Annotated in this window: 60 protein-coding genes (2 of these 60 only partly in view); 10 read left to right on the top strand and 50 right to left on the bottom strand. The window is 39.1% G+C overall.

All coding sequences use genetic code 11. The features are described from left to right. From acsV to FZC41_RS01720, 4 genes are all read right to left on the bottom strand, one after another. Positions 1-493, bottom strand: partial view of a corrinoid activation/regeneration protein AcsV gene (gene acsV / locus FZC41_RS01735; RefSeq protein WP_148565649.1) — the 5' end (the start) only. 1,433 nt of this gene lie to the left of the window's left edge; only the first 493 of its 1,926 coding nucleotides appear in the window; it begins with the start codon at positions 491-493; its stop codon lies beyond the left edge, outside the window. Positions 494-586: 93 nt separating this feature from the next. Next, complete coding sequence (locus FZC41_RS01730) at positions 587-1,369, bottom strand: ATP-binding protein (protein ID WP_148565648.1); 783 nt, start codon at positions 1,367-1,369, stop codon at positions 587-589. A gap of 414 nt (positions 1,370-1,783) precedes the next feature. Further along, positions 1,784-3,343 carry a hydroxylamine reductase gene (gene hcp, locus FZC41_RS01725; protein WP_148565647.1) on the bottom strand — a complete coding sequence of 520 codons (1,560 nt, stop codon included), beginning with the start codon at positions 3,341-3,343 and terminating at the stop codon, positions 1,784-1,786. A 120-nt stretch (positions 3,344-3,463) separates the two neighbouring features. Beyond that, positions 3,464-4,279: an ATP-binding protein gene (locus FZC41_RS01720; RefSeq protein ID WP_148565646.1), complete on the bottom strand. Its 816-nt coding sequence runs from the start codon at positions 4,277-4,279 to the stop codon at positions 3,464-3,466. 97 nt (positions 4,280-4,376) lie between these two features. Between FZC41_RS01720 and FZC41_RS01715 the strand changes: the two genes are divergently transcribed. Further along, a complete protein-coding gene (locus tag FZC41_RS01715) occupies positions 4,377-5,033 on the top strand; it encodes a Crp/Fnr family transcriptional regulator (protein WP_148565645.1) in 657 nt (218 codons plus the stop codon). A 3-nt stretch (positions 5,034-5,036) separates the two neighbouring features. Here FZC41_RS01715 and FZC41_RS01710 read toward each other — a convergent pair whose 3' ends face one another. The 5 genes from FZC41_RS01710 to FZC41_RS01690 form a co-directional block, all read right to left on the bottom strand. After that, complete coding sequence (locus FZC41_RS01710; protein WP_148565644.1) at positions 5,037-6,368, bottom strand: HdeD family acid-resistance protein; 1,332 nt, start codon at positions 6,366-6,368, stop codon at positions 5,037-5,039. Positions 6,369-6,542: 174 nt separating this feature from the next. Next, positions 6,543-7,028 (bottom strand): ferritin-like domain-containing protein, encoded by a 486-nt coding sequence (locus FZC41_RS01705; protein WP_148565643.1) that lies wholly within the window; start codon positions 7,026-7,028, stop codon positions 6,543-6,545. 107 nt (positions 7,029-7,135) lie between these two features. Further along, positions 7,136-9,205: a thioredoxin domain-containing protein gene (locus FZC41_RS01700; protein WP_170253799.1), complete on the bottom strand. Its 2,070-nt coding sequence runs from the start codon at positions 9,203-9,205 to the stop codon at positions 7,136-7,138. Positions 9,206-9,252: 47 nt separating this feature from the next. Then, a complete protein-coding gene (locus FZC41_RS01695) occupies positions 9,253-10,923 on the bottom strand; it encodes a putative ABC transporter permease subunit (protein ID WP_186855120.1) in 1,671 nt (556 codons plus the stop codon). A gap of 11 nt (positions 10,924-10,934) precedes the next feature. Then, the gene (locus FZC41_RS01690) at positions 10,935-11,657 is read right to left on the bottom strand and encodes an ABC transporter ATP-binding protein (RefSeq protein ID WP_148565641.1); all 723 of its coding nucleotides are present in this window, start codon (positions 11,655-11,657) and stop codon (positions 10,935-10,937) included. A 144-nt stretch (positions 11,658-11,801) separates the two neighbouring features. Between FZC41_RS01690 and FZC41_RS01685 the strand changes: the two genes are divergently transcribed. After that, positions 11,802-12,665, top strand: a complete 864-nt coding sequence (locus tag FZC41_RS01685) for a 4Fe-4S dicluster domain-containing protein (protein ID WP_148565640.1) — start codon at positions 11,802-11,804, stop codon at positions 12,663-12,665. Positions 12,666-12,741: 76 nt separating this feature from the next. Here the strand turns inward: FZC41_RS01685 and FZC41_RS01680 are convergent, their stop codons facing one another. The 23 genes from FZC41_RS01680 to modA form a co-directional block, all read right to left on the bottom strand. After that, positions 12,742-13,497, bottom strand: coding sequence for an ABC transporter ATP-binding protein (locus tag FZC41_RS01680; RefSeq protein WP_148565639.1), 756 nt, complete (start codon positions 13,495-13,497; stop codon positions 12,742-12,744). Next, positions 13,484-14,566: a FecCD family ABC transporter permease gene (locus tag FZC41_RS01675; RefSeq protein WP_148565638.1), complete on the bottom strand. Its 1,083-nt coding sequence runs from the start codon at positions 14,564-14,566 to the stop codon at positions 13,484-13,486. Before FZC41_RS01675 ends, FZC41_RS01680 begins: the two co-directional genes overlap by 14 nt. A gap of 3 nt (positions 14,567-14,569) precedes the next feature. Further along, complete coding sequence (locus FZC41_RS01670; RefSeq protein WP_148565637.1) at positions 14,570-15,655, bottom strand: ABC transporter substrate-binding protein; 1,086 nt, start codon at positions 15,653-15,655, stop codon at positions 14,570-14,572. 42 nt (positions 15,656-15,697) lie between these two features. After that, positions 15,698-16,510, bottom strand: coding sequence for a class I SAM-dependent methyltransferase (locus tag FZC41_RS01665; protein WP_148565636.1), 813 nt, complete (start codon positions 16,508-16,510; stop codon positions 15,698-15,700). Between the two features lie 76 nt (positions 16,511-16,586). After that, complete coding sequence (locus FZC41_RS01660; RefSeq protein WP_148565635.1) at positions 16,587-17,111, bottom strand: FmdE family protein; 525 nt, start codon at positions 17,109-17,111, stop codon at positions 16,587-16,589. A gap of 421 nt (positions 17,112-17,532) precedes the next feature. After that, positions 17,533-17,907: an LIM domain-containing protein gene (locus FZC41_RS01655; protein WP_148565634.1), complete on the bottom strand. Its 375-nt coding sequence runs from the start codon at positions 17,905-17,907 to the stop codon at positions 17,533-17,535. A 108-nt stretch (positions 17,908-18,015) separates the two neighbouring features. After that, positions 18,016-18,498 carry a C-GCAxxG-C-C family protein gene (locus tag FZC41_RS01650; RefSeq protein WP_148565633.1) on the bottom strand — a complete coding sequence of 161 codons (483 nt, stop codon included), beginning with the start codon at positions 18,496-18,498 and terminating at the stop codon, positions 18,016-18,018. 92 nt (positions 18,499-18,590) lie between these two features. Beyond that, complete coding sequence (locus FZC41_RS01645) at positions 18,591-18,920, bottom strand: CGGC domain-containing protein (RefSeq protein WP_148565632.1); 330 nt, start codon at positions 18,918-18,920, stop codon at positions 18,591-18,593. 131 nt (positions 18,921-19,051) lie between these two features. Continuing rightward, positions 19,052-20,254, bottom strand: a complete 1,203-nt coding sequence (locus FZC41_RS01640; protein WP_148565631.1) for an iron-sulfur cluster carrier protein MrpORP — start codon at positions 20,252-20,254, stop codon at positions 19,052-19,054. Positions 20,255-20,347: 93 nt separating this feature from the next. Continuing rightward, positions 20,348-20,839 carry a flavin reductase family protein gene (locus FZC41_RS01635; RefSeq protein WP_148565630.1) on the bottom strand — a complete coding sequence of 164 codons (492 nt, stop codon included), beginning with the start codon at positions 20,837-20,839 and terminating at the stop codon, positions 20,348-20,350. A gap of 53 nt (positions 20,840-20,892) precedes the next feature. Then, the gene (locus tag FZC41_RS01630) at positions 20,893-21,759 is read right to left on the bottom strand and encodes an ATP-binding protein (protein WP_148565629.1); all 867 of its coding nucleotides are present in this window, start codon (positions 21,757-21,759) and stop codon (positions 20,893-20,895) included. Next, complete coding sequence (locus FZC41_RS01625) at positions 21,737-22,600, bottom strand: ATP-binding protein (protein WP_148565628.1); 864 nt, start codon at positions 22,598-22,600, stop codon at positions 21,737-21,739. Before FZC41_RS01625 ends, FZC41_RS01630 begins: the two co-directional genes overlap by 23 nt. Then, positions 22,597-22,899 (bottom strand): BMC domain protein, encoded by a 303-nt coding sequence (locus FZC41_RS01620; protein WP_148565627.1) that lies wholly within the window; start codon positions 22,897-22,899, stop codon positions 22,597-22,599. The genes FZC41_RS01625 and FZC41_RS01620 overlap by 4 nt, the downstream gene beginning before the upstream one ends. Before the next feature lie 2 nt (positions 22,900-22,901). Next, complete coding sequence (locus FZC41_RS01615) at positions 22,902-23,270, bottom strand: NifB/NifX family molybdenum-iron cluster-binding protein (RefSeq protein WP_148565626.1); 369 nt, start codon at positions 23,268-23,270, stop codon at positions 22,902-22,904. Then, positions 23,245-23,520 (bottom strand): iron-sulfur cluster assembly scaffold protein, encoded by a 276-nt coding sequence (locus tag FZC41_RS01610; RefSeq protein WP_148565625.1) that lies wholly within the window; start codon positions 23,518-23,520, stop codon positions 23,245-23,247. The genes FZC41_RS01615 and FZC41_RS01610 overlap by 26 nt, the downstream gene beginning before the upstream one ends. Beyond that, a complete protein-coding gene (locus FZC41_RS01605) occupies positions 23,517-23,897 on the bottom strand; it encodes a DUF134 domain-containing protein (protein WP_148565730.1) in 381 nt (126 codons plus the stop codon). The genes FZC41_RS01610 and FZC41_RS01605 overlap by 4 nt, the downstream gene beginning before the upstream one ends. Before the next feature lie 128 nt (positions 23,898-24,025). After that, entirely contained in the window at positions 24,026-24,403 is a 378-nt protein-coding gene (locus FZC41_RS01600; RefSeq protein ID WP_148565624.1) for a hypothetical protein, read from the bottom strand. Positions 24,404-24,415: 12 nt separating this feature from the next. After that, a complete protein-coding gene (locus FZC41_RS01595; protein WP_148565623.1) occupies positions 24,416-25,240 on the bottom strand; it encodes an MBL fold metallo-hydrolase in 825 nt (274 codons plus the stop codon). A gap of 111 nt (positions 25,241-25,351) precedes the next feature. Then, positions 25,352-25,753: a hypothetical protein gene (locus tag FZC41_RS01590; RefSeq protein WP_148565622.1), complete on the bottom strand. Its 402-nt coding sequence runs from the start codon at positions 25,751-25,753 to the stop codon at positions 25,352-25,354. A 324-nt stretch (positions 25,754-26,077) separates the two neighbouring features. Next, complete coding sequence (locus FZC41_RS01585; RefSeq protein ID WP_148565621.1) at positions 26,078-26,821, bottom strand: Rossmann-like domain-containing protein; 744 nt, start codon at positions 26,819-26,821, stop codon at positions 26,078-26,080. Continuing rightward, the gene (locus tag FZC41_RS01580; protein ID WP_148565620.1) at positions 26,811-27,548 is read right to left on the bottom strand and encodes an ATP-binding cassette domain-containing protein; all 738 of its coding nucleotides are present in this window, start codon (positions 27,546-27,548) and stop codon (positions 26,811-26,813) included. Before FZC41_RS01580 ends, FZC41_RS01585 begins: the two co-directional genes overlap by 11 nt. After that, complete coding sequence (locus tag FZC41_RS01575; protein WP_148565619.1) at positions 27,545-28,369, bottom strand: ABC transporter permease; 825 nt, start codon at positions 28,367-28,369, stop codon at positions 27,545-27,547. Before FZC41_RS01575 ends, FZC41_RS01580 begins: the two co-directional genes overlap by 4 nt. A gap of 9 nt (positions 28,370-28,378) precedes the next feature. Further along, the gene (gene modA, locus FZC41_RS01570; RefSeq protein WP_148565618.1) at positions 28,379-29,167 is read right to left on the bottom strand and encodes a molybdate ABC transporter substrate-binding protein; all 789 of its coding nucleotides are present in this window, start codon (positions 29,165-29,167) and stop codon (positions 28,379-28,381) included. 207 nt (positions 29,168-29,374) lie between these two features. Between modA and FZC41_RS01565 the strand changes: the two genes are divergently transcribed. The 5 genes from FZC41_RS01565 to FZC41_RS01545 all read left to right on the top strand — a co-directional run bounded on the left by FZC41_RS01565 (position 29,375) and on the right by FZC41_RS01545 (position 35,755). Beyond that, positions 29,375-30,103: an ABC transporter ATP-binding protein gene (locus FZC41_RS01565; RefSeq protein ID WP_148565617.1), complete on the top strand. Its 729-nt coding sequence runs from the start codon at positions 29,375-29,377 to the stop codon at positions 30,101-30,103. Between the two features lie 10 nt (positions 30,104-30,113). After that, positions 30,114-31,034: a SufB/SufD family protein gene (locus FZC41_RS01560; protein ID WP_148565729.1), complete on the top strand. Its 921-nt coding sequence runs from the start codon at positions 30,114-30,116 to the stop codon at positions 31,032-31,034. A gap of 312 nt (positions 31,035-31,346) precedes the next feature. Next, a complete protein-coding gene (gene lgt, locus FZC41_RS01555; RefSeq protein ID WP_148565616.1) occupies positions 31,347-32,120 on the top strand; it encodes a prolipoprotein diacylglyceryl transferase in 774 nt (257 codons plus the stop codon). A 41-nt stretch (positions 32,121-32,161) separates the two neighbouring features. Further along, the gene (locus tag FZC41_RS01550) at positions 32,162-34,582 is read left to right on the top strand and encodes a plasma-membrane proton-efflux P-type ATPase (RefSeq protein WP_148565615.1); all 2,421 of its coding nucleotides are present in this window, start codon (positions 32,162-32,164) and stop codon (positions 34,580-34,582) included. A 36-nt stretch (positions 34,583-34,618) separates the two neighbouring features. Further along, positions 34,619-35,755, top strand: a complete 1,137-nt coding sequence (locus tag FZC41_RS01545; protein WP_148565614.1) for an ROK family protein — start codon at positions 34,619-34,621, stop codon at positions 35,753-35,755. 30 nt (positions 35,756-35,785) lie between these two features. Here the strand turns inward: FZC41_RS01545 and FZC41_RS01540 are convergent, their stop codons facing one another. Then, the gene (locus tag FZC41_RS01540; RefSeq protein ID WP_205737043.1) at positions 35,786-37,402 is read right to left on the bottom strand and encodes a sensor histidine kinase; all 1,617 of its coding nucleotides are present in this window, start codon (positions 37,400-37,402) and stop codon (positions 35,786-35,788) included. Further along, positions 37,399-38,070: a response regulator transcription factor gene (locus FZC41_RS01535; RefSeq protein WP_148565612.1), complete on the bottom strand. Its 672-nt coding sequence runs from the start codon at positions 38,068-38,070 to the stop codon at positions 37,399-37,401. The genes FZC41_RS01540 and FZC41_RS01535 overlap by 4 nt, the downstream gene beginning before the upstream one ends. Before the next feature lie 172 nt (positions 38,071-38,242). Here FZC41_RS01535 and FZC41_RS01530 point away from each other — a divergent pair, with 172 nt between their 5' ends. Next, positions 38,243-38,536 carry a hypothetical protein gene (locus FZC41_RS01530; protein WP_148565611.1) on the top strand — a complete coding sequence of 98 codons (294 nt, stop codon included), beginning with the start codon at positions 38,243-38,245 and terminating at the stop codon, positions 38,534-38,536. 109 nt (positions 38,537-38,645) lie between these two features. On the opposite strand, the gene FZC41_RS01525 is transcribed toward FZC41_RS01530, so the two are convergent. Then, complete coding sequence (locus tag FZC41_RS01525; protein ID WP_148565610.1) at positions 38,646-39,677, bottom strand: YeiH family protein; 1,032 nt, start codon at positions 39,675-39,677, stop codon at positions 38,646-38,648. Positions 39,678-39,848: 171 nt separating this feature from the next. On the opposite strand from FZC41_RS01525, the gene FZC41_RS01520 reads away from it, so the two are divergent. After that, positions 39,849-40,727 carry a LysR family transcriptional regulator gene (locus FZC41_RS01520; RefSeq protein ID WP_148565609.1) on the top strand — a complete coding sequence of 293 codons (879 nt, stop codon included), beginning with the start codon at positions 39,849-39,851 and terminating at the stop codon, positions 40,725-40,727. 87 nt (positions 40,728-40,814) lie between these two features. Here the strand turns inward: FZC41_RS01520 and FZC41_RS01515 are convergent, their stop codons facing one another. The 9 genes from FZC41_RS01515 to FZC41_RS01475 all read right to left on the bottom strand — a co-directional run bounded on the left by FZC41_RS01515 (position 40,815) and on the right by FZC41_RS01475 (position 49,093). After that, a complete protein-coding gene (locus tag FZC41_RS01515; protein WP_311135815.1) occupies positions 40,815-41,393 on the bottom strand; it encodes a class I SAM-dependent methyltransferase in 579 nt (192 codons plus the stop codon). A 40-nt stretch (positions 41,394-41,433) separates the two neighbouring features. Beyond that, the gene (locus tag FZC41_RS01510; protein WP_148565608.1) at positions 41,434-41,754 is read right to left on the bottom strand and encodes a rhodanese-like domain-containing protein; all 321 of its coding nucleotides are present in this window, start codon (positions 41,752-41,754) and stop codon (positions 41,434-41,436) included. A 63-nt stretch (positions 41,755-41,817) separates the two neighbouring features. Continuing rightward, on the bottom strand, positions 41,818-42,294 hold the full coding sequence (locus FZC41_RS01505; RefSeq protein ID WP_148565607.1) for an FMN-binding protein: 477 nt from the start codon (positions 42,292-42,294) through the stop codon (positions 41,818-41,820). Between the two features lie 65 nt (positions 42,295-42,359). After that, a complete protein-coding gene (locus FZC41_RS01500) occupies positions 42,360-44,849 on the bottom strand; it encodes a DsrE/DsrF/DrsH-like family protein (RefSeq protein ID WP_148565606.1) in 2,490 nt (829 codons plus the stop codon). Positions 44,850-44,952: 103 nt separating this feature from the next. Further along, the gene (locus FZC41_RS01495; protein WP_148565605.1) at positions 44,953-45,237 is read right to left on the bottom strand and encodes an ArsR/SmtB family transcription factor; all 285 of its coding nucleotides are present in this window, start codon (positions 45,235-45,237) and stop codon (positions 44,953-44,955) included. Between the two features lie 254 nt (positions 45,238-45,491). Beyond that, positions 45,492-46,127 (bottom strand): ABC-2 transporter permease, encoded by a 636-nt coding sequence (locus FZC41_RS01490; RefSeq protein ID WP_148565604.1) that lies wholly within the window; start codon positions 46,125-46,127, stop codon positions 45,492-45,494. Continuing rightward, complete coding sequence (locus FZC41_RS01485) at positions 46,127-46,984, bottom strand: ABC transporter ATP-binding protein (protein WP_148565603.1); 858 nt, start codon at positions 46,982-46,984, stop codon at positions 46,127-46,129. The genes FZC41_RS01490 and FZC41_RS01485 overlap by 1 nt, the downstream gene beginning before the upstream one ends. Further along, complete coding sequence (locus FZC41_RS01480) at positions 46,981-47,361, bottom strand: GntR family transcriptional regulator (RefSeq protein ID WP_148565602.1); 381 nt, start codon at positions 47,359-47,361, stop codon at positions 46,981-46,983. Before FZC41_RS01480 ends, FZC41_RS01485 begins: the two co-directional genes overlap by 4 nt. Positions 47,362-47,656: 295 nt before the next feature. Beyond that, a complete protein-coding gene (locus FZC41_RS01475) occupies positions 47,657-49,093 on the bottom strand; it encodes an MATE family efflux transporter (RefSeq protein ID WP_148565601.1) in 1,437 nt (478 codons plus the stop codon). A 142-nt stretch (positions 49,094-49,235) separates the two neighbouring features. Between FZC41_RS01475 and FZC41_RS01470 the strand changes: the two genes are divergently transcribed. Continuing rightward, positions 49,236-50,015, top strand: a complete 780-nt coding sequence (locus FZC41_RS01470) for a MerR family DNA-binding transcriptional regulator (RefSeq protein WP_170253797.1) — start codon at positions 49,236-49,238, stop codon at positions 50,013-50,015. Between the two features lie 181 nt (positions 50,016-50,196). Here the strand turns inward: FZC41_RS01470 and FZC41_RS01465 are convergent, their stop codons facing one another. The 6 genes from FZC41_RS01465 to FZC41_RS01440 form a co-directional block, all read right to left on the bottom strand. Continuing rightward, a complete protein-coding gene (locus tag FZC41_RS01465; RefSeq protein ID WP_148565599.1) occupies positions 50,197-50,877 on the bottom strand; it encodes a M48 family metallopeptidase in 681 nt (226 codons plus the stop codon). Positions 50,878-50,899: 22 nt separating this feature from the next. Beyond that, positions 50,900-54,418, bottom strand: a complete 3,519-nt coding sequence (locus tag FZC41_RS01460) for an AAA family ATPase (protein ID WP_148565598.1) — start codon at positions 54,416-54,418, stop codon at positions 50,900-50,902. Further along, entirely contained in the window at positions 54,415-55,635 is a 1,221-nt protein-coding gene (locus tag FZC41_RS01455) for an exonuclease SbcCD subunit D (protein WP_148565597.1), read from the bottom strand. Before FZC41_RS01455 ends, FZC41_RS01460 begins: the two co-directional genes overlap by 4 nt. 139 nt (positions 55,636-55,774) lie before the next feature. Then, positions 55,775-56,176, bottom strand: a complete 402-nt coding sequence (locus FZC41_RS01450) for a hypothetical protein (RefSeq protein ID WP_148565596.1) — start codon at positions 56,174-56,176, stop codon at positions 55,775-55,777. 39 nt (positions 56,177-56,215) lie between these two features. Next, positions 56,216-56,953, bottom strand: a complete 738-nt coding sequence (gene deoD, locus FZC41_RS01445) for a purine-nucleoside phosphorylase (RefSeq protein WP_148565595.1) — start codon at positions 56,951-56,953, stop codon at positions 56,216-56,218. A gap of 145 nt (positions 56,954-57,098) precedes the next feature. Then, on the bottom strand, positions 57,099-57,671 hold the 3' portion of the coding sequence (locus FZC41_RS01440) for a peptidase U32 family protein (RefSeq protein WP_148565594.1). The gene runs 654 nt beyond the window's last position; only the last 573 of its 1,227 coding nucleotides appear in the window; its start codon lies beyond the right edge, outside the window; it ends in the stop codon at positions 57,099-57,101.

Here is a 57,671-nt window from a genome sequence, read left to right as displayed (position 1 = left end):
TGTAGCCTAAATTTTGTTTGAAATAACGTTTTAAGCGGTCTTCATCGCCAATATTATCTTCAAGGTTGGGCAACGGTAATTGAATGACCTCCGACCATAACCGACTGGCATTCGTCATGCCATTTTTTATCAGTTTTTTACGGACATGCTTGATATTATCATTTTCATTTTTAGAAAGATCGGTTATTTGCATTTCGTTTACAAAGGAAGACGCCAAATCAGGTACTTCCACCTCGATATCGCCAATAATGTTTGAATTACAGGAAAGGACGATTCCCGCAGCTGCTTCTTCCTCAGAGATATGTCTGGTTTCCGTCGTTTTAACCTGACCGGACACTATTTTTACCTTGCATTTTCCACAAGTGGCATTCCCATTGCAAGGCGAGTCAATCATTACCCCGGCTCTTCTTGCTGCATCAAGTAAATTTTCATTATCCGTTGCAACCAAATCAACCGTTCTTTTACCTTTTATTTTAAACTGTACCTTTTGCATTTAATCTCCCCTCTCCGCAGTTTCTATTACAAAGCTTATCGGCAAATGCAGCGCTGTCAGACAGAGCTGCGTCTGCTCAATTAATAAACTTTCTTATTTTTTATTTTTAATAATCTCTAATTTATCAACGATAGCTCTTAATGCCGCCTTTGCCGGGGAATCTGCCGGGAGGTCAACCAATGGTTTCCCGTAAGAATCAAATTCAAAAACATTTTGATCCATGGGTACAACGCCAATAAGATCCAATCCTTCTTTTTCAATTTCTTCCGATGTTCCGGCATTAAGGACCCCATCCGGAGCGCGGTTTACGATCAACTTGATGGTCGGCACTTTTAACTTAAGCTCAGCCACTAGGTCTCTAATGCGTCCAACTGCTTGAATTCCCCGACGGGAACAGTCACTGACAAGTATCAGCAGGTCAATTTTGCCTAACGTTCCGCGGCTTAAGTGTTCCATACCAGCTTCATTATCGACAATCAGATATTGATAATTTTTAGCTAAAACATCTAACTGGGTTTTTAAAAGTCCATTTACGTAGCAGTAACAGCCCGCGCCCTGGCCTCTCCCCATGACGAGAAGGTCATAACCATTGCTTTCAGCAACCGCCTGGTTTAGCCGCAATTGCATAAAATCTGCTTTTGTCACGCCGATAGGCAGGGGTACCCCGGCCACTTCTGCTTTATTAATTTCCTCTTTTATTTCTCCAATTGAAAGATCAACTTCTTCTCCAAGCACTTCATTTAAGTTTGCATTGGCATCTGCATCCACTGCTAAAATGGGCCCTAGCCCCTGTTCAACTAAATATTCAATGAGCATACCGGTAAGACTGGTTTTTCCAACCCCGCCTTTACCTGCAATTGCAATATTAAAAGACATTTTATTTTCCTCCGAAATAATTTTTCACTGTTATTTTCTTTGCTATGATTAGTTTATGTTATTTATCCTAATCTTACAACAGGAAAAATTTGTATTTATCGACTTGTATATATATGTATCGACAGGGCTATCATACCATAATCATTCTAATTTTACAATAGACCTTTATCCGATAACTGACAATTTAAGTATATAATAACCGTCGTAAACATCCGCTTTTTTCCCGTTATTTAGATTTTCGCTTTACAACGAGGATCTATGAAACCCTGGTAATCCGATAACTAAAATCCATGTCTGTCGCTGTCACTTTCTTTTTGCTTTTTTTTAATAAAAATGCCATATCCCCCAAATTTGGGATATGGCATTTTTTAAGATAACCGGTTTTAGCGATTCTTTCTGATGTTTACTTTGATCTTACGATAAGAGTTTTGCCAGGTCTGCTTCTGGGGTTGAAATTGGTCCAATATTATAGTTTTCAACCAGCACATTTAACACATTCGGGGAAATGAATGCCGGCAGTGATGGTCCCAATAAGATGTTTTTAATGCCTAATGATAAAAGTGTCAATAAAATACAGACCGCTTTTTGTTCATACCAGGAAAGTACCATACTCAGCGGCAATTCATTGATATCACATTCAAAAGCTCCGGCCAAAGCAATCGCTACCTGAATAGCCGAGTAAGCATCATTACACTGACCCATATCCATTATTCGCGGAAGACCGCCAATGGTCCCAAGATCTAAATCGTTAAATCGGTATTTACCGCAGGCAAGGGTCAGAATGATTGAATCTTTTGGTGTTTGTTGAACAAATTCGGTGTAATAATTTCGTCCGGTTTTTGCACCATCGCAGCCACCAACTAAGAAGAAATGTTTAATATCACCGGCTTTAACCGCATCAATAACTTTATCTGCCACGCCTAGAACCGTTCCGTGACCAAATCCGGTCATTACTTTTTTACCGCCGTTGATTCCGGTCATTTCCTTGTCTTGAGCGTAGCCGCCTAATGCCAAGGCCTTTTCAATAACCGGTGTAAAATCTTTATCTTTGCCGATATGGATCATTGATGGATACTGAACGACATCGGTTGTGAAAACACGGTCAGCATAGCTGTCTTTCACCGGCATAATACAGTTAGTGGTATAAAGAATCGGTGCTGGCACATCGGCAAATTCTTTTTGTTGATTTTGCCATGCCGTCCCAAAGTTTCCCTTTAACTGCGGATATTTTTTTAGTTCCGGATAGGCGTGGGCTGGCAGCATTTCACCATGTGTGTAAATATTGATTCCCTGATCTTTTGTCTGTTCTAATAAAAGTTTTAAATCATGCAAATCATGACCGGTAATTATAATAAACGGTCCTTTTTCAATGGTTAACGTCACTTCAGTTGGTACCGGTGTACCATAGGTTTCCGTATTGGCTTTATCTAAGAGTGCCATACAGGCTAGGTTCACTGTTCCCGTTTCTAAAACAAGAGTCAATAGTTCGCCCATTTCCGCAGTATCTGTTCCTATTGCCGCCAGTGCTTTATAGAAGAATGCATCAACAACAGGATCTTTATAGCCTAATATTTCGGCATGGTGGGCATAAGAAGCCACACCCTTAATGCCTAAAAGAATCAGTGTTTTTAATGAGCGGATATCCTCATTATCATCCCATAATTTAGCCATGTCGTAGTTTTCTGCGGTCGGATCTAATTCAGCCTTCATCTTTTCGACACAGTCCACCATGATTTTTATGCTTTCATCATCAAAATTCACGTTGGTAACGGTTGTAAATAAAGCTTTCTTGATACAGGAATCCGTTGCTTCCGTTGCTTTTGTTTTTTGAACGGCCCGTGCTAAACCAATACACGCCCCAACCAACTTGTCCTGCCAAACCGCAGTGGATGCCGTCTTACCGCATACCCCTTTAACTTCGCATCCCGTTCCTTTTGCCGTTTGTTCACATTGAAAACAAAACATATCTTTCATTCTTTTACCTCTTCCTTTATTATTTAGCCTTTTTACAGCTTCAACCCGTTTTATAACGGAGAATGATCGGTTATTAATATTAGCTTACCCTTATTGTTGGCAAACAAACTCTAAAATATTTTATGCGTTTTCTAAAACACTGCCATCTGTGGTAACCGTCAATACCTGCCAGGGAATCATTTTCCCCGAATTCTGCAACGCACTCGTAACGGCTGCGACAATGCCACCGCAGCACGGCACTTCCATCCGTACCACGGTGATGCTTTTGATATCATTGAGTTTGAATATTTCAGTCAGCTTTTCAGCATAATCAACTGCATCGAGTTTAGGACAGCCGATTAGAGTAATCTTATTTTTAATAAAACGATTATGAAAATCACCGTATGCATAAGCCGTACAATCTGCGGCGATTAATAAATGAGCCCCCTTAAAGTAAGGTGCATTGACTGGCGCCAGCTTAATTTGAACCGGCCATTGACTTAATTGGGATACTGGTTTGGTTCCGGCGGATTCATTACTGCTTTCACATTCACAGGAGCTGGTTTCCCGACTGATCGCTTTTGATGATGATCCCGGGCAGCCGCAGGCTAAAGGTTCAAGGCCGTCATCTTCCTTCCGTGTTTCTCTGACAATTGTTTTTGCCTGAGTTCCCGGGCAGCCACCCGTTTTTTTTGCACTGCTTTCAGTGCTCTGATTCTTCTTTTTCATGTTTTCAAGAACCGCTGCTTCATCATAAGCCGCTGCTTCCCGTTCCACAAAGGTAATGGCCCCGGTTGGACAGGTTGGCAGACAATCTCCCAAGCCATCGCAATAGTCATCTCTTAAAAGAGTGGCTACACCATTTACGATTCCAATGGCATTTTCATGACAGGCTTCGGCACATAAACCACAGCCATTGCATTTATTTTCATCGATTGAAATTACTTTACGTATCATTTTTTTCCTCCTATCGATATCATGTATTGATTTCTTGGCCTAATCATAGTACAATTTACCCAAAAGTGCCGTTGCATATGCAACGCAAAGGAAAATTATGACTAATAATATTGATATTTTAAGAAAAGTTAAGTTATTTGAATCGATAAATGAGGATCTTGAAGCCATGCTCCACTGTTTGGGCGGCGAAGAAAAGAAGTATGAACGGGGAGAAATTATTTTGATGACCGGACAGCCAGTCACCTCGGTCGGAGTGGTCTTATCCGGTGAAGTACAAATTATTCAGGAAGATTATTACGGCAATCGTTCGATTCTCACTGAATTAAAACCCGGGCATATTTTTGGAGAAGCCTTTGCCAGTGCAGGAATTACTGAAAGCCCGGTCACGATTCTGGCCAAATCCAGCTGTACGGTTTTGTTTCTGGGTATTGAACGAATCATTACCACCTGTCCGACCAGTTGCATTTTTCACAATCAGCTGATTGAAAACTTACTAAGAATATTGGCCCGAAAAAACATCCTTCTCAACAGCAAAAACCAATTGCTCTCACAGCGAACCATTCGTGACAAGGTGCTCTCGTATCTAACCCTACATGCCGAAAAAGAAGGGGATCCCGAATTCGAGATCCCCTTTAGCCGCAATGAACTAGCCGATTTTTTATGTGTGGATCGAAGCGCCTTATCACGAGTTCTCTCCCAACTCCAGAAAGAAGGGGTCATCGAATACCGAAATAAGCATTTCAAGCTGCTATAGTTTTCACCCAAAGTCAGACAGGCCGTCTTTTTTGATGTTTTTTTCGATATCCTGATATAGCGTCCGGGACACCACAATCGAATCTCCCCGTTCATACAACCGATCCAGATAATCCAGATAAGCCCCCGGTGTTATGATTCCGTTGATTTTCATAAGATCAATCCCGGTTTTACCAACAATCGTGTCCACGAGTTTGACACAGTTCGTTCCCATCGCATAATAGGTTTTAAATGGATCGCCAAATTTAAATTTATAAAATCGCGCTCCAGCGTCATTGTATAGCTGACTGGACACATCATCGTAATCTTCCGGCTTTCCGTCTATTTGACCTTTCTCAGCCAGTTCTGCCAAGGGTTCCCATGGAACCAGGTCCAAAATGATCTCATTAAGTTTATCCCGAGCACCTTTTTTTTGATCCGGCGGCAAGGACAAACCATAGCCCATCAAAATTTTCTTCTCCACATCCAATGACTGTTTGATGTGGGACACCTTACCCATTTCCACCATCACACCATCCGCGAAGAATCCACCCATTTTCCAGGTGGCGGTGTCATAATTTCCATAGCTGTAAACCACATCTCCCATGGAAACATCGACATGACCGATTCCCGGAAGCAGTCCTGCTTTCGTATGGATAAAAATTTCCATATCTATTTCCTGCTCTTTGTTTTTATCAGATAGAAGCAGCAATGCCCCCGGTTCTTCCGCCACTAGTTTATTTACTTTATTTAATAATCGTATCGGCAAAAATGCGGCAATCACCACCGGGAGTGAAACGCGGATATGCTTTTTCATTTTTTGAGCGCCATCATTGTTTTTCATAAAACTCGCCAATGCGTCACTAAAAATATTAAGTGAAAATAGGATCAGATAGATGCCAAAGATAATTCCAAAAAGTCGACCCTGCGTCGCAAAAAAAGCCATCTCTATTCCCAAACCAATATAGATAAGAGCGATTAACAATGTCCCCAGCCAGGATGCGCCATCTTTTTTTAATTTCAGGCTGCTTAACAACACAAAAAAACCCATGATGATTCCCAGTGCCCCCACTGCAAAAGCAAATGTTCCTTTAATGAATTGAGGAAACACATAAATAGCAACTCCGCCAAATAAACAGAGCAAGCCAATTCCTAATTCTTTAAACTTACTTTCACCCTTTTTTAGAAATATTGATAACAAATACATGATCCCGACAACAAATATTGAGCCGGATACAATCGCTACAATAATCTCCCAGGCCAGTTTCACATCAAACAATAAAATAATTCCGCTGATCAGCACTGCAATCGCCACTAATATCCAGACAACCGGCGCCGTGTTTTTAAATGCAACCATAACCATTCCCCCTTTACACTTTCATCCATTCTATCAGAATTCTTTTGCATCCACAATCTTATTGTTTGGAGCGAATTAACTAGTGAATCACCGATAATAAAAAAAAGACAATTGTTTTGCCAATTGTCTTTAACCGATAGACTAAGCGCAAAAGTAAGCACTAAAGTTTTCTTATTAATATTCTTCTCTGGTTCCAAATTCAGCAGACTCAACCCACTCTTCCGGGCGTTCCACCAATAATATCAGGCCTTCAAATATTTTATAATGATTTTTTTCCTGTTTAACCAAATATTCAAATAATTCCTTTAGTTTATCATCTGTCGCTTCAGATAAAAATTTCTCATAGAGCTCAATACTTTGTCTTTCTTTTTCTAAAGCTAATCGGTACACCTCAACCTGATTGGGAATATCCTTGAATTCATTTTGAAAATTCTTGCTGCCTTTAAACACATTATTTGTTTCCAAAAGGGTATCATTATCAATTAATGAATACTCTAATTCCTTAAACTCATTTTCCAAAATTTGAGCATGCCTCCCTTCATCTTTTGCTAATAAAAGAAATACGGTATTCAAACGGTTGTTTTTATTTATTTCAGCTTGTTTCTGATAATATTTTTCACCATCATGTTCCATCTTTATTGCAAATTCTAAACTATTCATAACTTTATCTCCTTTTTTAATTTTTTAAATTCGTACATTTTTTCACTTGATTCATTTCCAAGTTACTTTACCATTGTACCCTAAAAAATTAAATCTAATCACAAGTATCATTTATCCATAATATTGACAAAATCTTCAAGTTTTGTTACCGGCAGCTCGCATTTATAATTTTTGCAAACGTAAACCGTTGGCTTATTATCAATCATTTTTTGATTTGCCACAAAATCATTAACCCGCTCCAGATCCTGACCATCTTTGTTGGAAACCACCACCGAAAAAGGCAAATACTGTTTGTTGAGATAATCATTCATTTTCATTATAACTGGATCCTCACTGTTTCCGACAAATAAAACTTCTGTTGTGGGTTGATCTTCATACAGTTTTGCACTCAACATCATGGTACACGCCATCGGCGCCTGATTGATATTATTTGCAAAATAAGCAAACATTCCATTGGCAATATCAGTAAATTCCTGTTTGCCGGTTATTTTACCCAGTCTCAAAAGACAGTAAGCCGCGATAGAATTCCCCGAGGGTTGAGCATTATCATATATCTCCTTCGGGTTAGCGATTAATTTCTCGGCATCTTTACCATATAAATGAAACCCTGCCGCGCCACATTCATCACCCCCGAAAAGGCTGATCATTTCAAGGGATCGTTTAATGGCCTTTTCTAAATAGTCGGTATTAAAGGTTGCCTGGTACAATTCCAGATAGCCCCAAATAATATTGGCATAATCGTCTAAATAACCTAAATGTTTAGCTTCGCCCTGCCGATATCGGGCATAAAGGCGGTCATCTGACCGGGTTAAATTCTTTTCAATAAAATTCATTGTTTGTTCCGCCAGTTTAACATAAACAGAATGTTGATATACTCTTCCAGCTATGGCTAATGCGGCTATTATCAAACCATTCCAGGCGGTTAATATTTTATCATCTTTATGGGGATGAATTCGTTTTTCTCTTTGTTCAAAAAGATCTGCTCTCATCTCATTTAGAGCTTTTTGAAGTTCTGGATATTTTTCGATTTCTTCAATCGATGTCGAAATTAAATTGGGAATGTTTTTTCCTTCAAAATTACCTTCCTTTGACATGGGATAATACCGAAAAAACACTTCTGCGCGATTTTTCCCAAGTATTTTCTCTACCTTATTCATGTACCAAACATAAAATTTTCCTTCTTCGCCTTCAGAATCCGCATCTTCTGCGCAATAAAAACCGCCGACTTTAGATCGCAAATCCCTGATCACATAGCTTAATGTTTTTTCTGCAATTTTTCGATAAAGCTCATTCCCCGTTGCCTGATACCCTTCGGTATAAGCCATGATTAATAAAGCATTGTCATAAAGCATTTTTTCAAAGTGCGGGACAAGCCAGGTTTCATCGGTTGCGTATCTTGAAAAGCCAAACCCAATATGATCAAAAATACCGCCTTTATACATTTGTTTAAGGGTTTTTTCAACCATTTCAAGGGCCTGTGGTTCTTTAAATGCCTGATAGTATCGTAATAAATAAAACAAATGATGGGGAGTCGGAAACTTAGGTGCTTTCCCAAATCCACCATATTTCGAATCAAAATTTTCTTCAAAAAAAGAATAAGCATTCTTGAAAATGTTTTCGTTAAGTGATTCTTCGTTTTTTCTGACTTCTAAATCATTTAAAAGAACGGCCATTTTATCAGCGGACTTTTTTATATCTTCCGGGTTTTTCTCCCATTGACTTTCAATCCCCATTAAAACATCGATGATCCCGGGATGTTGGTGTATTGATAATTTCGGCAAATAGGTTACAGTATAAAAAGGCTTTTTATCTGCGGTTAAAAAAACATTTAGCGGCCAGCCGCCCTGTCCGGTACTTACCTGGGAAAAAGTCATATAAATTTGATCAATATCCGGTCTTTCTTCCCGATCCACCTTTATACTGATAAAATATTTATTTAATACTGTTGCCACTTCTTCATCTTCAAAAGATTCTTTCTCCATCACGTGGCACCAATGACAGGTGCTGTAACCGATAGAAAGAAAAATTGGTTTATTCTGTAATTCTGCTTCTTTGAACGCTTCTTCGCTCCAGGTGTACCATTCAACGGGGTTATAGGCATGCTGTAATAAATAAGGACTCTTTTCATTGATTAATCGGTTTGCTTTTGGCATTAGCCGTATTTCATTCTGTGACATTGATTCACACTCCTTTGCGGCTGCTTTTTTTTACCAACAACCATTACTTATTCAAAATTTAGTAATTTCACTGCTAAACGTTTGTCAATTATCTTATAAAAAATAAAAATCATAATACCACTAATTACTGAAAACAGTCCATAACCCAACCAGGGATTAATAAAATACCCTAAAAGACCGGAAACCGCCAGGAGCAACCCGATATAAGCCATTCCCACAAAAAGCGTAATCACGACATTCATATTATTTTTCACGGCCTTTTGAGGATTATTCCAATCAAGCAGGGGACGATTCATATCCATGAATAATCCAAACAAAAGAATTGGCAGCGAACCTAAGATTCCCAAAGCAACGGTTAGCACAAGACTAAGCAGGGTCAGCGGCAGATAGAAAAATACCCCAATAAGAGTGAAAGCAATTCCTAAACTTTCAATGATAACGGCCGTACCGGTCCGCCCGATAATCTGATCTTTTGATGAAACCGGAATCATCCGGGTTAACCATGAAGCCTTTCCTTCCCGTGAAAAGGTAGTAGCTGTGGTCGCTGTGGTCGCTCCGAAAAAAATGAAAAAAGCAATCAGCATAAAGTTCACCAGTATTGGCATTTCAGTATAAAAATTTTGGATGCTGTTAAAATCTTCCGGAGTCAACTTAATAAAGGAAAGACTGATCAACAAACATGCCGGTACAATAATAACAACACTGACATTATTAAAAAAATAAATCGGCGTTCGTAACAGCAATCGCAAATCCATGGAAAAGATGGCCATCACGCCATGGCTTTTTTTACCCAGAGCCTTTTGCGTTTCAATCTGACTCAATCTTTTCCCTTTTTTAATTGTTTTTCCACGCACAATGCTTTTTATATAAACCCGTTTTCCGACTAAAACCATCAGTGCAAAGGCGATGATGGTAATAACAACGCTACTGGCTGCCCAGGCCAAAGACATCAAAGTAATCTGATTAAGTGTCCATGCCAGTAAAAGACTCGTGGGCACAAAATAGCCAATCGTATTCAAAAGACTTTCATTGTTCACCAGCAGATTGTTCATTAACATTTGGGAATCTACATTATCGGCATTTCCCATTTGATTTCCAAACCAAATTTGCACACTCATGATCAATGCGATACCTAAAAACGCAAAAATAATTCGGAGCATATCCTGACGCCCTTTAACAGAAGCCGACTGCATAATAATCATAATCAGCACTGTAAGCAATGCCAATGGCAATATCGGTACGGTTATGAACATCAATAGCGAGAGGAACGCATAGACAACCCCCATACCCTCCCCGACTCCATAAATAATAAGGGACGGTACAAATATCACCGCCGTAAAAACATATTCAAATACCAAAATACTCAGGAACTTAGCAATGATAATATTACGGGGAAGAATTGGAAGCGGAATCAGTTCTTCGATATTCTTCGAAAAATAAAACTCCGAGAGGATAACCATAATTCCAAAAATAATGATCAACGCAATTGTCAAGATATATCCAACGCTTAAAAATACGGATGTCTGGTTGATCATGCGTAATCCAGCATATAAAGCGATATTAAAAGAAACATACATGAAAAATGCCGGAATCAAAGCGATCGGAACAATAATCATGGGAACTAATTGTTTGTAGAATGCTTTCTTATTATTGGTTCTATTGTATAAGAATTTTGAAAAGCCCCATGATTCATTAATAAATAATTTTGTTAATCCCATTATTTCCTTCATTATTCCGTCAACTCCAGGAAAATGTTTTCTAACGATTCTTGGCTGCCTGCTTTTTCACGAATTTCTACCATCGTTCCCACTTCAATGATTTTTCCTTTTTTGATAATCGCAATCCGATCACATATTTTTTCAGCCACATCCAATACATGGGTTGAAAAGAACACCGATCGTCCCCGATCACAATGTTCCCGCATGATTTTTTTGAGTTCAAAAGATGCTTTGGGATCCAAACCTACCATCGGCTCATCCAAAACAAACAGCTGGGGATCATGAATCAGCGCCCCAACCAGCGCCAGTTTCTGCTTCATGCCATGAGAGTAAGATCCAATAGGATCATTAACCGCTTCCTTAATCTCAAAAACAGCCAAATATTTTTCAATCAATTGCTGTCGCTCTGTAATAGGCACCTCATAAACATCCGCCATAAACTTTAGATATTCAATTCCTTTTATTTTTTCAAATAGCTCCGGGTTATCAGGGACATAACTGAACTGTTTTTTTGCCTCAAGGATATTTTCCTGATTATCAATGCCATTTATTATTATTTTTCCGCTATTGGGCGCTAGTAAACTGACTATCATTTTGATCGTTGTTGTTTTTCCCGCCCCATTCGGTCCCACAAATCCAAATATTTCACCTGGATAAACCTGAAAGCTTATATTATCCACCGCTTTTTCACTTTTATTTCCATATGTTTTTGATACCTGCTCAAGTTTTAGCATTTTAAGCTCCTTTTTCGTTTATGATTACGCTTATTTTAACATATCTATTTTAATAATGACGGCAAATTTAATATTGTTTTTAGAAAATAAGAATACAATAGATATATAGAATTATGAACCCTTATTAAGAAAGCAGGTAATATCGTGATCACACAGAATGAAATTACAGCATTGAAAGCTCAGGGAATTTTGGCCCAACAACAGGAAGGATACTTTTCTTTTCGTGTTTTGAGCCGTGCAGGAAATTTAACTTCAGAGGAATTCCGGTCTCTGGCAAACATTGCTGAAAAATATGGCCGTGGTTACCTGGGAGAAACAACCCGATTAGCCATTGAAATTCCATGGATAAAATATGCTGACATTGAAGCCGTCAAAGCGGCTTTAGTGTCTGACGGATTAACCCATGGCGGCACTGGCAAAAAAGTCCGTCCGCTGGTCGCTTGCAAAGGCACCGTCTGCCTCCACGGGCTTTACGACACCCAGAAGCTTTGCGGTGAATGTCATGACCGTTTTTTTGGCCAAGAGCTTCATTCCAAAACAAAGCTCACTTTTGTAGGCTGTCCAAATAACTGTGCCAAAGCCAATACAAATGACATCGGTTTTGTTGGGCAAGCTTATGTCCAATATGATTCCGATGCCTGCAAACACTGTGGAAAATGCACCAAAGTTTGTCGGGCAAAGGCACTGACGATGGTTGATAAAAAACTGGTGTGGGATGAAAAAAAATGCGTGAATTGCGGCGAATGCGCAAAAGTCTGCCCAGCTGAAGCCATGACTGAAGAGGTCAGAGGAATTGCCATTTATCTGGGGGGCCGAATGGGCCGAGGCTACCGATTTGGGGATCGTTTAACGGATTTATATGCCGTTGCAGAAATCCCCGACCTGATTGAAAAAATCTTTGAAACCTACACCGATCTTGGTGTGGATGGCGAGCGGATCTCCGCTGTTATTGACCGAATTGGTATTAACGCTTTTGAAGATGCTTTGCTTGAACGTCTGGAAAATTAAAGAACCTAAAAAATGTGTCGATATGACAAAATCATATCGACACATTTTTTTATTATCAGATCTCTTAAGTTATACTTCAAGTCAATGGTATCACAATCCGCTGATTTTTATATTTTTCTACCGTTACAGGAACCTGATAAACGGCTCCAATATTCTCTGGTGTCATGATATCAACACCGCCGTAGCAATAGACAGAATTATCTTTTAAAAACAAAAATTTATCACAATAACGTAATGCCAGGTTTAAATCATGAATGACGATTACCACGGCAATTTGCTTTTCTTTGGTAACATTTTGAATGAGTTTTAATACTTCCAGCTGATTTTTTAAATCAAGACAGCTGGTCGGTTCATCCAGTAACAAAACTTTTGGTTCCTGGGCAAGAGCCCTGGCAATCATCACTTTCTGTAATTCGCCGCCGCTTAATTCATCAATCATTCGAAGTGAATAATTCTCTAAGTTGAGTCTTTCAATGATATTATCTACTATATTATAATCTTCAATTTTAGGTGCTAATTTTATATAAGGTTTTCTTCCCAACAAAATAGCATCATAAACTGTAATACGGCTTCCTTCACTTTTCTGGGCGACATATGCCGTGTTTTTCGCTATTTCCAAGCGATTGAGTTTTAATATATCCACTTCATTTACAACAACAGTTCCTATCTGTGGAGAAATAATTTTATTCAGGCATTTTAACATGGTACTTTTTCCAGCACCATTGTTACCTAAAATCGCAACACATTCTCCATTTGAAACATCAAATTTAATATCGTCTAGTATTTTTCGATTTGATCGATAACCAAATCCCAACGCATCAATTTTCAGCATTATGACCAACTCCTTTAAATATGAGATACAGGAATAGCGGGGCACCCAGGAATGACGTAATCGCCCCAATGGGTAATATGACCGGTGAAACAATCAATCGAGCGAATGTATCACTGATTAACAGCAGCATTGCTCCCATTAAAGCCGAAGCAGGTAATAAAAACCGGTAATCATTGCCCACAAAACGACGCATAATATGTGGCGCAATCAAACCAATAAAGTTGATGATACCGACAAAAGATACAATCGTCGCAGCACAGAGTGAAGCAATGGTCATCCCGATTAATCGTACTCTTGAAACATTCACACCCAATCCGGTAGCGGTATGTTCTCCGCATTCCAGTGCATTATAGTTCCACCGATTAAACATAAAATAAATAAGTGATGCCCCAGTAATAATAGCAGCCACACCAATATTTTTCATGCTGGCTCGTCCTAAGTCACCAAAAGTCCAAAATACGATCGCCGCCATTTGTACATCAGACGAAAGGTACTGCAATAAAGCTGTTGCTCCTGCAAACAGAGAACTGAGAGCAACCCCTGCCAGAATCATCGTCTCCGGTGATGCTTTTCGAGCCTTTGACAACCCTAAAATGACAAAGGTTACAAACATAGAAGCGGCAAAAGCGCAAAAACTGGTTAAATAGGGATTATTAACCGTGACTGCATCGGCATTATTTCCCATGATCGTCCCTCCGCCTAAAAATACAATGGCAATGGCAGCACCAAATGAAGCCCCCTGAGAGATACCCAAAGTTGATGCCGATGCTAGTGGATTTCTAAGAATACCCTGCATCACACAACCTGCCGAGGCTAACCCGATACCGGAAACAATTGCCATTAAAATCCGTGGCAAACGAATATTCACCATAACCATGACGCTTTTTTCTGTTCCAAATCCAAATAAAGTCTTTAATATTTCACTCATAGGAATATCGGCTGAACCAGCCGATATAGCAAAAACGGCGGTAATAAAGGTCAATACCGCGAGAGCAATAATGATCAAAATTTTTCGATGTACGTATTGATCATAATTCTCTCCACAAGCTGTTTTTTTTAGATTGCTCATTGTTTATTTTCCAATCGTCAATGAACCAAAACCTTGCCCGGCCGCTGCATATTTTGAATAAAGCTCCTGTCCAAGTAAAAATTTAAAAATTTCGTCCGCTTTCTTTTCTGGGTTAATATCTTTGAATTTATCAGGATAGATTACTGTTCCTGCATAATAAGCGTCGGCCAATGCTATTTCAATGTTAGTATAATTGTTATTATAGGCAAGTTGGGTATATACTTTATTATTTTTTACAGCATTGAGTGAATTAAAATAATCCGGATTTTGAGCATACTGTTGATTTACCAGATCCATATTTTCCGGGTTCAAGAAAATAATATCCGGATTCCATGCCAAAATTTGTTCTAAATCAATAATAAAGGTTCCGCTTTGTCCCGTTTGATCAACAACATTGTTTGCGTTAATTGCCACAAATGGTCCGTATTTTGCACTGGTTCCATCGAATCCGTGTTTTCCTTTGAAATTCAATGCTCCATTATAAACACTGGGTTTACTTGCATCGGCAATATCTTTGGTACGGTCATTCAAGTCTTTTTTAGCGGCATCCATAAATTCATTCACTGCTTTTGCTCTATCCTGTTTTCCAAGCACTTCACCAATAATATTCATTGACGCACTCATCTTTCCATCGAATAATCCCGGATTGTCAATCGCCACAACGGGGATTCCTGTTTTTGCTGATAATTCATCCGCCTGAGTATAATCAGAAACTACAAAAATCACATCTGGAACCAGTTTGACAATCTCTTCTTCGAATGGAACAATTCCGCCTGCTCCACCTTGACCAATTTGCTTCAATGCCGCATAATTGGGATTGACTAAAGTGTATGGTCGTGTTAATTCCTGAACATTATCCATATCAGTTGCTCCAGTCACTAAATCAGCTGCACCCATATAAGTTAATAATCGCATCACCCCCAAGGATCCCACACTGTTAATTTTTGTCGGCACTTCGACTTGTCGGCCCAGACTATCTGTTATAACTTTCGTCGTTGCACTATTGGTGCTTTGAGCACTTGTACTGCTACACGCTGCGCAAGATACCACCATCAATAAACTCAGCACCACTATTAATATTTTTTTCATTTTCTTCTCCTAATTTGATTACTTAATTTATGTTTTTAATTTTTATACTTTCCAACAGATAGTGGTAATGGTTGTATTAACATTTTCTGCAACAAATCCATCCTCTGAAATGGAAATTAAATAGTCTTTGATTTTATTTTCTTCTATCCGAGTTAATTCCCGATAAGATTTCATCCGATTGGCATAAAGCTTATAGGCTGCCTCAATCGGCTTTTTCATATTCCAGATTTGTTCTTCATAATACATTTCCGGCAGTATTCCCTGTAACCAGAGTATTTCAAAAGCATACAAAACTTCCATGTCTGCTGATTCTTTTTTTTCACTAATTTCCAGCATTTCTTTGATGGCATCAGAAACTGGATCAATCCGTTTAATTGGCTTGGTTAAAACACAATAGCCCTTACTGGCTTCATTAAGTTTCAAAAATGTCTGAGCATTTCGAACCGCGGGGGTCATGTTCGCTATAACTAAGTCAAATTTTCCTTTATAACCCAAACTTTCAAGATCAGAAGCATGCCAGTCGTTTACAAAAAAATCGACATTTTTTTTAGCGCTTTCACGTTTCTTTTGTGTTGCTTTTTCGACCATTTTTGGTGATAGATCCAGTCCCGTCACATGGTGACAGTTGTTTGCCAATGCAAACGAAAATTTTCCTGCCCCACAGCCAACATCTAAGACGCTGCTGTCGGCATTTAACATTTTTTTTTCGTCTATTATTCTCATTAAATTGCTGCTTTCAGTCGTTGGCATCTCATAGTCGCTGAACTGCTGAGCCATGGAATCCCACATTTCGATACTTGCCTTTACATCTCTTTCCTGATAGACCCATTTCTCTTTAATTTCTTGTAATTTCAATCAGTTTCACTCCTTGTTTTTTTAATCTCGCTGTTTTTACCATTGCTTTTATAAACAAAATTTTGTTTGATAATACCTAGAAGCCACGGGTATAGGGGCTTGCACAATCCAAGCAGCATTTTTTCCCATTTTCAAGCCTGATCATGTGCTCAGCTGTTTTTTCACCGCACACTTCACAAACTACACTCTGAAAAATACGAGCTCTTTCCGGTAGCTCATAATCTGGTGTTTTAAAGTCAAATATTCTTTTTGCATCTGGTTCATTAAGTATATAAGCTTCCATTTCATCCCGTTCCATTTCAGGTAAAGATTTCAGAACCAGTCGAAGCTGCTCTCCTGTTTTTCGATTAAAGAATGTAAACGCCTGCTTTCCACGGTTTCTAAACAGAAGATTTCCTTTACCGACGCTGCACCCCAGAATAACTTGAACGCCGTCTACTCCACAGGCATCATTTTCAGTGATGCACACAACATCTTCATCTTCTGAGAATTCAATCTTGAGTGCTTTAATGGCTTCCTCAGAAGCCCGAACACCAATGGCCAGTCCAGGACAATGATGTCCATGAAATTCTACCGATTTTTCCCATAATTTCTCATTCATAACTTTTTTCTCCTTTAATTTTCAAAAAATAAAAGACCCACAATTGTGAGTCTTCAGACACTGAATTAATATTTGCTTTTAAATTTGCATACTTCAAATGCACATAAAACATAAACATAGACGGTTGACCATCCATTTTTAATCGATGTTACATTTTTACTATCTTACAAAAAAAGCCACAAAAACTGATACCTACTTCTGTAGGTTTATCAGCCTTCACGGCTAAATCAATCACTTTATTCAACTTTTTTCGATCTAATTTCTGACATATTACCACAACTTGTATATACTTGTCAATGTTTTATTTGCAAGAATCAACCGCCATCTCAATAAGTTTATAACCATAGTTAATACGACTGCTTAAAAGAATCAAACCCTGATCATGCCTAGCGGCACTACCGAAAAGCCTGGTTAGATCGATTTAAGCTTCCCATGGAACAAAGTACACACCATCTTCACGCTTTTGACCTTTTCCCAGCTCAAGATGTCTTAAAACAGTTGTTGCCGCGCCAGCCTCTTCAACAGTAAGTTTAAATTTTTCAATAAGTTGTGGAACCGTTACCCCATTTTTTTCCCGAATAAATAAATAAATTTCTTTTTGAATTTCAGTTAGCCCTTCAGTTCCTGTAAAGCCTGATTTTTTTCGATCAAGCAAAGCGCTGTGAACAGCACCGGGATCACATGTTTGCAAAACTTTTTGTTGTCCCATGGCACAATCATCACAAAATATTTTACCCTTTACTTCATATATATCTTCATCTTCCAACTTAGCACCACAAGAAAAGCATTCTTTCATTATTAACCTCCACAAATTTTAATTTTTTATGTGACTATTTAAAATATCACAAATCATCATATTATGCAAAATACTTTTTTGCATAATATGATGATATTTCTGTCTAAACTACTCTCTCGTTCTCTCAAGACAATAATTATCCAAAGTTTTGCTGTTGATTACCTCATCCATTATTTCTGCGGCAATACCAACCAGTTGTTCACATGGGCGTGTTTGATAATATTCGTCAGTTCTCGCTGCTGGTATTGGATTATCAGTACCATCCATATTCAAAAGATCTCTGCAAATATAGGAACCGTTACACTCCTTGAACTTGAAAGCAAGTGTTTGTATCCGTTTATAATGCTCTGCCTTTTTAACATCATCACGGGGATCAGTATATCCATATTTTATTCCTGCAATCATAAACATCGCCGTCACGGCACCGCAAACCTCACGTAATCTACCCATGCCTCCACCAAAAGAAGAGGAAATCTTCAGTGCTGTTTCTATATCTATTCCGGTTTCATCGCAAAAAGCAGCAAAAACCGATTGTGAACAATTATAGCCTTTTTTAAATAGTTCTCTGGCTTGACAAGCATGCGTTTTCAAATCGTTTACTCCTCACCTTTAATCTTTACAAAATTGAACCACCCGATTTTTTAAGAATGCCTTCAGACTAAATAATAAAATTCAGGCCTCCGCTATTCTTCATTTCCATGTGTATAATCAACCACTTCAAATTTTTTTGATAGCTCATCCACAAATTCATCGTGCCATTTACATACTGATCTCATGCAACTTGAAAGATGTATTGTCGTCACTCCTTTTTTTGCCATTTTATCAGCTTCTTTTATCACCCCGGCAACCGCATTTTCACCGCAGCCATGACATCGGACCAATCTAACCAGTTTAACTTCCTTAGATTCATATCTGGCAAAGGCGTCTTTTTTTTCTTTATAAGCCTTTTTGCATCCTTTACCCGAGCATTTTTGGGCCGTTTTATAACAATTGATTATCCCTATTTTTTCCATTACATTATCCTTAAGTTATTTTATAAAAGTGATGGAACAAAAATAATTGTTCCATCACTTTTATTATCTGCAACTGCCTGTTAAGACAATTCGATATTACAACTTTTTTCAATTTTAAAGCCTATTGTACCTTAATGTTCTCCGCATTCATCACTGTGTTGATGTTCATGACAAATAGATCCTGTTGATTCAAGCATCCCCTGTAAATAACTGTTTGCTGAATCTTCCGCCTTTCCACTGGCACCCGTAATAACCTCAATATTTTTTTCATTGAAAATATCTACCGCACCGCCGCCCATGCCACCGGAAATAATAACATTGACGCCCATATCATGTAAGAAATTTGGTAAAAACCCCGGTTTATGTCCGGGATTGGGAACCGCTTCACTTTTAACAATTTTGTTATTTTCGGCATCAAAGATCATAAAACTTTCACAATGACCAAAATGTCCTGTTACCAACCCATTATCACTTGCTACTGCAATTTTCATTTTCTTTTCTCCATTCATTTCTAAAGTATCGGCTATATGATCCAGCCATGTTCCATCAAATAATTCAATCATGCCTTTATCGCAGGCACCTGCGAGGGATGTATCAATTGGCATCTTTGCAATTAAATCGATGCCATGCTCTTTTGCCACTTCTTCAATATGACTCTCCCCAAAAATCTGATGTTTTTTACCACAATCCGGGCATTCGAAATAGGACATATTTTCAACCACCCCGATTACCGGAATATGCATCACTTCAGCCATTTTCACGGCCTTTGAGACAATCATTGAAACCAGTTCCTGAGGAGATGTCACAATGATAATACCATCAACCGGCAAAGATTGAAACACGGTTAAAGGCACATCTCCGGTACCAGGCGGCATATCAATAAACATATAATCTACGTTACCCCAGATAACATCGGTCCAAAACTGCTTAACCGTATTTGCAATAATAGGACCTCTCCAGATGACTGGATCCGTTTCGTTTTCCAGCAATAGGTTAATCGACATAATTTCAATATCTGTTTTACTTGCAATCGGGAACAATCCCAATTCGCTCGGCATGGCTTTCGTATTGATACCAAAAGCCTTGGGAATTGAGGGTCCGGTAATATCCGCATCTAAAATTGCCGTTTTATAGCCTCTCCGATTCATAGTAACCGCCATTAAGGATGTTACCAGCGATTTTCCAACCCCTCCTTTTCCGCTTACCACACCGATTACTTTTTTTATCTTACTCAACTCATGTGGTTTTTCTGAAAAATCCACTGGATTTTCCTTTCTTTCATCACAATCATCATCACTACAGGTACCACAGGTTTCATTACAACTTTCACTCATACAAATTTCTCCTCTTTTGTTTATTTTTTTGTCAAAATCCATTTTTCATTAGCTCATCTTTTACCCTGAATTCACTGATCCCTTTGCTAATTATCAGAGAAAATTGATTCGGGAAAAATCAATCATTCCATCCTTGCTTACCAGTTTGGAATCTCCATGAACGTATTCAATTTTCCCGATAAACATTTCATGGGAACCCGTTATTATCGAATCAACCACCGTACACTCAATATTCACCGGGCAGTCAGATAAAATAGGCGCATTGACAACTTTACCCGCTTCAAGTTTGACCTTCATAATGGCTAATTTATCTTCATTTTTTTTACTGTGGCTGCCTAAATAAATAAATGTCTCCTGATATTTACTGTCCACAAGATTGACTACAAAACACCCGGACTCTTTAATCATGTGATATGAATAGCGAGATGGTACAATACCTACCATAACCATGGGTGGGTCGTAACTGCAATTTCCACAATACCCAACCGCGAGGGCGTTTTCTTCCCCGTTTAAACCGCGACATGATACCAGAACCTTCGGTACCGGATTTAAACAAGACTTCATGTTTGCTTTTACTTTATCCATTTTCATACTCCTTTTAAACAATTTATATTTCGACCCAAGAATATTCGCTTTTTTTATTTGTTTAATAATACCTGCATGGTATTGTTAATTACTTCTCGAACCGCATTACCCGCTTCACAGTAAACATCGACGATTGTTTGTCCATTGTTAATCGCCTTAACCGCATCTTCATCATAGGGAATATTACCAGTATAAGGCAAATTCATTTGGTCACAATATAATTTAATCTTTTCAGTGTTTTTCATATTTGTATCACATTTATTAACACATACGGCAATTTTTGTATGAAACGTTTGAGCCGTTTTAATGATCCGTTCCATATCACTGATTCCCGATACTGAAGGTTCTGCGACAATTAAAACCATATCCACACCGCTTAGCGAAGCAATCACCGGACACCCGATTCCCGGGGATCCATCAATAATTGCGAGATCGGCTTTGACATCCACTGATTTCATTTGCTTTTTAACTTCAGTAACAAGCATCCCCGATGTTCCGCTGCCCATTTTAAGCTGTGCAGTTGAAAACACTGTATCACTTGAATACAGCATGAGTTCACCGGCAATATTCGGTTTTAATGTGATTGCTCTAACCGGACAAACTACCTGACAGACACCACAGCCTTCGCACGCATAAGGATCAATATGATACGCATCGTTCACCACCGATACTGCGTCAAAACGACAATTTTCTCTGCATCGGTCACATTTTGCACATAAATCTGAATTTATTTCAGCCTTCGGCATCCCATAAAAGTCTGTCCGTTTTGGTTGGCTTGTTTGTCCTAAAACAAGATGAAGGTTTGGTGCGTCCACATCACAATCAGCGTAAGCTTTTGCCCCAGCGGCTTTGATAAAAGCACTGGCTACAGTTGTTTTTCCCGTTCCGCCTTTTCCACTAAGAATGAGTAACTGTTTCATACTGCACCTCCTTTGTAACCGTTTGAAGCAAAGATGAAAATAACGAATAATACTTTGAGCTTTTTCTTGATACAATCATCGCGTTTGAGTTGAACCTTCCCAATTCACTTTCAAAGGGAATTTTACAGAGTATTTTTATTCTATTGTCATTACAGTATTTTTCAATCAGATTTACTTTTTCACCCTGTAAGCATTTGTTGATAACAACGCCATGTGGTTTATTAAAGATTTTCACCAGCTCATAAACCATTTGCAGATTATGCAATCCAAACACCGTGGGTTCTGCAACTAAAATACAGTAATCCGCATCGCGAATACTTTCCATAACAATGCAGGCACTCCCAGGTGGGCAATCGATAAAGGTCATCGCTGTTTCGTTTGAATTTTTTTTCAATAGTTTCTTTATAATGGGTATTCCTGATTCCTCGCCTGTATTCATCATGCCGGTAATCACTTTGACGCCATCAGAAACCCCGCTTTGTATTTCTCCAATCACTTTATCCTTTTCAGTCAAAGCTTTTGTTGGACAAAACAGGATACAACCACCACAGGAATGACAGATTTCATCAAATACAATTAGTTTATCTAAAACAGCGGCAAGGGCATTAAACTTACAAAAATCAACACATTTACGACAACCAATACAAAGATCTTCATCAACAACGGGAACTTTAATGGTCACCTTTTCTTTTTCTATCCCTTTTGGTTTGAAAAACAGGTGTCCATTCGGCTCTTCAACATCACAATCAATATAAACGGAATTCCCGGCTACCGCTGCCAGATTAACAGAGACTAAAGTCTTGCCAGTTCCACCTTTACCGCTGAGTACTGCTAGTTTCACTTTTTATTAAACCTACTTTCTATGGCTGCCAAAGACTCTTCTACAGACGTAACATCTCCAAATATACCAAGACACGTTATATGTTGTGGACACATTCCGTTTAATTCACTCACAACAACCTCTGAAGTTTTTTCAGCTATATCACTGGCCACCAAAATACTCACTACATCTCCTTGACATAAGCCCATAGCCGTAAATTCGTTTTGAAGTATCCGTTCGGCAACTTTTTTATCTGCGGCTTTACGAGCAGTAATTTCCAACGTTCCCCGGGAAACCCCATTAATTAGCTCAATTTTCATTCTTAATTTTCCCCACGTCCATGAAATCCGGCATGAAAGTGATCAAGCAGATCTAACTTTCCGTCATTGTAGCTATTGATATTATCCTGAATGGTTCCCACACTGCTTTTATAAATTTTAACCTTCGCAACCTTAAAAACGTCTGCGGCATTTTCACCGCACCGCGGTGTGATTAAAGCTTCTGCCTGATTGTCTACAATAATTTGAGCGGCTTTAATACCTGCACCACCTGGCTCCATTGCTGCACCATTAATTATGAATTCACCGGTTTGAGTGGCTGTATCAAAAATATAAAAATAAGGAGCCCGTCCAAAAGACATACAAACTTCACTTTGCAGAGTATTTTCATCTGCTGGTATTGCTATTTTCATTAAATTTATTCCTCCATTCGAAATAATATTTTAATTTCTTTGATTTCTGAGATGTCGCAATCGCTCCGCAACAGCCAAACACAAGAAAGCTGATTTCTTGAATAACATTATCTTTGACTTTTATAAATACCTTTAAGGAGTCTCCGCATGAAGGATCACCAATACTGCTTTGAGCATCCGGATGCTGCATTTTATAAATATTCTGTGGATTCACAAAATGTTCCATTACTTTTTCAGAATAAATAATCACTCACCTCCATCATCATCTTCTATCAGGTCCTCCGTAAATCTAAGTCTTGGGCAGCCACCGCAACCACATGTTTTTTTAAGTTCATCACAAAGCTTGTAATTTCCACCCTCAATGCTAAGGACACTGCCATTAACCAAAGAATCGGCAAGTTCTTTTCTCGCAGTATTATATATATGCTGAACTGTTGTCCGTGCAATATTCATTTGCATGGCACATTCTTCCTGAGTGAATCCCTCTGCGTCAATCAGTCGTATTGTTTCATACTCTTCAACGGTCATCGTTATTATTTTTCCATTAAAATTCGGTACATTAAGAGGTCCAAACAAATTACTTTCCGGCAAACAACACACTTTTCTCCATTTTATTGGTCTTGCAATGTTAGACACCTCCTTCTAAGTTGTTGACATATGTCATTTATATATAATATTATACATCATTATGAACATATGTCAACAACAATAATTTTCCAATATGAATTCTTTTTATTTCTCATTTAAACAATCTATCATTCGTTTGATGAATGATGATGATTACCATCACATTGATCGGTTCCGTTAATATTCTTGATTAATTTTAATTCGCGTTTTTTCATTAGATCAAGTGTTTTCATTCCAGAATACCCTGATCCAAGATATCGTGTAATACAAGCATCTGCTAAAATATCAAATGCTTCTAAATTACTGAATACTCCCGTTATTATACCTTCACAATTAAAATCGATTACATTTTGAGCCAGTTTTACTGCTGTAATATCTTCCTTATTTTCAATCACATTAACACTCAAATCATCCGTGTTTACCACTAATAAATAATTACATTCTTCAAATCGCTGTGATATATTACTTTCTAAATTTTCACCATCCATTGTCATCGCCAAATACATTTTCTCTCCTTTTTAAACTATTAATTGACTGCCAGTTGATAGATATTCTATTTTATCAGTCATAATTGATTTTAAACGTTCATATGCTTTGATTCCTGTACAGTGACAGGTATAAAACATTGCTCCTGTACTGAGAAGACAGGTTCCAATGTCCGCTATCACACTTGGATTCTCATATCTGCCGGCTGATCGATTATAAAGATGAAAACCGCCAATCACATAACTTGGCTGTCTGTTTTTATTTAAATGAACGTGCTCCAGGATATTTACAATTCCATTGTGAGCGCAACCTGCTACTAAAACGGTATTTCCATTTTCCTTTATAATGAGGTTCTGTTCGTGAGCAAAATCATCCAGCACTAATAAAGAATCAACCTTCATAAATAAATCCTGATTCCCCGATGGTTTCAATTTATTTCCTTTTACATTTGAGAAAAGTTCCAGCTCATCATCAATTTCAGTTTGTCCGTCTACCAAAATAAAGCGATCATTAGGCAGCAGTGTTTTATCTATTCCAATATATTTCTTTTCACCATTTAGTCTATTTGAATAATAATCACCAAAGGCCTTACTGTTCAGATAGATTTTCGCCTTACTATTCACACTCATAAAAGCCCTGAGCCCACCACCATGATCACAATGCCCATGAGAAATCACAACTAAATCGACCTTTGATAAATCAACCTGCATTTTTCTTGCGTTTTCTAAAATAAGATCACTTGCACCGGTATCAAACAATATTTTATGATTATTAGTTTCAATATATAAACTAAGGCCATGTTCACATCCTAAATCTTCATCCGTTGAAGTATTTTCCACTAAAGTTTTGATCAACATATTCTTTACCTATAACTTTCATTTTATCTTTATTTCTTTTACTCTGTTGATATGATTAAACTACTTTACATTTTTACAAGCCATCATAATAAGGCCTATATTTATGCCTTATTATTTATTTTCACGGCAGCCTGGACAGAGTTTAAAAAATTCACCGGGAAAATCTCTATGCATTAATACTTCTGATTCTTCAATAAATTCATGATCAATAAAGTACTTTTTAAATTCTTCATTTACATCATGAATTGATACAATTGTACATCCCTCTTCAGCCATTTTTGCAAGAAGTGTTCTGATCATACCGTCAAACACTACCAAGTATTGGTCACCCCGATAAACCATGATCATTTCAAAAATATCCACTTTATTATCTTTATAAATAAAACGAACAACTCCCAACAGCTGAGAAATTTCTGTGTCTTCGGCTGTAATATATAAATCTCTTTCTTTTTCCTTTTCCGGGAAAAGCGCTTTTAATTGGCTAAAATCTCTTGGAAACCCTATTTTTATCATGATTTTCCTCTCCTAATAGTTTTTGGCATATGTTATTTATAATTTCATTATAGACCGTTATTGGCATATGTCAACAACTATTTTATTTTTTTACAAGAGCCCATAAATAGAAAATAACCGCCAATCAAGGAGTAGTTTTCCTCAACAAACGGTTATTAACAGTTCTATTGTTTAATATTCGATTCAACACTTAATTAAAATCTAAAATTGTTTAAATCATTACCTTCTCGCGAATAAAAATAATATCAAAAAAGCGAAAATGCCACAAAAGTATCTTCTTTGATTACCACTTTTATTCTTTGTTCATTTTATGTACTAATATTCCTATCTTGACAGGGGACATAACCGCTTGAAATGATTAAAATTCGCCAATGCTGCACAGGTTGTTCCAAATAAATAAAACTGTTTGTTTTCCAATTCATCCAATACACTTCGATCCGTTCCATTTGCTAAAATTGAACCGGTTATCAGCAGTACGTCTGCAAATTCAACCACTTCCTTTGTATCGGTTAATCCATCCAGTACTTTCACACCATAACGAAGACTCCCCACATTCTTTCTGTTTAAATCACTGATCTTTATATTGTCTGCCCCAAATAATCGGGCACAATTTTCCAGGATGGCTGGCTGATATCCAATGATGCCTATTTTACAGAGGCCATGTTTTTCCAAAACGTTCTGACTGATTTTTCCAGCACATGTTTCCGGTTCATTATCAATGCAATGAATGGTGTGATCGGCCAGACCCAGCTTGCGTGAAACGGCATTGAGGGTCGCGACCAAAAGCGCATAATTTCCAAGTCTCTCGGCCGGCAAATCTAATATGCCCGGTATATTTCCCTGATAGGCAATCGGATCGCTGGTAAATGCCTGACCCAGGCTGCCATCCACTTCTGCCTGCAAAAGAACTTCTTTACCAGTTAATAGGGGAAAATCTTTTCGATCCGGGTGACCAATCGCCTCCTCATTCTTCAAAGCTCTACTGCTGATTGTAATATCCAGGTTATTTAATTCTTTATTTTGATTTAACAGTGACTTCAAAACCTCTCGTGCATCTTTAAATTGCATCTTTTTCTCCTCTCGAATTTCCACAAAGAAAATTATTTATATCTTCATCTTGACATTTTTTAAATAAATCGGTACTTTTTCGAATTCCTCTCAGTTCACCATTTACCATAATACCGATTCGGTCAGCCATGATCTGAGCTTCATTAAAATCATGTGTTACAAAGAGAATGGTACAGCCAAAGATCTTATGAATCTCTTTAATCTGTTCATACATGCTCTGTTTTGTCGCTGGATCCAAAGCCGAAAATGGCTCATCCATTAATAGCATTTTGGGATTAAGAACAAGCGCCCGGGCAAGCGCTGTTCTCTGCCGCTCGCCGCCGCTCAAAGTCCCCGGATACTGCTTTAAAATATGTTCAATTGACAATATTTCTGCCATTTCAGCAACTTTTTTCTTTCGTTTTTCTTTATCCATTTTTTGTATTTTCAATCCATAACAAATATTATCATATACCGTCATATGCGGAAACAAGCCAAAATCCTGATATACAAATCCAATTTTCCGTTTTTCCAGGGGAATCTCAATAACACTTTTTCCCTGGATAGTCACATTTCCGGAAAAGCGCCTGTAAAACCCTGCAATGGATTCAAGAAGGACGGTTTTTCCTGATCCGGTTTTACCCAATACGGCAAATATTTCATTATCAAAGATATTCAAATTAATATTTTTTAGTTTAAAGCTTCCCAACTGAATCGAAAAATCTTTTATCTCTACCATCGCATTCATCGCAAAGTCACATCTTTCATTCTGCTTTCTTTGGAATTCTTTCTTCCCAACCAATTTGTAATAAACAGTGATGTAAATGAAATAATCAGGATGATTGTTGCTGAAGCCATCGCTGCACCATTGTCTCCTGTTGCCAAATTCAAATAAATAGATGTTGTCAATGTTTCTGTCTTCATTCGCGTCGCGCCAACCAACATTAATGTCGCTCCAAATTCTCCGAGACATCTCGACCACGTCAGTATAATCGTTGCTATAATCGCATTTTTTGACAGCGGTACGGTGATCGTTGTAAACCGTTTCCATTTTGAAGCGCCCAGACTTCCTGAAATGAATTCCAACCGCTCATCCACCTCCTGAAATGCCGTTCGAATAAAACGGATCACATAAGGCAAGTTCACAACGGTCTGAGCTAAAATAATACCATTTTTGTCAAATACGACTCTGAAACCCAGCTCCTTTAAAGCTTTCCCAAGATCGGATGAAAAAATTAGCAACAGACTCAAGCCCAAAACCAAATAGGGCATGGATAGGGGAAGTTCAATAATGATCTGACATAGTTTTTTAAATGGAAAGGACGTTCTCGTCAATGCATAAGCGGTGGGTACCCCCAAAAACATACAGATAAACGTAGCGATACTCGCCGTATACAAGCTCAATTTGATGGAAAATTGAATTTCTTCAGAAAGAAATGCTTCTTGCAAGTACGGGAAACCTCTCACAATAATTGTCAGAATCAACACTGATGTAAATACAACCACAACAGCCGCCGTGATAATCGAAATAATTTCAAACAGATTAAATAGATGGGTCCGTTTTTTCATAAATATAGTTTAATTGAGCAATTCATAACCATAACTTTTCCAGATACTTTTTGCTTTGTCTGAATCAAGAAAGGTCAAAAATTTCCCCAAAGCTTCGGTATTTGAACTGCACGTTAAACTTGCTGCCGGAACCGTTTTAACATAAGTATCTAAATCTGTAGTCTTGACAATCTCGGTGGTCGATCCCGTAATATTTTCTTTCCAGTCAATGATTGCATTACATTCATCAACGGATAGGGCATTGAAAATTTCCGGTGCCGTGGAAGCTCGTGCAATGACATTTACATTCTGAAGAATTCCTAAATCCGTCAACGCTTTATTTGCTATTTTGCCAATGGGTGTCGCATCTGCATCGCCCAGTACAACCTCCACGCCATCCTTTGTCAAATCGTTCAATCCTGTAATACCTAATGGATTTCCGCTTTTCACAGCCAAAACCGGAATATGTTTGACCAGATTTTTACTTTCCTTCACAATATCTTTCACCGGTGCCAACTCATCCGCTGAACCTGCTATAAATAAATCACCCTCCTTGGTTGTTTGAATCTGATTCTGAATTTGAGCCGCATTTGCATATACGACTTGCACTTCACAACCGGTTTCTTCCTTGAATGCATCGGTAATTTCCCCAAAGGGTTTTGTCATTCCTGCTCCGCAATAAATAAATAAATTTTGTCCATTAAGTTCCTTTGCGGTGTCTTTCGATTGTGTTTGAGCATTGTTGCTGCATCCTGTCACCAAACCAATCGCCATACCGGCAACCAATAAAGCCACGAACCAATTCTTTACTCTTTTCATTTTCTCTCCTCATCTTTCTTTTATTGTGTTTTATTGCTTTTAATATTGTTTTATTAGTTTGAATAATACACTACTTTTTTACGTCACGTCAATCTTTTAATTTTTATGTACAAATAAAGAACACAAAAATTTGTCTGATTATAGCCAGTGAATTCTGCTATAATATAGATTAGTAATTGAACTATAGCAAATAAGTAAGGAGAAAAGATGTTAAAACTTGAAAATATCTCATTTGAAGTAGAAAATGAAAAAGAAATTTTAAAAGACGTTAATTTAACAATTGAAAAAGGTAAATTTATTGCTATAACCGGTCCCAACGGTGGCGGGAAATCTACCCTGGCCCGAGTTATTTCTGGAGTTATCAAACCAACCAAGGGTAAAATCACCTTTAATGGCGAAGATATTACCAATTTAAGTATTACTGAAAGAGCAAAACGAGGAATCAGTTTTGGATTCCAGCAGCCGATACGATTTAAGGGGATTACTGTTCACAGTTTATTAAATGTTGCCGCCGGTAAAGATTTATCGGTCATGGAAGCCAGTCAGTATTTGTCTGAAGTTGGCTTATGTGCAAAAGATTACATCAATCGGGAACTCAATGCCGGGTTATCCGGCGGAGAAATCAAACGAATAGAAATTGCCACTATTATTGCCAGAAATACGATCTTGTCCATATTTGATGAACCCGAAGCCGGGATCGATTTATGGAGCTTCAACCACCTCATTGATGTGTTCAAAAAAATGCACAGTAATAAGGATGTATCCATTATCATTATTTCCCATCAGGAACGGATTTTAGATGTGGCAGATGAAATCATTGCCATGGTGGATGGGGCTATTATTAAACGTGGCGCCAAGGACAGTGTCTTGCCGGAATTGCTCCATTGCGAAGATCCATTAAACTGTCTGAAGTGTCAAGATATCGTGGAGGCTTAAAATGAATGAAATGAATGATATAGCAAAACAGTTGTTAAAAGAAGTGAGTGGTCTGGAAGAACTGCCCAAGGGTGCTTATAATATCAGGGACAACAGCCAAAGTGTCGCCAGACAGTCCAGTGAAAATATTGAAATTGTCGGAAAAAAAGATAAATCCGGAATTGATATCATCGTGAAACCCAATACAAAATCCGAGTCTGTTTATATTCCGGCACTGGTTTCCTGCAGCGGCGTCCACGATTTGGTTTACAATGATTTTTATATCGGAGAAAATGCCGATGTTACGATCATAGCCGGATGCGGAGTCAGCACCGGAAATAGCTGTGACGGTTCTGAGCACAACGGAATCCATCGTTTCTTTTTAGGGAAAAATTCACGGGTTCTTTATGTTGAAAAACACATCGGCGTCGGAACCGGAACTGGCAAGCGGGTCATTGATCCGGTTACTGAGGTGGAACAGGAAGAAGGCAGCTATATGGAAATGGAAACCTCTCAAATTAAAGGGGTTGATTCCACGAAACGATTTACAAAGGCAAAGCTAAAGGCCAATGCAACCCTGGTTATTAAAGAAAAGCTGATGACTCATGGGGATCAATTTGCTGAATCGAGCTTTGAAGTGGATATGGACGGCGAAGATTCCAGTGTTAATCTGATTTCCCGTTCAGTTGCCAGAGATCATTCCAAACAAACGTTTATTTCAAAAATCAATGGCAATACCCGCTGCATGGGTCATTCCGAGTGCGATGCGATTATTATGGATCATGGCGTGGTAAAAGCCATTCCTGAAATTACCGCGAATAGTCTGGATGCGATGCTCATCCACGAGGCGGCTATCGGTAAAATTGCCGGCGATCAGATGATCAAACTGATGACATTGGGCCTGACTGAAAGTGAAGCAGAAGCAAAAATCATCGACGGATTCTTGAATTGATGTAGTAATCCCACTTTTGTAAGACTGTAAATAATTTTGTATTAACTTAAAAAAGCTTCCAGATTTGATGTGTTTTACATTAATCTGAAAGCTTTTTTTATTTATGATAACACCAGGCACAAGTTCTCTCATCTTTTGCAACCGTCTATTTCTAATTCTCAAATTAACGACAATACCCTTGTTCATGTTTATAGGATCATTCTTTAAACCGAACTATTGAGACCTGATCAAAATATCAGAACATCTTATTGCCATAATGGTCAAAAGTGCCTATAATAAAAATAGAATCGATTAAATTTGGGGGAAAAGAACATGAATCCAGTTGCATTTTACATTTTTGGTGTCAGTATCAGATGGTATGGATTATTTATAGCTTCTGGAATGATTTTAGGTTTAATTTTTGCAAAATACAACTGCAAATATAGAAATATAAATTTTGATTCCTTTTTAGATGTGATCCTTATTTCTTTACCTATTGGTATTATCGGAGCCAGATTATATTACGTGATTTTTCAATTCAATGATTATAAAGATAACTTAATTGATATATTCAATATTAGGCAAGGCGGTCTTGCCATTCACGGAGGGATTCTATTCGCGTTCATCGCTGCATATATTGTAACAAACTATAAAAAAATCGATTTTTTAAAAATAGCTGATGTCGCAGCTCCATCAATTATCATTGCTCAAGCACTTGGCCGATGGGGAAATTTTTTTAATGGTGAAGCCCATGGCGGAATAGTATCTTACGAATTCATTAAATATTTTCCGCTTTTTATCCAAAACGGGATGTATATTGATGGCCTGTTTTATCAGCCAACTTTCTTGTATGAATCCATATGGGACTTATCAATATTTCTAATATTAATGCTTATTATAAGAAAATATAAGCGCAGCGGAATTGTATTCTTTACTTATATCGGCTTATATTCCCTAGGAAGATTCTTTATTGAAGGATTGCGAACTGACAGTTTAATGCTTGGTTCAATTAGAATTGCTCAATTAATGAGTTTAAGCGGCGTAATGATCTGGGTAGCCTTTCTAATTTTCTTAAAATATAAAAAAACGGATGATCATCTTTTATAAATAACTCAGTATTTTAAAATTCATTTAAAGGAGCTTTTTTTATGGATGCACAGATCAAAAATACCTCTGAATATGGAAACATGTCCACCGAAGAAACAATTGAGTTTCTTGAAACAACAACAGACGGTCTTTCTACCGATGAAGCAGAAAGTCGCATCAAAAAATTTGGTTTTAATAAAATTGTGGAAGTAAGAAAAAAGCCCTTTCTTGAATTTTTTAAACGCTATTGGGGACCGATGCCCTGGCTACTGGAATTTGCTATTGTACTCACTATAATATTGGGGCATTACACTGAAAGCTTAATCATTTTTATATTACTGACTGTAAATGCCATTATTGGATATCTGCAGGCACAGAACTCACAAAAAGCAGTTGAGCTGCTTAAAAAGAAGTTGGAAATTAAAGCAAGAATTTTACGTGATCATACCTGGATCATAAAAGATGCCAAAGATTTAGTGCCGGGAGATATCATCCATATCAAACTTGGAGATTTAGTTCCGGCGGATGTAAAAATCATAATCGGTGACATATCAGCTGATGAATCGGCGATAACCGGCGAATCGCTGCCAAAAGACCTGCATTCTTCAGACATCGTTCATTCCAGTTCGATTGTCAAACGCGGCGATGCCAATGGGTTGGTTCTCAATACTGGTGCAAATACGTTCTTTGGTAAAACGGTTGAATTGGTAAAAATAGCCAAACCGAAGTCAAAACAGGAAGAATTGATGATGAACATCGTCAAATACATGATGTATTTGGGAATTGCAGCATCGATCATCGTTTCATTATATGCGTTATTTCTTCACAAAGATTTTTTGTTTATCTTATCTTTTATTGTGGTCTTTCTAATTGGTGCCATCCCTGTGGCTCTGCCGGCCGTGCTGACAATCGTTCAAGCGGTCGGGGCAATGGAACTTTCTAAAAGCGGAGTACTGGTAACCAGACTTGATTCAATAGAAGATGCTGCATCCATCGATATTTTCTGCTTTGATAAAACCGGTACAATTACGCAAAACAAATTATCAGTAGTCGATTGCATCGCTTTTTCAAAACACAGTCAGGATGATGTTGTCAAAATGGCAGTATTAGCTTCCCAAGAGGAGGGACTGGATGCCATCGATCTTTCAATTATCAATTATTCAAAATCAATTAAAACCAGCTTTGATGGATATCAGCAGATTTCCTATACCCCATTCAATCCTGAAAATAAAAAAACTGAAGCCATTGCTGCCGTTAATGGCATTAAGTTCAAAATAATTAAAGGCGCTGCGCAAACAATCATAGCGTTGTGCGAAAAACTCGATATTAGAACTTTAGCAGCGGCAAACCAGGCAGTTGAACGTTTTTCTGAAAAAGGATCACGAACAATCGCCATCGCCGTATCAGAAGATGAAAGCAGTAATCATTTTACCCTTGTGGGCCTATTGGCTATCGCAGATCCGCCAAGAATGGATTCAGCAAGCATGATATCAGAAATAAAAAATCTTGGTATTAAGTGCCTGATGCTTACCGGGGATAGTATTGCCATTGCTCAAGAGATATCCAGACAAGTTGGGATCGGCAACACGGTCTATCATATTGGTGATCTGGAGGGATTGGCACATAGTGAACAGCTTAAGCTCATTGAAGAAAGTGATGGTTTTGCCGAAGTATACCCTGAGGATAAATATAAAATAGTAAAACTGCTGCAAGATAATGGCCATATGGTAGGAATGACTGGTGATGGAGTAAATGATTCGCCCGCCTTGAAACAAGCAGAGCTGGGGACGGCTGTCAGTGAAGCAACCGATGTGGCAAAAGCCTCTGCAAGTATTGTTTTAACACAACCGGGTTTAAGTGAAATAATTGATGCCGTGAAAGTGAGCAGGAAAACCTATCAACGCATGTTGACCTGGGTTATCAACAAAATAACAAAAGTTGTTGAAGTCGTCATATTATTTACGATCGGATTTTTTTGGCTGCATGATCTCGTCATTTCGCTTTTAGGCATGTCATTATTGGTCTTTGCCAATGATTTTGTCACCATGTCCATTGCTACTGATAATGTAAAATCCACCGACTCACCCAATAAGTGGGAAATTAAAAATATTATTTCCGCATCATTAATTCTTGGTCTTTTCTTTGCCTGTGAAGATTTATTTGTAATTTTTATCGGTTTAAACTATTTTCAGCTGGAATTTGATCAACTGCAGACCTTAGTAATGCTGAGCCTTGTTTTCAATACGCAATTCAGAATCCTGATGGTAAGAGAAAGAAGCCATTTCTGGTCGTCTATTCCCAATAAAAATTTACTGATGGTAAACACCTTAACGATCTTCGGATTTGTATTATTAGGTATTTTCGGGCTATTTATTCCCAGTCTTTCAGCCAATCAGGTCTTTATCATATTAAGGACTTCTTTATTATTTACGCCGTTTATTGATTTCGCTAAATACGCTCTGTTTAGACAATTTAAAATATAACGATAACGCTTATCGCAAAAAGGGAGTGTCCTCTAAATGAACGCATATAAATATTTTGAAACACTGAGTGATCGGTGCAAATATATCTTTAATATTATTCAAAAATACGGTCCGCTAACCAAGAATCAATTATTAGCAAAAACGCAGCTAAAATTAACCACTTTAAATCGCGATATAAAAAACCTGATTGCCAGAAAAATGATTATTGAAACGGCAACTGCCGAATCAACCGGGGGCAGAAAGCCGGCCTTATATGATGTCAATCCCTGCGACTTTTATGTGATCGGAATTGACATTTCAAGAACCTATACCCAAATAATTATAACCAATTTGAAATTTAGCATAATGGCTGAAAAAAGGATTGATGACACTTACGAACTCAATGAAGTCATCAAAATTATACCAGTAAACGTTAGTGACTTGATAAAGGCATCGAATATTGATAAATCGATGATTGTTGGGATCGGCATCGGCATTGTTATGGAGCTTAATACGGAAGTTTTATATACTAAGTTAATTGAAGAATATCATGTCCCGGTATCTATTGATAACGGCGCTAACGCTGCCGTTATTGGCGAGCATTTTCTTGGCTTTGGTAAAGACAAAAAAAATATTGCCTACATCCACTGCGGAGTTGGGATCAGAACCGGGGTAATCTCTTCAGATATTTTAATTCGCGCGATAAACTCTTCTGAAGATGCCCTTGGTCATATGATTGTCGGTAACCATGGCGATCTCTGCTCCGATGAAAATGATGGATGCGTAGAAACCTATGCATCCATCATCAATATCACGCAAAAATTTATTTGCCAGGAAGGAAAAATCGGAAAGAGAATTCTGAACAAAAACCTAAACGAAATCAGCTATATCGATGTTTGTCATTTGGCGGAAAACAACAATGTCATTGCAAAAAAAATTATATCGGATTCCGCCCTGCATTTTGGAATTGGGCTCGCAAATTTTATTCGGTTGCTAAATCCCCAGTTAATTATACTGAGCGGTCCGCTTATCCAACATTCGCAGTTATTTTATGATGAATGTAAAAAAGTTACACTAGAACAGTGCCATGTCATAAATAATACAATTGAATTTAATAAAGGCGGTTACTTTGAAAATTATTCAATTTCGGTTGGCGCTTCGATAATGGTAATACAGGAAATCATTAATTCTTAAAAAATTGATGATTTCCTGTATTACGTATTTTTACAGAGGCAGCGCCACTTCAAACCGCACGCCGTTTTCCCTGTTGACTGCTTCAACTTTTCCGCCATGACATTCGATAATACCCTTCACGATTGCCAAACCCAGACCGGTTCCTTTTTTATCGGATTCGCCCTTGTAAAAGTATTTCCAGATCTGATCCAGTTCGCTTTCAGGAATGACATTCCCGGTATTGTAAACCGATACCACCCACTGGCCTGAACACAGCTCGCATTCAACCTCAATGATGCCGTCTTCCGGCCTCACATGTTTAATCGCATTGCTCATCAAATTGTAAAAAACCTGTTCGATCCGTTTTCGGTCCATCTCAATAATGAGCTCCGGCTCACAGCGGTCCTTCAAAATGATGTTTTTTTCCGGATAGGTGTTTCTGAATCGGTCGATCACCGAGGAAATCACCTCAAACCCAGGAACTTTCTCTTTTTTAAGCCGATAAGCGCCGGATTCAATCTGGGACAGATCCAGCAAATCGTTAGCAATTCCGCTGATTTTATCTGTTTCCTTTTGGATGGTGATGTAGTATTCCGACTCCTCATCCTGATTTTCTAAAACACCATCCTCCAGTGCTTCCGCATAGCTTTTGATAACTGCCAGAGGCGTCTGAATTTCATGTGAGACCTGAGCCGTGAAACGTTGGCGCATTTTATCCAGGGTCCGTTCCTTATTCAGTTCTCCTTGAAGTTTTTCGATAGTCGTTTCCAGTTCATCGGAAATATGATTCAGCGTTTCCCCCAGCTGTCCGATTTCATCCTTACGATGTCCTATATATTTTTCGGTAAAGTTAAGGTTTCCCATTTCTTTTGCGATCCGGTTCAGCCTGATAATCGGTTTTGAAATTCCTCTGGTAAAAAAATAGGCAAATATCAGTGAGCAGCTAAAAATAACAATCAAAAATATCAATAAAAATTTCTGTACAATTGCGATCACTTCATTAACCGAGTACAATGGAATACGTCCAACAATTTGCGACCCGTCGGCGGCCACTTCTTTATAGGACAGCCATTCGACCTGATGATCGCTGTTCCCCAGAATCATCACAAAACTTTCACCATTCTGATGGGCATCCACCTGATTTTCAAGGCTATTTTCCATTCCTGAACCAGAACTTCCGGCATTTCCTGAACCGTTTCCGGTTCCATTGCCAGAACCCTCTCCGGCATTCATGCCTTCACCATGTCCGGCACCGCTTCCGGATCCATTCTGGCTATTTTCAGATGCCGCCAGTTTTTGACTGTTTACCCAGCTTCCCAGTTTCTCAGTTTGAGTCGTTTTTGTCCATTGCAGCTGATCAACTTGTACCGATTCAGCCGCGGTATTCTTAACCAATGAAGTTTCTGCTGAATTGACCTGTTTCTGAATAATCTGAATCACCGTGCCCTCTTCTTCGGCAAGATCAACGAAGGATTGAAGTTCTGGTGTTAAACCATCCTGATTGTAAATCGACAGCACTTCCTTCGTTTTTTCAATTAAAGCATCGGTTCGGCTTTGAGTATAATAAACTTCAAAGTAGGAAGTGAGTGCAAAATAAGTCAAACTACACAGGATCAGAAAAAAAATACTCAGATAAAGCATGAGCCTTGTGAAAATCGAACTTCTCATTTTTGAAATTTGTATCCGAGACCGCGAATGGTCTGAATACATTCTCCTTTTTCTCCCAATTTTTTTCTGAGACGTTTGATGGACGTGTCCACAACCCGACTATCCCCTTCATAATCAAATCCCCAAATCCGATCGAGAATCTGCTCACGCGATAATACCAGTTTCTGATTATTGATAAAATAAATCAGCATGTCATATTCTTTCTGGCTCAGCTGAATCGTTTCATCATTAATCGTCATCACGCGTTCTTCCGGATTAAAATGAATTCCACAGACTTCCAGCTTGTTCTCAACAGTCACGACGCCGCTGCGTTTTAGCAGCGCTTTGATCCGCACCATCAGTTCTCTGGGACTAAAGGGTTTCGTGACGTAGTCATCCGCACCGACTTCAAACCCCTGTATTTTGTCGTCTTCCTCTCTCCTGGCCGTCAGCATGATCACCGGGACGTTGTCCGTCTGTCTGATTTCTTGCAGTACTTCAAATCCATCCATTTTCGGCATCATCACATCCAGTATGACACAATCTGGTTTTTTCTCCTCCCAAAGTTCCAGCGCTTCTTCTCCGTCAGAGGCACCAAATCCTTCATAGCCTTCTTTTTTAAAATATTTTAAAATGACTTCCCGCAATTTATCTTCATCTTCTGCAACAAGAATACGAATTCCTTTCATTGTAAATACCTCCGTAGTAATAATAGTGTATCACATCAGCATGTCAATTTTGTGTCAAATCTGAATATCTCCAAACTTCTTGTTTTTATGTTTCTACCCATTTTGACACAATAATGACACATGACCGTCGTACAATACAGCTATAAAATAATTTAACACGGAGGAATAAGAAATGAAAACAAAAGTAATTTTAGTCGCATCACTAGCATTGATGCTGGTAACCGCCGGAAGCGCACTGGCAGCTCCAGCAAACGGACAGGGTCAAGGTACCGGAAACGGAACCTGTATCCAGCAGGGACTTTGTGATACCAATGGCGACGGCATCTGCGATGGTACAGGCGCCGGTGCCGGCATGAAGTATGGCAATGGATCCTTTGTCGATTCTAACGGTGATGGTGTTTGTGATCTTAACGGTGGAACTCATCTTCAGGATGGCAGCGGAATGCAGCACGGAAGAAATAAATAGTTTCCCCTAATCTTATCTTGAACAGATGATAAAAACAAAAAAACAGCTTTCTATGATGTTTTATTTTCATAGAAAGCTGTTTTTTACATTCTTCTAAAATCATTATATCTTACCAAATTCCAAGCATATGCTGCATTACAAGACTTACCGCAGTAATCCCTATCCAACAGCAAAATCCCATAATGATGGGTTTCCCGCCGCTTTTAATTAGCTTCAAAATATCTGTATTCAAGCCAATGGCCACCATCGCCAAAACGATGAAGAATTTACTCAATTCCTTAAATGGGGTAAAAACAACTGCCGGAACACCAAAATTGGCAGCAATGGTGGTGATGATAGAAGCGATGACAAAATAAATAATGAAAAAAGGAAATATTTTCTTCAAACTGAATTTATTTTCGTTTGTGGTTTTTTCTTTTTTTGCACGGATAAATGCAAGTGAAAACACAATCGGAATGATGGCCAGAGTTCTGGTTAGTTTAACCGTCACAGCCTTATCCAGCGTGGCTGAACCTAAATTATACATACTGTCCCAGGTTGAAGCTGCGGCGGTTACAGATGAAGTATCATTGATTGCAGTTCCTGCAAAGATACCAAAGGCTCCACCAGATGTCGTTGAAAAGCCCAGCCACGTACCCAAAACTGGAAAAAGAATAGCAGCCAATACATTAAAGAAGAAGATGACCGAAATGGCCTGAGCTACTTCTCCATCATCGGCATTAATAACTGGAGCAGTTGCCGCGATAGCGGAACCGCCGCAAATGGAAGAACCGACCCCAATCAAAGTGGAAATATTTGATGGAATGTGCATTGTTTTATGCAGAATAAAAGCGATCACCAGAGAAGTTGTGATGGTAGCAATGATAATTGGAAATGACTGTTTTCCCGTTTCCAATATAACGGAAAAATTCAAACCAAAACCCAAAAGGATGACTGCATACTGAAGAATATTTTTTGAAGTAAATTTGATGCCTGACTCAAATCTGCTTCGATCTTTGAGAAATAAAGCGATAACCATCCCGCCGATAATTGCAATGACGGGACCGCCGATGATTGGAAAACATTTTCCGATCATCGAAGACGGTATAGCAATAACTAAACAGAGCAACATACCCTGCCAATTTTTTTTGATGAAATTCATATTCTTTTCTCCATTATTTCTGTTTTTTTTTGCAAGCGCTTGTTAACTACAATAAAAATACCACATTATTATAATAAAATAAAATTATGTATATTTATATTCCGATAAATATATGTTATAGTAATTATGGAAAATGGTTGAATAAATTTTCAGGAAAGGACATTCTTAATTATGTTGGATTTTAGAATGGATACTTTTTTAACGGTTTGCCGGTATATGAATTTTACGAAGGCGGCTGAAATTCTCAGCATTACCCAGCCTGGGGTATCACAGCATATCCATTACCTCGAAACTTGTTATGGTGCCAAACTATTCAAGTATGACAAGAAAAAGATGCGTTTAACCGATGCTGGCGATATTTTATATAAAACCGCGGTTAGAATGAAACATGATGAACTTTATTTGAAAGAAAGTATAACTGATTTTGATACCCGAAAAAAGCGATTGGTTTTTGGAGCAACCCTAACCATTGGGGAATTTGTAATAGGTGAGCATTTAAAAGATTATTTAGCTGCGTATCCCGATGCACAGGTCAAAATGCTCATTGGTAATACCAGCGAGTTGTTAGCAAGTCTTCGTCTTGGAGAGATTGATTTCGCACTGGTGGAAGGAAATTTCAGCAAAAATGAATATGATCACCTCATCTATTCAAAAGAGCGATATATCCCTGTTTGTGGCAAAGATTATAGCTTTCAGAGTGAGCCAAATAAATTAGAGGATCTACTGACACATCGAATTATTGTTAGAGAAACTGGTTCCGGAACTCGGGAAATCTTGGAGAAGAACCTTGAATATCGAAATCTTGTTATTGAAGACTTTAAATATGTGGTAGAAGTCGGAGGCATGAATGCCATTAAAAGCCTGGTGGAATATAACTGCGGCATCACCTTTTTATATGAAGCAGTCGTGAAAAAGGAATTGAAAAGTGGTACTTTAAGAGAGTTGAAATTGGAAGATTTTGAAGTGACCCATGATTTTGCATTTATCTGGAATCATGGCAGCCTTTTTTCAGATCATTATCAAAAATTATTTAAGCTGTTAAAAGGTTAGCATTTCAAATAGATCATCATACCTTTCCTGTTTATGCGAAAAAAAAGCAGTGACCGACAAAAATTTGCCAGCCGCTGTTTTTTATTCCTAATTTTTATATGCCGTTATCCCGTAAAAATGGTCACTGATATCCACGGCCGATATCTTCTGAAATCCATGTATTGCCAATAGTTGCATCAAATCAGTTTTATCCAGTCGATGTCCAATCGGCGGACCGAATTCACTGCTTATTTTTTGCCATTCCACGATGGCAATTCTTCCCTTGTCAGCTAGCAGCTCTTTTGTTTCGTCAAGCATTCTGTCCTTGTCATCAAGTTCATGCAACACTGTGCTGATAAAAGCGAAAGTGATGTTTGAATTTTCAAGATTCAATTTATTTTCTTCTGCAGCGATCGTTTTGATATTGCCAATATGGTTGTCCATAATCTTCTTGTCTACTTCCCCAAGCATTTCTTCTGAAATATCCAGAGCATATACCTGTCCGGACTTTCCAACGATTTTAGCTGCCGGGATACTGAAATACCCAATTCCACAGCCGATATCAGCCATGATATCGCCACTCTTCAGACCAAGTCTTGCCAGTGTTTTTTCTGGCGGCAACATCGCTCTTCTTGCTTGATTATCCAGCTTGTGTTTATTTTTAACATCAAATTTATGCGTCATCATCCATTTCACCTTTCTTCAAAACATGTTGCTTATTCATTTGTTATTTTTTCAAAGGTAACGGATATCCTCCGGTACCGCCTGAAACATTAACAACCTGATAACCCTGAGATGATAAATTGGCGCAAGTTTTTGAACTTCTTGAACCGGACTGACAGATGATATGATATTCTTCTTTTTCATTGAGATATTTCTCAGGGTTCTTTAATAAAATATTCATGGGGATGTTTTTAGCTTTTGGAACGTGGCCCGCTTTAAATTCGCCACTTTCTCTCACATCGATCAAATTTATCTTTCCCAGCTTTTCGCTTAAATCGCGAACATTGATTGATTCAAATTTCTTTTTACTAAATAGTGAAAACATAGTCTTTTCTTGTATAATGAAAACCTTATCTCATCCATTATACATTTTCCTTTCTAAATTATATTATTGAACAGCCGCTTGTGAAAGCGCATCGTTCACCGCCTGAAGGATTCCCTTTGAGCTGAGTGTCGCACCGCTTACCGTATCAACCACCGTTGACTGGGTTGTCATGATCTCGGGAAATAGCGCTAATGCAGCTTCATCAAAATATTCCGCATTATCATAAGTATTGACAACAGTAATGTCACTGATTTTATCATTTGCTATTGTTACACAGATTTTGGTTCCAGGATTTTTTCCTGATCCTTCACCGGTGTACATGCCATCATTATATTTACTAATCTGGCTTGGACTGACGGTATCAATTGTAGTTTCGGTAGCATCAATTGCCGCAGTGCTATCCGTATTACTGTTTGTAGTGCTATTCGCAGTACTATCCGTGTTGCTACTTTTGGTACTGTCAATAATGCATACCACGAATATCAATATGGTCAAAACAGCAGCAATCGATATACTGATTATTCTTATTCTTTCCATCATACTCCGCTCCTTATTATCATTTAACGGTTAATTCTTCCGGAAAGCCATTTCTGTGAACTAATCATTTAAATAAAGAAGTTAACGTTGGAGTCTTCTGCTTCTCCGAGCATATATCCGACTCCCCCTAATTTCACGCCGTCAATCAGTTCCTCATGGTGAATACCCATAACGTCCATGGACATCTGGCAGGCAACCAATTCGATTCCGCTGTCAATTGCCGCTTTGACCAGTTCATCCAGAGAAGTGATGTTTTTATCGTTCATAACTTTTCGCATCATTGCCGTTCCCATGCCGCCCATGTTCATTTTTGAAATCTTGAGTTTATTGGTTCCCCGCGGCATCATTGCTCCGAACATGGAATCAATCAGACCTTTTTTCACCTCAATCTTTTCCGGTTTTCTCAGAATGTTAAGTCCCCAGAAAGTGAAGAACATGGTGACTTTTTTCCCCATCGAGGCCGCTCCGTTGGCGATGATAAAGGCTGCCAGGGCCTTGTCCAGATCGCCACTGAAAACGACAATGGTCTTGTTGTCTTTTGCCGGGACATCAAATGAATTCTGATTAACTACTGCATTGCCGGCATTTTTTTTTATAAAGGCGGTGATATTCCCCGGTATTTTGTTCAGATCCAGCAATTCATTATTGGTTCGCTTGCACCAGGCTTTGATGTCTTCATAGAAACCGGGATCGGACGCTGTTACTTTCAGGATCTGACCGTCTTTCAGTTCATCGATGGATGCCTTGACCTGCATCAATGGCCCTGGACAGCATAGTCCACAGGTATCCAGTTGTTTGTCATAATTTTCCGTTTTATTTTCGTCGATTCGGATCGCCTGTGTATCCGGATCGATACTCATATTTGAAGACCCACTGCTGTTTTGGTTTGAATCATTCGTTTCAGGTTTTTCAGGGGCATAACCAAGCATCGATGACGTCTTGTATCCGCCGGTTACATTGGCAACCTTAAAACCGTTCTGGCTTAATATTCTAGCGGCGATATAGCCTCGGAGCCCTACCTGACAATATTCGACAATGGTTTTGTTCTTGTCCAGTTCGCTCATGCGATCTCTTAAGCTATCCACCGGTATGTTTATTGCTCCGTCCAGATGTCCATTACTGAATTCCAGTTCCGTACGAACATCCAAAAGCATCGTATCTTCATTGCCATCCCTTTCAATATCCTTCCAGGCAACCGCATTCATTCTTCCTGCCAATACATTCTGGGCCACGAAGCCAGCCATGTTAACTGGATCCTTTGCGGATGAAAATGGCGGTGCATAGGAAAGCTCCAGCTCTGCCAGATCATCCACGGTGCCGTTAAAACGGATGGCGGTAGCAATGACATCGATGCGTTTATCCACGCCGTCGTAACCGATTCCCTGGGCTCCCAATACCCTTCCTTCTTCATTGAAGATCAGTTTAAGCGACATCGGAATGGCTCCGGGATAATAGGAAGCGTGTGACACTGGATGAACATAAATCACCTGGTACAGCATGTTGGCCCGTTGCAGAGTTCTTTCGTTAGCCCCGGTGCTGGCAGCGGTTAATCCGAATATTTTAAGGATTGAGGATCCCTGGGTCCCTTTGTAGGTGGCATTCAATCCTGCCACATTGTCTGCGGCAATTCTTCCCTGTTTGTTGGCTGGGCCGGCAAGAGCAATCGCGGTTTTCTGTTTGGTAATAAAATCAACCACTTCAATGGCATCCCCAACTGCATAAACACCTTCCAGATTGGTTTCCATTTTCTCATTGACGATGATGTGTCCTTTGGGCCCGAATGCCAGTCCGCTTTCTTTCAGGAAGCCAGTATCTGGTGAAACACCAATGGCCAGGATGATGATATCCGCATTGATTTTAGTATTGCTGCCGAGGGCAATCTGAACCTGATTTCCAATTTCTTCAAAAGATTTGACGCCATCACCCAGAATCAGTCCAATGCCGTTTTCAACCAGTTCTTTTTCAGCCATCACGACCATATCGGGATCAAAAGGTGCAAGTATATGGGGAGCCGCCTCCACAAGTGTCACGTTCAGTCCTCGGTCTCTGAGATTCTCGGCCATTTCGACGCCAATGAAACCGCCGCCGATGACAACAGCATGATTGATGCCTTTTTTGTCCACATAGGCTTTTATGATATCCGTGTCCGGAATATTTCGCAAGGTAAAAATCTTTTCACTGTTGATGCCGGGAATATTCGGCCGAATGGCCTTTCCCCCTGGCGACAGGATCAAATAGTCGTAGCTTTCTTCATAGGTTCCTTTAGTTTTGCTTTTGACGGCAACCTTCTTGTTTTTCGCATCAATGCTTATTACTTCACTGTTGTTGCGAACATCTATGTTGAATCTAGCTTTCATTGCCTCGGGTGTCTGAACAAGTAATTTGTTCCGATCTTTAATGGTTTCTCCGATATAATACGGAAGACCGCAGTTTGCAAAAGAGATGTATTCATCTCTTTCAAACAAAATAATCTCAGCCGTTTCATCCAATCTTCTGAGTCTTGCTGCTGCAGATGCACCTCCTGCAACGCCACCAACGATTAATACTTTTTTACCCATAACAATACCTCCTATAAAATTTTAATTGTTTATTCTGTATATTAAGATGATACGATGTATTTACTACAGTATCACCTTTTAGTATGACACTGAGACCATCTTATTAATTATCTTTAAATATTGTTTTAATTATGTCAATTACTTTATCGTTACAAACTCGATAATTTATCTCAAGACCATTTCTTTTGCCTTCTACAATACCAGCCGCTCTCAATTTTTGCAAATGCTGAGAAGTTGTTGATTGCGGCGTATCCAGGCAGGATTGCATATGGGTAACATTACATTCTCCATTTTCGATCAAGCCTTTCACAATGCAAAGTCTTACAGGATGAGCCAATACTTTTAAAATTTCAGCTATTTCATTATATTTGTCAAAATCTTTATCCATGTATTTCTCCTTCCTTTTTTTTTCAAGCCTTACAAATCTTTATATCCATATATTACGATATAAAGATTGCCTTGTCAACCCCTTTTTATTAAATTTAAACTTTTTTTATTCATCTCCGCCTTACACTAAGGAATGAACAATGGCTAGGATAAATTTTCAGTAACAAAACAACCGCTATATTAACTAATTCTAAAAAAAAGGTGCAGCAAAATGCTTATCACTTTGCTACACCCTGTTAATCAATATACAAATTTCTAAAATTCTTTTTTCTGATAGATCTTCACCGAAATAAAATAAGAAGCAAAAAAAATCACCAATGAAATCAGCGCCATGGCAATCATGATTATTCCAAAGACGGTCTCTTCATTTCCAATGGCTGGAAAAGGAACGTTAAGCTTTGCAACTATCAATAACACAGCGGTGGGAATTGCCGCACAGAGAACAATCATCAGCCGGGCTTTTTCGGGTCCGAATTTGTAAATCAGGGGGATTAAAGCACTGCCAAAAATGACAGCAATCATCAGAATGATCAGAATACCCAATAGTGTTTCCACTGTTATGCCTGTGCCTTTTAAAAACGAACCGACGAAAGCCAAAGCCAGTGCCAGTACAACACCCGTGAGATCCAGCATCAACAACAGCAGGTATTTGCTGCGAACAACTTCTTTCCGGGTGATAGGCATGGTTAAAGCATAGGTATCCCATTTCGCCGTGTCATCATAGGACATCGTCGTAATAACCATCATCGCAAACATAAGCACAATCATCCCACTGATAAAGCTTTCATTTCCCATCGGAATAAATATGATCGCGAGTGCTACCAATGCTACTCCCACAGATTTGAAGCTTCGTCCCAAATTAATAAAATCTTTTAAGATCAATCCCTTCATTATCTTTCTCCCCTCACATAAAACAGCATGATTTCTTCAATAGTAACCCCATCCACGATAGCCTCTTTGTATTTTCTTTTCAAAGCCAGCTTATCTTTGATAAGAACTTCAAACCCAAACTGATTTTTTCGATAGCGAATATATTCTTCTTTATCAAGTTTTCTAAAATCATCCTCAGAACATTTTAAGATCCCCATACCCTCCAGCAAGGTCTCTTTTTCTTCATTTAGCAGAATCTCACCCTGGTGAATAAAAACGATATAGTCGGCAATCTTATCAAGGTCACTGGTAATATGGGAAGAAATAAGTATCGCATGTTCTTCATCCTGAATAAACTCCATAAATACATCCAGCATTTCTTCCCTAACAATAGGGTCCAGACCGCTGGTGGCTTCATCTAAAATCAAAACTTTAGGATCATGGGATAAGGCAACTGCGATCTGCAGTTTCATTTTCATCCCCCGGGAATATTCTTTTACCGTTTTATTTTCCGGGAGTTCGAACTTTTTCAAATATCGCTGAAAAACAGATAAATTCCAATTTTTGTAAATACTCGCCATCATCTTTGAAATATCCCCGGTTTTTAAACTATCATGAAAGTTGCAGCCATCCAATACAACCCCAATATCTTCTTTTATTTTTTTATCTTCGCTTGTGTTATTCATTCCCAATATTTCAATGGTTCCATTGTCACGATTTATTAGATTAAGAATGGCTTTTAGAGTCGTGGTTTTTCCTGCTCCATTTTCTCCGATAAAACCCACGATGCTTCCCTTTGGTACATTAAAGCTGACATTTTTTAAGTTAAAATCATGATAGCTTTTATTTAAATTTTTAATTTCTATTGCATTCATCATGCTTCCTCTCCTCCATACAATATTTCCAGCATGTCTTTAAGCTCTTCGCAGGAAATATCACTGCTCTTTGCTGTATCCACTGCTTTCTGCAAAAATTCTTCGGCCAATCGCAACTGTTCTTCCCGGATAAACGATAAATTCTGATTGGCTACAAAACTGCCTTTTCCGGTGACGGTTTCAATAAAACCATCCCGTTCCAAATCGGAGTAGGCCCGTTTCGTGGTAATGACACTGATTCTAAGTTCCTTTGCTAAAAAACGCATGCTTGGCAAAGCTTCGCCCGGGGACAGCTCTCCGCTAATAATTATTTTTTTTATCTGCGTGGCAATTTGTTCATAGATGGGTTTGTCACTTGAATTGCTGATGATAATATTCAAAGGATCACCTCTTTATTCTTTGTCATAGTGTATATACGTTATATATACACTATGACCTATTTAATTATAAATGTCAAGTTTTTTTTTCATATTCCCTCCACTAAGCAATTCCTGACATTCGTTCAGCTTTGCTGCCTTCACAAAAAAATGATCACCGATTATCTCTGTGATCTAAACTGTAAACAGCTCAAAAAAGAAGTCCTGGAGACAACAGTAATATCATTGTCTCCAGGACTTCTTTTGGTCAACAACTTCATCACGCTGTTAAAGCGTGATGAGAAGTTATCGATAGGATTTATTCTGGTGTTAAAACCTGTTCTTTTCTATTAAATATTTCGTGTGTTTCTGCTTTGGGAGCTACCGCAAATATTTTTTTCCACTGCATCTTAAGAATAACAGCGGCGAGGACAAATGCCAATCCATCAGCAACTGGTCCTGCCCATAATGCTCCGTCAACGCCTATGAAAACCGGCAGAATCAGTGTTGCTGGAATGATAAATACAATTTGTCGGGATACCGACACTAGCGTTGCCTGCACTGGCTTTCCAATTGCCTGGAAGAATATTCCGGTACACATCTGGAATCCATTTAAAATACAGAACAGCAAGAAAATACGCAGGCACTTGACCGCAAATTCGGTATACAGTTCAGATTCTGTACCAAATATGCTGAGAATTGCATTTGGCAAGCACTGGAAGCCAATAAATGCTAGTCCCATACAGATTGTAGCCGCCACCACAATAATCTTAAATGTTTTTTTCGTTCGTTCCATGTTTCCAGCCCCGTAATTATAGCCGAGAATCGGTTGAGCCCCGGTGGCAATACCGAGAACAATTGCCATAATCATCTGATTGACCTTCATCGTAATTCCCATCGTGGTGATCGGAATATCCGCCCCATATACTGACATGGCACCGTACTTAACCATCACATTATTACTGATTGCAATCATCGCAACGACAGCAATCTGTGTAATAAAACTGGAAATGCCAAGACTGCATACTTTTATGATAATCCCGCTTTTTAACTTGAAATATGCTTTTTGAACATTGATACTTTTGAATTTTCTTAAATACAGCAAATAATAGCCACTGTTTAAAATCTGTCCAATAATCGTTGCCAGGGCTGAACCAGCCACTCCCCAGTGCAATCCAAAAATGAAAATAGGATTGAGAATGATATTGACGATGCACCCCATGATCATTCCCATCATGGAATACCGGGGGCTTCCATCGGCACGGATAATACCGCTTAATGCACAGTTAATAACTGAAAATGGAAAGCCAATGATGATGATCTTTCCATAATCCAGTGCATAAGGCAGGATATTTTCTGTTGCGCCAAACAAGTGACAGAGTGGTTCAAGCAGAACGATTGAAAAGACAGCCAGAACGATGCCTAAAATTATCGAAAGGGTAATGGCATTACCAACCCCTTTTGCCGCCGCTTCTTTGTCACCTTTTCCAAGGTGAAGGCTCAAGTATGCCGCACACCCATCACCAACAAGAAGTCCTAATGCAATGACCACCATCGTAAGGGGTAAAATAACATTTGTTGCACCATTTCCCAGAAAACCGACGCCTCTTCCTATAAATATCTGATCAACGATATTATAAAGAGCATTCACTACAAGCGCAATGATACTCGGTACCGAAAACTTGATCAGCAATTTCCCAATTGGCTCATAGCCAAGTGGATTTTCTTTGTTTTTAGTCGTTAATGTTTCGTTCATATTATCTCCTAAATATGTTAATCTTTTTTGTATCATTTGGCACCGATTTATCGATAGCAACTTTTCGCTGGATGTTTAATGCCTACCTTGATATACTATAAACTATCCCATTATAGGAGAGTCAATAGAAAAGGTGATGAAAATGAAAAAATATTTAACCATCGGTCAAGTGGCCAAGATAAAAAAAGTTGGGATAAAATCTCTGCGATACTATGAAAAAATCGGTGTTTTAATTCCGGCATATACAAACCCAGACACAAACTATCGTTATTACTCCCTTGATCAGCTGCTGGTTCTTGACACAATTCTTCTCTGTATTGAGCTGGGAATCCCCCTTAAAAATATGAACAACTATACCAATGCTGATGACCAGTTTCAAATTAAGCTTCTCCTCGAGGATGGAAAAAAAATCGCTTCCAAAAAAATCAAGAGCCTTGAGCAGGGACTTTCGAAAATCGAATTAAACTTGAGTCACATCAATGAAAGTGCTGCCTATCAGGAGAAAAAGGGGCTTTATACCAAACACATCCAGCAACGATACATGCTTCGAACGCCCTCTAAACCGAAATTATCTCCGATCGAATACCAATCTAAATTGTCGGAGCTCTTTTCTTTAGCTCAGGAAAAAGACGTCTATGCCACTTTTCCTCACGGTACTATTGAAGATTATAAAGATGGCCAAGTCACAAACTATACTTTTCTTGAGACCGTAAAGCCTGAATTTGAAACAGCTCTTATCCGTATCATTCCGGAAGGAGATTATCTTTGTTTTCAGCAATTAGTAGCGACGTATCCTGATACACAAGGGGTTTTCAAGAACATTTTTCAAGCTCGGGAGGAAGTAACCATCATCATCAGCAGCGTATCCGTTACTACGTTCAGCTATGATCGATTGTTTATGGAATTTCAAACCCTGATCTAGCCGCAATCAATAACTGCTCCCGGCGAAATAGCAATCCCGCGATTGATTATTTAAACGCACTTGCCAACCATGTGCCGGTTCAAGAACTTGTTTTGCGGTATGCGGCAATATAAAAAAGCATAATAATACAAAGCCTCTTATTTAATGATTATTGTCATCATAAAATAAGAGGCTTTAATTTTTATTCCCAGTTCTGTACACTTAACGTTTTCTGCAGCTTTTTCAATTTTTCTTTTTCCTGTTGGTAATCTGGCAGGACTTGTTCCACAATCTTCCAGAAATTTCGAGAGTGATTCATTTCAATCAGATGTGCCAGCTCATGAACCACTACATAACGAACCGTGTCTTCCTCTGCCATGACCAAATACCAGGAGAAATTCAGACTCCCTTTGCTTGAGCAGGAGCCCCACCGCGTTTTCGCCCCGTTAATTTTAACCGCCTGCGGTTTTAATCCCATCTGGGCGCTGAATTTGTTCACCTGGTGATCAAGCACCTTTTTTGCAAGCCCACGATAAATTTTAACCATATCGCTTTTTAATTCTGCCGGCATTAAATGTGCGTATGCATAAAAGCGTTGTCCGTCAAAGCCTGACCTTGCCGCTTCAACCGGCATGAGAGGATATGATTTTCCCAGGAATAACAGGTCATTTTCAAAATTCAATTGAAAAGTTTCCCGCTTTTTAACCTTTTCCCGTACCGCACCGTAATGCTCATCAACCCAGTCTTGATGTTCTTGCACAAAACTTTCAATGATTTTTTTCGAGGTTCCAATAGGTGCCCTTACTTCGATGGCAGCTGTTTTTGTAATCATCAATCCCAATGTTTTTCGCCTGGAATATTTAATGATATAGTCTGTTGTCATGTCTTAACCTTTCTTGCAATTCTTATCGTTCAATACGCACGTGGCTTCCACCAACGCCGGCTTCTCCCGGCGTAACCAGAAGTTTCACCGGCATCCGATTCTTGATCGATTCCACATGGCTGATGATTCCCACCTTCAAATTTTCATTATGGAGCATTTCAATGGAATTCATAACCACCTCAAGGGCATCTTCATGCAGCGAGCCGAATCCTTCATCCAGAAAGAAAAATTCCAGGGGTGCCCGTCCTTTTAGCTGGATTTCTGCAGACAAAGCCAGCGCCAGTGCCAGCGATGCCAAAAATGTTTCCCCCCCTGATAGTGTTGACGGATCTCGTGGCGCCCCGCCGTTTTTATTGTCTCTAATGATGAACCGTCCATTATCATCCGCTTCCAGCCCGTAATTGCCATTGCTGATTTCCAAAAGCCGTTTGGATGCCTCAATGGATATGTACTGAAGCCGGGCCACTGCCATGAATTCAACAAATTTCTTGCCTGAAAAGAGCTTTTCCAAATCAGTGATCAGAGCTAGCTGATGATCAATTTTTTTCTTGCCTTCCAGGAATCCCTGAAGTTCCTTTAAACGGCTATCCAGACTTTCGAGCTCGGCCTGAAGTTGGGTTTCCCTTTTTTTCAGGATCTCTAATTGGTTTTTAATTCGTTTATAATTATTGTTAGTCGACTCGTATGCCTCAGCGTCAATGAGGTTTCCATTGATTTTTTTATTTAATCCCTCAATGGTCCCTTTCACTTTCACACAATCTTCACGATATTTTTTGATAATCGCCTGTTCGTTTTTCATGGTTTCCGGCATCAGATAGGCATTAATTAGCGCTGCCACATCCTTAAACCCTAAAATGGTCAATTGCTTATCCATCGATTTCTTGACAGTTTCATTTTGTTTTTCCAGGGTTTCCAGTTTAACGGTCAGTGCGCTAACGCTTTCCTTAACGATTTCATAAGTCTTTTGAATTTTCCCTGATTTTTTCTTCAGTTCACTCCAGGCAGTATTGATCCGGTTGATTTCATCTTTGAATTTTTTCTGGCAGCTGAGAAGTTCCGGGACTGCATCCGCGCCGACTTTATCGATGATCGCTGTTCTCTTTTCTTCCCGCTGTTTTTTCTTTTCATCACAAGCGGCCATCGACTCCCGCATTTGAATTTTCAGAGCACTGCATTTTTCATTCAGGCCATCTTTTTCGTTCTGATCCGTCTCCAGCGCTTTCCGCAGATTCTTCAGTTTAATAAGAATTTCATTCTGACGCATCGTCATCTTTGTCAGTCTCGTATTTTCACTGAAAAAATCGGTGACCGCTGTTTTGGTCTGAAGTTTTTCCAAATCAGCTTTTAGCGCTTTCCATTCCTCTTTTTTCTGTCTGCTCTCTGCTGCATATTCTTCGGTCTGACCCTCCAGCGATTTTATTTCCGCTGTTTTCTCTTTCAGATCTCCGATAATTACCAGTAATTCCTGGTTCTGTAGATTCTTCTGATTTTCGGCTTCTATTTTTAATAATTCCCAGGTTTCCCGCTCCATCGTCGCTTTTCTTAGTTGCTCTTTTAGTTCTCCCGGATTCTGAAGCATTATCTTCTTTTCTTTTACAATGGTATTGAGTTCTTCTTTTTGGGTTTCTTTTGTGTGAAGATTATTGGTTTCTGCAGAAAGTCTTCCTCTCGACTGGGATATTTCTTCTGTAAATTGGCTCAATTCTTTTTCCTTGTGAGCTAGTTCTTCTTCCAGCTTTTGGATTTTCTCGCTTAAATCTTTTCCCTGCTCATCCGAAAACTTCAAGGGATGGTTTTTAGATCCGCAAACCGGACAAGGTTCGCCTGAAGCCAATTGATTTCGAAGCTCCCGACCGATGTTTTCATTTTCTAGTTGCCGCAAGCTTTTTTTTACCGACTCGCAAATTTTTGACAACTTATCCTTCACTTTGTTTTTGGCTTCAATTTCGACTCCCAGACATTTTGTTTCAGACTGCAGCATCTGGATGTTTTCAGACAATGTTTGATTCCTTGTCCACAGACTTTCAATTTCCCTTATTTCTTCTCCCAATTTCTGTAGTTCGCCCCTGGTGGATGGTTGAACTTCGATCAGATTATTTAGCTGATCCTGATATTTTTTTATTGTTATTTCAAGTGCTTCTTTTTTTACTTTCAGCACGTCGCCGGCACCGACAAGCTTTTGAATCAGGCTTCTGTTGTGGCTTATCCGTTCATCCTTTTGGTTAAATTCGTCTTTTAGTTTTTCTGCTCTTTCGGCGTCTTTTACCCCTTTATTAATGATGTCTCGATATGATGCATCGACACGAAGTGATATTTCTTCCGTCTCATTTTCAGAAAGTATTTTTTTCTTTTCAACTAAACTTTCCTGGATCTCGCTAATCTCTTTTTTGTAATCTTCGTATTGGAGGAAACATTGGTTGTTGGTGTTCTTAATTTGTTTTATTTGTTCATCCAGTAACTTTTGCTGTTGTTCTAAAAGAATGGCATCTTCCACTTTTGAAAGCTGATTCTGGTATTGAAAAAGTTTGTTGTTTTTTTCTTCATCGATGGCTTTCCAATCTTTTTCAACCGTCTCTTTTTCACAAAAGAGTTTCATCCGTTCTTCTTCGCTGACTTTTAACTGTGCATCCACTTCAGTGATTTGATTCATCAGGATTTCCATATCCGATATTGTCATCCGGATGGACTCGGCCTTTTTTCCCTGATCCAGTCTTCTTTCTTTTTCTTCAATTTCTGTCTTGCTGTCCTGCAATCCCTTTTCGGCTTCCAGCGCAGCATTCAATTCCTGTTGAAATGCCCACAGTCTTTCTGCTTCATCCCGTTCTTTCTCTATTGTTTTAAATATCTCAAGTTCTTTTTCCAACGCCTGACGATTTGTATCATACTCAGCCTTTTTTTGATTTTGCACTTCCCCAGAAACGCCTTCATAGACACTGATTCGTCCTTCCACCTGATGAAGATTCTCGGTTTCTTGGCTCTTTTCAATTTTCAAGCGATCGGTCAGATTATCTCCGTATTTCGACAAATTAAATAGCCGTTCCAGCATTTCCCGTCGCGGTCTTCCTTCCAGTTTCAGAAAATCACTGAATTTTCCCTGGGGCAATACCACGGTTCTCGTGAAATCCGTGAGGTTCAGTCCGATGATCTCTTCACATTGTTTTGTCACCTCTGTGGGCTTGTCTGCCAGAATTTCCGGCGCTTCCAGGAACAGCTCCACCAGCTGACATTTCCCCTGATTGATGCCCCCTTCTTTGCTTCGTACAAATTCTCGGCTGACGCGGTAGTTTTTAAGTTTCTGTCCCGAGATAGTGAACTCAAACACGACACTTCCTTTTTCTTCATTCACATTAATGTAATTGCTGCTATTTCGGGATATTTTTCCATAAAGTGCCAGCGTAATTCCATCCAGTATCGTTGATTTACCACTGCCGGTAGGTCCAAAGATGCCAAACAAACCGCTCTGAGTCAGGGTTTCAAAATCAATGGTCTGTTCTTCCAGAAAGCTGTTGATGCCTTTTATTTTTAGCGAAACCGGTCTCATCGGTTTTCCTCCTCTTCAAATAGTGACAGCACCAGGTCCAAGACCTCTTCATCCGCTTCAGCGCCCCGTTCCCTGCGATAGAATTCTTTAAACACATCGCCGAAGGACTGATCCGTTAATTTTTCCAATCGCGCTTCGGTAAAAATGGTGGTCAGCTTTGGAATGACTTCCAGAATATCAGCCTTGTATTCTTTCATCTTTTTTATCTCATCCTCGCGAATGTATCGGTCGGTTTCAATCTCCAGATAGACCCAACAGGATCGCTCCCCATTTTCACAGCATTTTTTTATCGCTGCTTCGATGCTTTGACATTGCCATACTTCGATGGGTTTATATACTTTTAAATTGATCTCCCTAATCTCATTCTTGATGGTGATTTCATTTTCAACTTCAAGCTCTACCACCATGCATTTTTTTCCATAGGCAATCTCCCGGCGATTGAAGTGGAGGGGCGAACCGGCGTAGTACCCGCGTTTCCCGGTGCCAGGAACCGCCTGGGGTTTATGGATGTGTCCCAATGCGATATAATGGGTATTTTCAGGGAAGCAATTTCCATCCACGATATAAGTGCCCCCCAGCTGAATGCTTCGTTCCGAGCCGCTTTCCACGCTGTTCATTGCAAAAATATGCGAAACAACCAAATTGATCGTATCTTTTCTAAAATGGGTTTGAAGCTGATTGAAATATGAAAAAATCCGATCACCATATGACTTTTTATTCGCTTCATCATCAGAAGCCACATCATAGAGAACTTCGTTAAGCCGTTTTTCACTGGGATAAGGCAATAATAAAACAACCGCTTTTTCTCCGTTTATTTCAATTTCAACAAAACCTTCCCCGGAATCAACCACCCGGTGTTTTCCATAGGCACCTTTTTCAATGATGGTTTTGGGGAGTCCTGCCATCAAAATCCCGTGATCTCTGGCCAGCGGACCAGGCGCTTCAAGCCGTTGGGGATTATCATGATTCCCGGCGATGACAACCGTCATTCTTTCGCCATTTTTTGACAGGCGCTTAAGCGTCTCGTAAAACATCTGCTCAGCCCGTGCCGGCGGGTTATAGCTGTCATATACATCTCCGGCCAGGATGATCAAATCAATGTTCTCTTTTTCGACAATTTCCACGAAGTCATTAAGAAAGCATTGCTGCTCATCCATCCGACTATGCCCTTCTATATTTTTTCCCAGATGCCAATCGGCGGTATGCAATATTTTCATAAGCTGCTCCCTATTTATTGTTCCTTTTTTTATCATTATCCCACAGAATAATTAGCTTGTATAGATCTGAAAAAGCTCCGGCAAATGCCGAAGCTTCAGATTATCTTTTACGATTGATCACGCGATATTATGGATTCTTTTATTTAATGGCATCCACGGCTTCTAATAAGTCAGAAATGGAACCGTACCAATTTTTGATCATGTGACGCATAATACCCACCTGTTCAGATTTTGCCATGAGTCCCAGAATCGGAATTTTGCTTCCGTAAGCTGTTCCGACTTCGGCCCAGGCATCGCATCCTGATGCCCCCAGATAAATGATTAAATCCGCACTGGTCACTGACGAAATGCAGAATTCAAAAACGCGTTCTCCCTCAGCAGACTCAATAAAGTGAACAAGCTCCTTTTGAGATAAAAAAGCTTCTTCCGGCCGTCCTTCCCGGAGCCAGGATAAAATCGTGTGTCCCCGACTTTCTAACAGGTCAGTTAACATTTCAACAGCATGCTGATGTTTCCATGAAGCGGCTATATATATTCTCATACTTCCTCCAATTAATAAATTTTTCTAATAATAATTCAATTATACGCTTCCGTTTTCAACTTCACAAGCACTTGCGGCATCTAAACCAATCGCCATCATTCGCGTAAATGATTTTTCCCGCTCCTTTGGACTGGTTTCCTCATGGGTAATGAGATTGTCACTGATGGTTAGCAGACTCGTGGCCTTTTTGCCGGTGAAATTGGCATTATGGAAAAGCGCAAAACTCTCCATTTCCACACAAATACAGGTCCGTTCAGCATAAATTGCTTGGGGAACCTCCATTTCCGGTGCACAATAAAAAACATCTGAAGAATAAATTCGACCTTTATTCAGAGCATATCCCCGGTTTTCAGCCGCCTCTTCAACCGCTGCATTCAGTTCTTTATCCGAATACAAAACGGATGCCTCGCATCCGTTTTGTACCTTTGCATAGGTGGATTGACTCCAGGCACTTTCGGCCAGCACCAAATCATAGACATTTAGATCTTTAATATAGGAACCGGCGCTTCCAATGCGAATAATCCTGTCAACATCATAGTAGTGAAAAAGCTCATAGGAATAGATACCGATAGATGGCATCCCCATCCCGGAGCCCATTACACTGATTTTCTGGCCCTGATAAAATCCGGTGTATCCAAACATATTTCGCACCGTGTTAAACTGAAATGAATGATCTAAAAACGTTTCGGCAATATATTTTGCCCTCAAGGGATCTCCGGGCATTAAAACCGTTTTTGCAATATCGCCAATTTTTGCTTCATTATGTGTTGTTGCCATGATTCTCCTCCGATAACTTTTTTAATTGTTTCAGTATAAGACAAGCTTTGTCTGTCGTCAATCTCAGTCCTATTAAATAGCTTTCAAAATTAAAAACCGCCCATATCTTCAAGAAGAACATGCAGCGGTTTAAAATTTGTCAGAATCAAAGTTCTTTTTTTCTTAAGATATCCATCGGGCTTACCGGTTTATCCATTTTCAGGCGATAAACCATTTTAGCATGCGGCGTTGAATCAATAGCTTCACCAGACTGATCCACCATCAGATCGGCCTTTTGTTTAAAATATCCTTTTCCCGGAATCATGACTTCAATCTCATCTCCCTGAGAAATCTTGTTGCGCTGTTCAATCAGAGCCATTCCTGTTTTTTCATCATATTCCAATACCAAACCAACAAAATCGTAATTTCTGGTATAACTGCTGGTACCGTAGTTCTGATCCTCAGCGGTTGTTTTTCCGTAAAAAAATCCGGTTGTATAATTGCGATGGCTCACTTTTGTCAGTTCTTCATAATAATCTTTATCGGGTTTCGTTGCTTTCGGATGATCATAATAAAAATCAATTGCACTGCGATAGGCGGATACCACCGTCGCCACATAATAAAGGCTTTTCATTCGCCCCTCTATTTTAAAGCAATCCACGCCCGCGGCTATTAACTGCGGGATCTCATTGATTAGGCACAAATCTTTTGAATTGAAAATAAAAGAGCCGCTTTCGTC

The organism is Acetobacterium paludosum, from assembly GCF_008086595.1.
GTDB classification, from domain to species: Bacteria; Bacillota; Clostridia; order Eubacteriales; family Eubacteriaceae; genus Acetobacterium; species Acetobacterium paludosum.
Note: the sequence above shows the minus strand (reverse complement) of the source record. Positions and strands in the feature narration are given on the sequence as shown.

Bases quoted from the DNA above. Each gene is read 5' to 3' on its own strand.
- FZC41_RS01535 (WP_148565612.1), bottom strand. From the start codon at position 38,070: ATGAAAGGAATTCGTATTCTTGTTGCAGAAGATGAAGATAAATTGCGG.
- FZC41_RS01635 (WP_148565630.1), bottom strand. From the start codon at position 20,839: ATGGATAAAGTAAAAGCAAACATGAAGTCTTGTTTAAATCCGGTACCG.
- FZC41_RS01515 (WP_311135815.1), bottom strand. From the start codon at position 41,393: ATGATGACGCATAAATTTGATGTTAAAAATAAACACAAGCTGGATAAT.
- FZC41_RS01645 (WP_148565632.1), bottom strand. From the start codon at position 18,920: ATGGAAAAAATAGGGATAATCAATTGTTATAAAACGGCCCAAAAATGC.
- FZC41_RS01470 (WP_170253797.1), top strand. From the start codon at position 49,236: ATGAAAAAATATTTAACCATCGGTCAAGTGGCCAAGATAAAAAAAGTT.
- FZC41_RS01680 (WP_148565639.1), bottom strand. From the start codon at position 13,497: ATGCTGAAAATTGATGCGTTGGGATTTGGTTATCGATCAAATCGAAAA.
- FZC41_RS01595 (WP_148565623.1), bottom strand. From the start codon at position 25,240: ATGTTGATCAAAACTTTAGTGGAAAATACTTCAACGGATGAAGATTTA.
- FZC41_RS01620 (WP_148565627.1), bottom strand. From the start codon at position 22,899: ATGAAAATTGAGCTAATTAATGGGGTTTCCCGGGGAACGTTGGAAATT.
- FZC41_RS01465 (WP_148565599.1), bottom strand. From the start codon at position 50,877: ATGACAACAGACTATATCATTAAATATTCCAGGCGAAAAACATTGGGA.
- FZC41_RS01495 (WP_148565605.1), bottom strand. From the start codon at position 45,237: ATGGATAAAGATTTTGACAAATATAATGAAATAGCTGAAATTTTAAAA.
- FZC41_RS01590 (WP_148565622.1), bottom strand. From the start codon at position 25,753: ATGATAAAAATAGGGTTTCCAAGAGATTTTAGCCAATTAAAAGCGCTT.
- lgt (WP_148565616.1), top strand. From the start codon at position 31,347: ATGAATCCAGTTGCATTTTACATTTTTGGTGTCAGTATCAGATGGTAT.
- FZC41_RS01600 (WP_148565624.1), bottom strand. From the start codon at position 24,403: ATGTATTTGGCGATGACAATGGATGGTGAAAATTTAGAAAGTAATATA.
- FZC41_RS01485 (WP_148565603.1), bottom strand. From the start codon at position 46,984: ATGATGAATGCAATAGAAATTAAAAATTTAAATAAAAGCTATCATGAT.
- FZC41_RS01675 (WP_148565638.1), bottom strand. From the start codon at position 14,566: ATGAGCAATCTAAAAAAAACAGCTTGTGGAGAGAATTATGATCAATAC.
- FZC41_RS01690 (WP_148565641.1), bottom strand. From the start codon at position 11,657: ATGCTAAAACTTGAGCAGGTATCAAAAACATATGGAAATAAAAGTGAA.
- FZC41_RS01700 (WP_170253799.1), bottom strand. From the start codon at position 9,205: ATGTCACAGAATGAAATACGGCTAATGCCAAAAGCAAACCGATTAATC.
- FZC41_RS01460 (WP_148565598.1), bottom strand. From the start codon at position 54,418: ATGAGACCGGTTTCGCTAAAAATAAAAGGCATCAACAGCTTTCTGGAA.
- FZC41_RS01530 (WP_148565611.1), top strand. From the start codon at position 38,243: ATGAAAACAAAAGTAATTTTAGTCGCATCACTAGCATTGATGCTGGTA.
- FZC41_RS01540 (WP_205737043.1), bottom strand. From the start codon at position 37,402: ATGAGAAGTTCGATTTTCACAAGGCTCATGCTTTATCTGAGTATTTTT.
- FZC41_RS01450 (WP_148565596.1), bottom strand. From the start codon at position 56,176: ATGAGAATATATATAGCCGCTTCATGGAAACATCAGCATGCTGTTGAA.
- hcp (WP_148565647.1), bottom strand. From the start codon at position 3,343: ATGAAAGATATGTTTTGTTTTCAATGTGAACAAACGGCAAAAGGAACG.
- FZC41_RS01520 (WP_148565609.1), top strand. From the start codon at position 39,849: ATGTTGGATTTTAGAATGGATACTTTTTTAACGGTTTGCCGGTATATG.
- FZC41_RS01560 (WP_148565729.1), top strand. From the start codon at position 30,114: ATGAATGATATAGCAAAACAGTTGTTAAAAGAAGTGAGTGGTCTGGAA.
- FZC41_RS01615 (WP_148565626.1), bottom strand. From the start codon at position 23,270: ATGAAAATAGCAATACCAGCAGATGAAAATACTCTGCAAAGTGAAGTT.
- FZC41_RS01705 (WP_148565643.1), bottom strand. From the start codon at position 7,028: ATGAATAGTTTAGAATTTGCAATAAAGATGGAACATGATGGTGAAAAA.
- FZC41_RS01660 (WP_148565635.1), bottom strand. From the start codon at position 17,111: ATGAATGAGAAATTATGGGAAAAATCGGTAGAATTTCATGGACATCAT.
- FZC41_RS01455 (WP_148565597.1), bottom strand. From the start codon at position 55,635: ATGAAAATATTGCATACCGCCGATTGGCATCTGGGAAAAAATATAGAA.
- FZC41_RS01510 (WP_148565608.1), bottom strand. From the start codon at position 41,754: ATGTTTTCACTATTTAGTAAAAAGAAATTTGAATCAATCAATGTTCGC.
- FZC41_RS01545 (WP_148565614.1), top strand. From the start codon at position 34,619: ATGAACGCATATAAATATTTTGAAACACTGAGTGATCGGTGCAAATAT.
- FZC41_RS01720 (WP_148565646.1), bottom strand. From the start codon at position 4,279: ATGATACGTAAAGTAATTTCAATCGATGAAAATAAATGCAATGGCTGT.
- FZC41_RS01710 (WP_148565644.1), bottom strand. From the start codon at position 6,368: ATGGTTGCATTTAAAAACACGGCGCCGGTTGTCTGGATATTAGTGGCG.
- FZC41_RS01500 (WP_148565606.1), bottom strand. From the start codon at position 44,849: ATGGGTAAAAAAGTATTAATCGTTGGTGGCGTTGCAGGAGGTGCATCT.
- FZC41_RS01715 (WP_148565645.1), top strand. From the start codon at position 4,377: ATGACTAATAATATTGATATTTTAAGAAAAGTTAAGTTATTTGAATCG.
- FZC41_RS01475 (WP_148565601.1), bottom strand. From the start codon at position 49,093: ATGAACGAAACATTAACGACTAAAAACAAAGAAAATCCACTTGGCTAT.
- FZC41_RS01730 (WP_148565648.1), bottom strand. From the start codon at position 1,369: ATGTCTTTTAATATTGCAATTGCAGGTAAAGGCGGGGTTGGAAAAACC.
- FZC41_RS01630 (WP_148565629.1), bottom strand. From the start codon at position 21,759: ATGAAACAGTTACTCATTCTTAGTGGAAAAGGCGGAACGGGAAAAACA.
- deoD (WP_148565595.1), bottom strand. From the start codon at position 56,953: ATGGCAACAACACATAATGAAGCAAAAATTGGCGATATTGCAAAAACG.
- FZC41_RS01575 (WP_148565619.1), bottom strand. From the start codon at position 28,369: ATGAAAAAACGGACCCATCTATTTAATCTGTTTGAAATTATTTCGATT.
- FZC41_RS01695 (WP_186855120.1), bottom strand. From the start codon at position 10,923: ATGGGATTAACAAAATTATTTATTAATGAATCATGGGGCTTTTCAAAA.
- FZC41_RS01550 (WP_148565615.1), top strand. From the start codon at position 32,162: ATGGATGCACAGATCAAAAATACCTCTGAATATGGAAACATGTCCACC.
- FZC41_RS01505 (WP_148565607.1), bottom strand. From the start codon at position 42,294: ATGATGGAAAGAATAAGAATAATCAGTATATCGATTGCTGCTGTTTTG.
- FZC41_RS01565 (WP_148565617.1), top strand. From the start codon at position 29,375: ATGTTAAAACTTGAAAATATCTCATTTGAAGTAGAAAATGAAAAAGAA.
- FZC41_RS01670 (WP_148565637.1), bottom strand. From the start codon at position 15,655: ATGAAAAAAATATTAATAGTGGTGCTGAGTTTATTGATGGTGGTATCT.
- FZC41_RS01655 (WP_148565634.1), bottom strand. From the start codon at position 17,907: ATGAAAGAATGCTTTTCTTGTGGTGCTAAGTTGGAAGATGAAGATATA.
- modA (WP_148565618.1), bottom strand. From the start codon at position 29,167: ATGAAAAGAGTAAAGAATTGGTTCGTGGCTTTATTGGTTGCCGGTATG.
- FZC41_RS01640 (WP_148565631.1), bottom strand. From the start codon at position 20,254: ATGAGTGAAAGTTGTAATGAAACCTGTGGTACCTGTAGTGATGATGAT.
- FZC41_RS01525 (WP_148565610.1), bottom strand. From the start codon at position 39,677: ATGAATTTCATCAAAAAAAATTGGCAGGGTATGTTGCTCTGTTTAGTT.
- FZC41_RS01490 (WP_148565604.1), bottom strand. From the start codon at position 46,127: ATGAAGGGATTGATCTTAAAAGATTTTATTAATTTGGGACGAAGCTTC.
- FZC41_RS01580 (WP_148565620.1), bottom strand. From the start codon at position 27,548: ATGAATGCGATGGTAGAGATAAAAGATTTTTCGATTCAGTTGGGAAGC.
- FZC41_RS01585 (WP_148565621.1), bottom strand. From the start codon at position 26,821: ATGCAATTTAAAGATGCACGAGAGGTTTTGAAGTCACTGTTAAATCAA.